We start from the raw sequence: 56918 nt of genomic DNA on the forward strand, positions 1-56918 counted from the left end.
CCGGGGCCCGCACGGGTGTCGCTGAGCGCGCTTCCCGGGCCCCTCACTCCTTAACGCGGAGTATTCGCCCAGGTCATGGCCCTGTCGGGTTCGGTGCGGGCCCGGCGGGGGCGGGTCCGGGTGTCGGAGAGCGCGAACCCCGGCCCCTTCGTCTCACCATGCGGGAGCTTCTCGCCGGAGGGGTGCACGTTGGTTGAGACCGCCCCCCCGGGGCCCGGCTGCCGGGCGCATCCCGGCGCCCCCTCCCTCCCGGAGGGACGGGGCGCAGGCCCAACAGCCGCCGGGAACGCGAAAAGGCCTCACCTTCCCGGCCGCGCCGCCCCCGCCTCGCACTCCAACGGCCCGCCGCCCGGTAGGCAAGCTCGGGGAACCGCCCAGCTTCCGCCGTCGCCGCCCATCACCGGGACCACGCGCACGCCCGACAGCCGACAGCGCTACCGCAAGGCCCGCTGACCTGCGTCGTCGCCGCCGTTCGCCTCGCGCCCCGGCGGCCCGCCGCCCGGCTGGGGCCCTGGCGCGCCTGTCAGGAGGCCGCGCCGTCGGCTGATCCGCCGTCGCCCGGCTCCTCGTCCCCCGTCGCCTGGTCCGGGTCTCCGGCCATGTGCGCGCGGACCATGCCCAGGAGCGCGTTGGACCCCTGCAGGTTGGCCATGAGGCGGTCGAGCGTCATCAGCGCCAGGCCCTGCTCGGGGTCGCCGAGGACGAGCAGCTTGGTCCCCGGCGTGATGCCCAGGTCGCGCCGGGCCTGCGCGGGCAGGGAGATCTGGCCGCGCTCGCTCACGGTCACCGCGCCGTAGAAGCCCCGGCCCCCGGGGCCGTACGCGGCCGTGCCGTCCGCCGCCATGTCGCCACCGCCCTCCCGTGCGCATGATCTGCAAAGCGTATCAAGCCGAACATGTCCGCAACCGGTCACCGAGGACGGCACATGATTTACACGTCATAGCATGTGGTTCATCCACCTGGCGGAAGGAGGCGCCGTGACCGCCACCACGACCCGGGCCCCGGCCCGCGCCCTGGCCCCCGACCTCGCCCGGGGCGCCATGCTCCTGGCCATCGCCTGTGCCCACGCCCCGCTGTTCGTCGCCGACATCGACCGCGGCCCGGCGCCGGCCGACGCGGCCGCGCTCGTCCTGCACGAGGTGGCCGTGGGCAACCACGCACGACCGCTGTTCGCCTTCCTGTTCGGCTACGCGCTGGTGCAGATGCTCGACCGGCGCACCGCGGCCGGCGCGGAGCCCGCGGGGGTCCGCCGCATGCTGCGCCGCAGGGGCGGGTGGCTGGTGGTGTTCGGCGCCGTGCACACGCTCGTCGTGCCGATCGACATCCTGGCGGTCTACGGAGCGGTGTCGGTGGCGCTGGTGGGCCTCCTGCGCGCGAAGCGGCGGACGCTGCTGTGGACCGGGTGCGCACTGCTCGTGCCCGCCACGCTCTCGGTCGGCATGGGGATGTGGCAGGCGATGTCCCAGGGCGTGTGGACCTTCGAGATCGGCGCCGTCCCGCCCGCACCGGACGGCCTGGCCGATGTCGCGGGGCGGATGCAGGCCTGGGTCTTCTCCCTGCTGTTCGGCGGGATCGCGGTCGCTCCCCCCATGGTGTTCGGTATGTGGGCGGCGCGATCGCGCCTGCTGGAGGAGCCCGAGCGGCACCGGGCCCTGCTCGTGCGCGCCGTCGCCGCCACCCAGGCGGTCTCGGTGGCCGGGGCGCTCCCGGCGGTCCTGGTGCACCTGGGCGTGTGGGCCGACCCCGCGCCGTGGCTGCTCTGGACGGCCGCCCTGCTGCAGCCGCTGACCGGGTTCTTCGGCGGCATGGGCCTCGCCGCGGCGATCGCCCTGGCCGCGATCGCCGCGGCGCGCTCCGGCGGCCCCCTGACCACCGCGCTCCAGGCGCTGGGGCAGCGGTCGATGACCTTCTACCTGTTCCAGAGCGCCGCGTTCCTGCTGGTCTTCAGCCCCGCCGCCCTGGGGCTGCGGGACGCCGTCGGCCTGGCGGGCGCCTTCGGCGTCGCCGCCGCGGTGTGGCTGGTGTCGCTGTGCGCCGCCGACCTGATGCGCCGTGCCGGACGCCGGGGCCCGACGGAGGTCCTGCTGCGCCGCCTCACCTACCGGTGACCGCCTACCGCAGGGCCAGGAACTCCTCCAGCCGGGCGGCCGTGGCCTCCGGAAGCTCCTCCTGCAGCAGGTGGCCGCAGTCCAGGGCCTCCCCCTGCACCGCGGCCCCGGACACTTCGCGCCAGGTGGCCGCGACGTCGTAGAGCCTTCCCACCGTGCCGCGCCCTCCCCACAGGGCCAGCACGGGACGCCGCAGGAGGCGCCCCTCCCGCGCGTCGGCGGCGTCGTGCTCCAGGTCGACGGTGGCGGCGGCCCGGTAGTCCTCGCAGACCGCCCGCACCGTGTCCGGGTCCCGGTAGCAGCGCAGGTACTCGCGGGCCAGATCCGGCGCGGGGACGCCCCCGGTCGCGCTCTGGCCCCGCAGGTGGGCCTGCAGGAACTCCTCCGTCGCCCCCGCGATCATCGTCTCGGGCAGGGGCGCGGGCTGGATGAGGAAGAACCACCAGAAGTACCGGGTGGCGAACTCCCGGTCGGTGCGGGCGTACATGGTGGCGGTGGGCGCGATGTCCAGGACGGCGAGCCGCTCGACCGCGTCGGGGTGGTCGAGGGCCATGCGGTGGGCGACGCGCCCGCCGCGGTCGTGCCCGACCACGGCGAAGGACGTGTGGCCGAGCGCGCGCATGAGGCGCACCTGGTCCCGGGCCATCGCGCGCTTGCTGTAGGCCAGGTGCGCCCCGTCGCTCGGCGGCTTGCCGGAGTCGCCGTACCCGCGCAGGTCCGCCGCGACCACCGTGAACCGTTCGGCCAGCCTCGGCGCCACCTCCCGCCAGGTGGCGTGGGTCTGCGGGTGCCCGTGGAGCAGCAGCACCGGCGGACCGCTCCCGGCGGTCGCCGCCCGGATCCTCAGCGGCGGACCGCCGTCGGCGGCCACCTCCACGTCGGAGGCGGTGAAGGAGGGGAGGAGCGTCGTGGGCCCCGTCACGCGGCCCCCTTCACCGCCGCCGCCACGGCCGCGCCGAGCGAGGCGGTGGTGCCCTCGCCGCCCAGGTCGGGGGTGAGCGCGGACCGGTCCCCGGCCAGCACCTCCTCCACGGCGCGCAGCACCGCGGCCGCCGCCTCGGGCTCGCCGAGGTGGTCGAGCATCATCGACGCGCTCCAGATCTGGCCCACCGGGTTCGCGATCCCCTTCCCGGCGATGTCCGGAGCGGACCCGTGGACCGGCTCGAACAGGCTGGGGTAGCGCCGCTCGGGATCGATGTTGGCGCTGGGCGCGATGCCGATGGTGCCCGCGCAGGCCGGTCCCAGATCGGAGAGGATGTCGCCGAACAGGTTGCTGGCCACGACCACGTCGAACCGCTCCGGGTGGAGCACGAAGTGCGCGGTCAGGATGTCGATGTGGTACTGGTCGACGGCCACATCCGGGTACTCGGCGGCCATGGCCGCGACCCGCTCGTCCCAGTAGGGCATGGTCTGGGAGATGCCGTTGCTCTTGGTGGCCGAGGTCAGGCTCGCGCGCTCCCGGCGCCGCGCCAGCTCGAAGGCGTAGCGCAGGATGCGGTCGACGCCGGTGCGGGTCATCACGGTCTCCTGCACGACCGTCTCGCGCTCGGTGCCCTCGAACATCCGGCCGCCGATGGCGCTGTACTCGCCCTCGGTGTTCTCCCGGACGACGTAGAAGTCGATGTCGCCGGGGCCGCGCCCGGCGAGCGGGCTGGTCACCCCGGGCATCAGGCGCACCGGGCGGACGTTGGCGTACTGGTCGAAGCGGCGGCGGAACTGCAGCAGGCTGCCCCACAGCGACACGTGGTCGGGGACGGTGTCGGGCCAGCCGACCGCGCCGAGGAAGAGCGCGTCCCGGTCCTTGAGCTCCTCGAACCATCCGTCGGGGAGCATCGTGCCGTGCCGCTGCCAGTACTCGGCGGAGGCGAAGTCGTACTCGGCCAGGTCGAGCCCGATCCCGAAGGCGTCCGCGGCGGCGCGCAGCACGCGCACCCCCTCGGGGACGACCTCCTTGCCGATGCCGTCACCGGGGATGACGGCGATGCGGTACCTGCGGCTCATGCTGCTGCTCCCTTCCCGGGTCCGTGTCCGGACCGAAAGTACCGGGCAACAAAGCGTGGGAGAATGCCGTGCCGCGCAACGTTCCCTTGCCTGGTGGGAAAGAAGGCGATGAGGTCCCTCTCCGACATCGACGACCTGGAGTTCTTCGCCGCGGTGGCGCGGTCGCCGAGCCTGACCGCGGCCGCCCGCGAGTGGGGCGTGACCCTGTCCGCCGTGAGCAAGCGCCTCACCCGCCTGGAGGAGCGCCTGGCCGCCCAGCTCGTCCGGCGCAGCACCCGCAGGCTCACCCTCACCGAGGCGGGCGAGCTGTACGCCTCCGGTGCGCGCGGCATCCTGCAGGACCGCGCCGACCTAGAGGAGCGGGTCGGCCGGTCCTCCGGGCGGCTGCGCGGCCCCATCGCCCTGCACTCCACCATGGGTCTGGGGCGCCGCCACGTCGCCCCGCTGCTGCGCGCGTTCGCCGACGCCCACCCCGGGGTCGCGGTGGAGCTCACGCTGTCCGAGCACGCCTTCACCATCGCCGGGTCCGGCTACGACGCGGCGATCCGGGTCGGCCCGCCGCCCGACGCGCGCCTGCGCCTGCGGCGGCTGCACCCCAACCGGCGGCTGGTCTGCGCCGCCCCGTCCTACGTGGAGGCGCACGGCGCGCCGCGCTCCCTGGCGGACCTGGCCGACCACAACTGCCTGGTCATCAAGGAGAACGACGCCGACTTCGGCGTGTGGCGGTTCGGCACCGGCCCCGACGACGAGACGGCGGTGCGGGTCACCGGCGACATGGCGAGCAACGACGGCGAGGCCATCGTGGGCTGGTGCCTGGACGGCCGCGGCCTGATGATGCGGTCGGCATGGCACGCCCTGCCGCTGGTCCGCGAAGGCCGGCTGGTGCAGGTGCTCCCCGGCGTCCCGACCCCGCCCGCCGACGTGTTCGCGGTGACCGACGCGACCGCGTTCCTCCCCCGCCGCACCCGCGCCCTCCTGGACCATCTGGCCGACGGCCTGGCCGGACGGCTGGAGGGAGGGTGAGGGGTCACCCCCGCAGCAGCGGGAGCCCTTCCTCCAGGGGGCGCAGGGCCTCCCGCACGCAGGCCGCGTAACCGTCCTCCCCGGCGCTGAACGCCGCCTCCTCGGCGCCCAGGCGCAGGGCCGCGTTGAGGGCGGCGGCGTGCACCCGCACGGCCAGGTCGTCGGCGGGGCGTCCGGCGCGTTCGGCGAGGATTCCGGCGAGGACCTCCTCGGCCTCGCGGTGGACCTCCATCCACACCGCCCTGATCCCGGGCTCGGTGCGGGTCATCCGGATCAGGGCGGTGACCGGGCCGGCCGCCAGGGTCTCGCCAGCCGAGGCGGCCCGGGACTCCAGGTGGGCGACCAGGCCGGTGCCGGGCGGCCACGTCCGCAACCACCCGGCCATCGCCTCCAGGCCGGACGTGAGCAGCGGCCGGACGCACCCCTCCTTGCTGGGGAAGTAGCGCCACAGGGTGCGCGCGGAGATGCCGATCGCGGCGGCGATGTCCTCGCCGGTGGTGCCGGCGACCCCCTTCTCGGCGAAGAGCGCCGTGGCGGCGCGGGCGATCTCGGCGCGCACGGCCTCCCGGCGGCGCGCGCTCATCGGCGGGCGCCCCCGCGTCCTGGTCCCGTCCGGCACCGGTCCGGCCCTCCTCTCGTGGGAGGCCCAGCCTAGCCGCGCCCCGCCCACGGCGAAAAAATGTCGCTCAACGCCAATTAGACATAGAGTGACAGATAAGAGCACCGCGATCGAGGAGGCCGCCATGCGGACCGGACTGGAAGGCAAGAGCACCGTCGTCACCGGGGGCGGGTCCGGCATCGGCCGGGCCGCCGCGCTGCGCTTCGCCGAGGAGGGGGCGCGCGTCCTCATCGCCGACCTCGACGGGGAGGCCGCCGAGAAGGCCGCCGAAGAGGTGCGCGCCCTGGGCGCGCAGGCCGGTGCCGTCGTCGGCGACCTGAGCCGCCGGGACGTCGCCGACCGGGTCACCGCGACCGCGCGGGAGCGCTTCGGCGGGGTCGACGTTCTGGTCAACAACGCCGGGATCATGGACGACATGTCGGCCGCCGCCGACGTCACCGACGAGATGTGGGAGCGGCTCATCCGGGTCAACCTGACCGCGCCGTTCCTGCTCACCCGCGCCGTCCTGCCGGGCATGGTGGAGCGGGGCTCGGGCGCGATCGTGTTCACCGCCTCCGAGGCCTCGCTGCGCGGCAGCGCCGCCGGGGCCGCCTACACCGCCTCCAAGCACGGGGTGTCCGGGCTGGTGAAGTCCACCGCGGTGATGTACCGCGACCAGGGGATCCGGGTGAACGCGGTGGCCCCCGGCGGCACCGCCACCAACATCACGGTGGACGCGGCCGCCGACGCGGCCGGTCCGCGGGCCCTGGCCCCCTACATGGCGGGCGTCGGCCGGGTCGCCGAGGCCGACGAGCTGGCCGCGGCCATCGTGTTCCTGGCCTCGGACGCGGCGAGCAACATCAACGGCGCCGTGCTGCCGGTCGACAACGGCTGGTCGGCGGTCTGAGGGCTCACGCCGCCCGGAGGCGGTCGCGCAGGCGCCGCGCCACACCGCCCATCAGCGCCTCCGCCTCCGGCTGCACGATGGCCGCCACCCGCGACTCGGTGAGCGCGGCCACCGCGTAGGTCCCGCCTCCGTCGTGCTCGACCACGCCGATCTCATGGCGCAGGTTCAACAGCGTGCCCGTCTTGGACGACCACACCGTCGCGTCGGAGGCGAAGTCCGGGGTGAGGCGCTGCCGCATCAGGTTGGCGCCCATCAGGTCCCGTACCCGCGCCGCCGTCCACTCCGGGAGCGCGCGCGGCCGCCACAGCTCCTGCAGCAGGTCGGCGTAGGCTCGGGCGGACCCGGCGCTGGCCCGGGTCACGTCGAGCTGCGGGACGCTGTGCCCGCGCCCCTGGGTCCCGGCCTCGATGGCCAGCCGCTGCGCCAGGTGGGCATCGGACCGGGCCAGGTGCGTCTCCGGGGTGTCCCGCATGTCCCGCAGCGTGTTCCGGATGGTGACGCCCGACAGGCCCAGCCCCTTGAGCAGCTCGGCCACCTGCGCCGGGGGTGTGAAGGCGAAGAGCGCCTCGGCGGCGGCGTTGTCGCTCACCGCCATGCTCAGGTAGAGCAGGTCCTCCACCGCGACGCGCACCGGGTGGCGGAACCGGCTGATCCCGGTCGGGCCGGGCACGGCGTCCAGGCCCGGCGTCAGCACCACCGTTTCGGCGCCGTCCAGCTCCCCGCGGCGGATGCGCTCCAGCACCGCCATCGCCAGCGGGATCTTCACCAGCGACGCGGTACTGAACTCCAGGTCGGGCTCGATCCCGATCTCATCGCCCGAATCCAGGTCGCGCACCAGGAACGAGCCGCGCAGGCCGCCGTCGTCCAGCTCCTCGCGCAGCCGTCTCAGGAAGGCCTCCTCGCGCACACCGCCTCCTTCACCCCGTGTCCTCGTCTCCCCTGTCTCCCGCCGGGTCGCCCAGGCACCGGGCGATCCCCGTGCGCAGCGGGCCGCGCAGCCGCCCGGGGTCCTCGCCCCCGCTGGTGGCCGCGTCGAACCCGCGCGCCAGGTCCTCCTCGCCCACCGGGCGCCAGTGCAGCCCCAGGTCCTCGGCCTGGCGCTCGGACGCCAGCAGCAGGTCGCCGCCGTCGAGCACCTCGGCCAGCGCCCCCGCCAGCGTGCGCGCCACCGCCACCTGCGCCGGGCGCAGCCCGACCCGGTCGCGCAGCCGGAACACCCGGTCGCGCACGTGCGGCACGTCGTCCTCGGGCTGGATCCACAGCCGGCGCGGCCGCCCGGCGGCGCCCGCGCGGCCGACGCGCAGCGTCTCCAGGTACACCGCCCCGCCGTCGGGCGCGGCCACCGAGGCGACGCCGAGGGGGACCCGCCACACCGCCTCGGCCTCGGGGACGGCGACCAGCGCCGCGCGCACCTCCTGCGAGCGCAGCAGGTCGGTGCGGGTCGCGGGCGGCGCCGCCTGCAGGTCCAGGCGCAGGCCCAGACGGCGGGCGCGCACGTCCAGCCGGGCCAGGTCGGCGGTGGTGCACACCTCCGGGACGGCGAGCCGCAGCGGGGCGTGCCGGGCCTGCTCGGCCGCGTCCTCCATCGCCTCGGCCAGCCGGACCAGGCGGCGCGCGGGCGGCAGCATCTCCCGGCCGAAGGGAGTGAGCCGCGCCCTGCGGCTCGACCGGTCGAACAGCCGCCCGCCCAGGTGGCGCTCCAGGGCGGCGATCCGTCTGCTGGCCACCGGCTGGGCCACCCGGGCGGCGGACGCCCCCAGGGTGAAGCTGCCCTGCTCGCTCACGTGAACGAACGCCCTGCAGGCGGCCACCAAGTCCATGGCCTCACCCTATGCCGGATCGGCATGGAACGGGCCGTTTCCGTCTTGGACAGCATCCTGCGGACGGGCCAGACTGCTGCGCAGGGTTCCCGGGGCCCTTCCGAACCGCCGATGACGTCGTGGATGAGGAAGGCCGAACCATGCTGATCGAACGTGCAGTGCCCGTGCTCCTGGCCGCGGCGGTGTGGCCCGCCGCGACCGCCTGCGCTCCGGCGGAGGAGGCGGCCCCGACGGGGGGCGCCTCCGAGGCGTCGGGGGCGGACTCCTCGAAGGCCGACGACGAATTCGCCGACCTGGAGGAGGAGTTCGGCGCCCGCCTGGGCGTCTACGCCCTCGACACCGGAAGCGGTGAAGAGGTCGCCTACAACGCCGACCAGCGCTTCGCCTATGCCTCCACCTTCAAGGTTCCGGTGTGCGGTGCCGTCATGGAGGAGCACTCCCTCAAGGAGATGGAGGAGACCGTCGTCCACTTCGACGAGGAGGACCTCGTCACGTACTCGCCCATCACGGAGAAGCATGTGGACTCCGGGATGACGCTGATGGAGGTGTGCGACGCGGCGCTGCGCTACAGCGACAACACCGCCGCCAACCTCCTGCTGGAGGAGATCGGCGGCCCCGAGGGCTTCCAGGATGCGATGCGCGAGCTGGGCGATGACACGACCATCTCCGCCCGCTGGGAGACCGACCTGAACGAGAACAAGCCGGGCGACGAGCGCGACACCACGTCCCCGCGCGCGTTCGCGGGCAACCTCCAGGAGTACGTGCTCGGCGATGTGCTGAAGAAGAAGGAGCGCGAGGCCCTGGCCGACATGATGGTCCGCAGCACCACGGGGGACACGCTGATCCGGGCCGGGGTGCCGGAGGACTGGAAGGTCGGCGACAAGTCGGGCATGCCCGGGTACGGCGGCCGGAACGACATCGCCGTGATGTGGCCGCCGGAGGGCGACCCGATCGTGCTCGCGGTGTACTCGACCAAGGACACCGAGGACGCCGAGTCGGAGGACGCCCTGGTGGCGCAGGCGGCGGAGGTCGCCGTCGACGCCCTGGAGGACTGACCCCCGGCTCCCCGGAGAGGGGGCGGCGGGCGCCGGCCTGGCGGCCGGCCGGCGCCCGCCGCGGGGCGGGACTCAGCCCGCCCGGCCGGTGAGCTCGTATCCGGCGTCGTCGACCGCCTTGGCGATGAGGGCGTCGTCCGGCTCCCCGTCGGCGGCGACGGTGACGGTCCCGGCCTCCAGGTCGACGTCGACCGAGCGGACGCCGGCCAGGGCGCCGACCGCCTCGGTGACCGCCGACCGGCAGTGCCCGCAGGTCATTCCGGAGACGGAGTAGACGGCGGCGCCCTCGGGCGCGCTCGGGGCGGCTGTCGAGCAGGAGCCGTCGGGGGTGCAGCAGGACGACATGGTTCGTTCCTCCCGTGGGTCGCGGAGCGGTGGCCGTGGGCGCCGACCGCCCTCTCTTTATACCCCTACCCCCTAGGGGAATCAACGCCGGACCGCGGGTTCTCCCCGCGGAACCCCCGCTGCGCAGCCGCGACCCCCGCATACCCCTCATGGGTACCTGCGGCGATCACGCTTGGTAAAGATGGGGACAAGAGGGGTAAAAGAGGGAGATGACCCAACGACGTTCCCCCCGCCGTGCGGCCACGGTGGCGGCGCTCGCCCTCGCGGCCGCCGTCGTCCCGCTCCCCGACGCCCCACCCGCCGGGACCGCCTACGCGGCCGTCGCCCCCGCCTCCGACGAGCTCCGCGCGGGCGACTCCGGCCCGGCCGTGGAGGCCGTCCAGGAGCGCCTGGCCGACCTCGGCTACTGGACCGACGGCGCCGACGGCGAGTTCGGCACCGAGACCGCCCTGGCCGTGCAGGCCCTGCAGAAGGCCGCCGGGATCGCCCGCGACGGCATCGTCGGCCCCGACACCCGCGCCGCCCTCGACGAGGGCGTGCGGCCCTCCGCCTCGACCTCCGAGGGCCGGGCCGTGGAGATCGACCTGGACCGCCAGCTCCTGATGACCGTGGAGGACGGCGAGGTGCGGCAGGTCTTCAGCACCTCCACCGGCTCCGGCGAGCCCTACACCTCGCGCGGCGAACGGCACATCGCGACCACCCCCGCCGGCAGTTACCAGGTCTTCCGCGACGTCGACGCGTGGGACCCCGGGCCGCTGGGGGCGCTGTACCGGCCCAAGTACTTCAACGGCGGCATCGCCGTGCACGGCTACGGCTCGGTGCCGCCCTACCCGGCGTCCCACGGCTGCGCGCGGGTGAGCCTGAAGGCCATGGACCGGCTCTGGGAGAGCGGCTACCTGGACGTGTACGACACGGTCCTGGTGCGCTGACCCGCCTCACGTCCGGCGGTGCGGGTCCTCCCCGCGCCGCCGGACCGCCGTCCCCACGTCCATCCGGGCGCGCTCCGCGGCGAGCCGCTCCAGCGCCTCCGCGCGCGTGACCCGGCTCGGCGGCGTCGCCAGGCTCACCGCCACCCCGCACACCCGCGCCGCCGCCATCGACGGGAAGACCGGGTTGCCCCAGAACTCCGTCCACGCGGCGACCCCGTTCACCGCCAGCGCCGCGGCCGACCCCCCGGCCATCGCGGCCAGGCCGCCTTGCCAGGTGGCCCGCTTCCAGAACCGGCCCAGCAGCGAGGCGACCAGCAGGCCGGTGAGCACGGTGGAGACCATCATCGTGATGTAGTCGATGACCGTGGTGGCCAGCAGTGCGAAGGCCAGCGCCAGCAGCAGCACCCCGGCCAGGCACAGCCGCGACAGGCGCACCATGTCCTCGGCCCGAGGCAGGCGGCCGGTCACCAGCTGGGCCACGTCGCGCAGGAGGACCGTGGTGGCCGCCACCGCGTCGGAGTCGCCCGAGGACATCGTCGCCGACAACCCCGCCACCAGCAGGAACGCCCCGACCCACACGGGGAACAGGGTGGTGGCCAGGTAGGGGAAGGCCATGTCCGGGTTGTCCAGGCCGGGGTGCAGCGTGCGGGCGGCCATCCCCGCCACCGCCGGGAGCAGGGCGAACACGGCGAACAGGCCGCCGACCCACAGGAAGCTCCGCCGCACCGTGGCGGTGTCCCGCGACGAGTAGATCCGCTGCCGGTAGGAGGGGGTGGCCAGCACCCCCACCGCGACCACGGCCGCCAGCGACAGGGCCGGGACCGGGCCGAGCGCCCCGACGCCCAGGAAGGAGGCGGCCTCCTCGGGGACGCCCGCGGCCAGCCCGGCCGGGCCGCCCGCGGCGGCCAGCGCCAGCACGGCCAGCACCGTGAAGCCCACGAAGAGCACGGTGCCCTGCACCGCGTCGGTGACGACCACCGCGAGGTAGCCCCCGACGACCGTGTACAGCCCGAACCCGGCCGCAACCACCACCTTGGCGAGCTGCGGGTCCATCCCGGTCAGGTAGGACAGGTACAGCGACCCGCCCAGGATGTGCGCGCCGAGCCAGCCCACCGAGGCCAGCACAAGCACCACCGAGACCACGCCCTTCACCGCCCGGCTGGCGCCGTAGTAGTAGGCCATCTCCTCGGAGAAGGTCATGAAACCGTGCCGGCGCACGTCGGCGAAGAGCACCGTCAGCAGCAGCACCCCGGCCGCGCCGCCGATGCCGTACAGCGCACCGGCCCAGCCGTTCTCGTAGCCGAACCCGACGGCGCCCAGGCTGGAGCCGGTGCCCACGAGGGTCGCCAGGGTGGTGCCGAGCAGCAGCGGGGTGCCCAGGCTCCGCCCGGCGAGCAGGAAGTCCTCCCCGCTGCGCGCCCGGCGGGCCACCCACACGCCCAGGCCGAGCATGGCCGCCAGGACCGCGAGCAGGACGGGAAGGTAGACCGGAGAGGAGAGATCGTCCGCCATGGGCAGCCATGGTCACGCCGGACCCCGGAAGATGGGACCCCCGGGAGGAAACGTGCTGCAGTGCACAAACCCGTAGTGCAACGGGACCGCGGGGAAGGGGAGGGCGGAGCCGCAGGGAGGTTCCCCGCGGTGCGGGTCCACGTGGGGCGGCTCGGCGGGTTCCCCGCTGACGGACCCTGCCCGTCTGCCAGGCCACCGGGGCGTGGGGGAGGGCAGCGACGACGAAGGAGGGCGGCCCTACCTGCGACGTTGCCGGCTACCGGGTGGGTGCGTGTCCGGGTGTTCGGCGGCGACGGCAGAAGCGGGACGGTTCCCCGGCCCTGCTTGCCGAGTGGCGGGTTCCTCGCGGTGTGGGTGGGCGGGGCGGCTCGGCCGGTACCCCACTGACGGGCCCCGGCCGGGCGGCGGGGCCCCGGGGTGCAAGGTGGTTGGCGGCGACGACGAAGGGCACCGGCCCTACCTGCGGGTCGGTCGGCCGCCGGGCGTGTGCGTGGTCACCGCGATGGGCAGCGACGGCCAGAGCCGGGCGGTTCCCATGGCCTGGTTGCCGTCCGCCGGGCTGCTCGCGGTGCGGGTGGGCGGCGGCTCGGCCGGTACCCCGCTGACGGACCCCGGCCGGGCGCCGGGCCGCCGGGGCGCCCTCCTCGCGATGATCTCGACGAAAGTGCTGTCATTCCGGCGGTTTTGGCAGCACTCTCGTCGAGATCATCGCGCGAGTGGCGAGGCGGTGGGCGCCCTTGTTGATCTCGGGGAAGTCGGGGTTGAAACGGACATCTTAAGAACGGGTTCCCCGAGATCATCGCGGAGGGGGCCGAGCGGGGGGCGCATACCGGGCATACCGGGCGCGGCGGGGAGGGGCGGCGATCCCGCGTGGCGAAAGGGACGCTTCTCGAGTGATGGGGCGGCGGATCTGCCGCGCGGGATGGCCCCGGGCCGCCTGTGGCGTCCGGAAGGCGGGTTCTGGCCGAGCCGCTACCCGCCGAGTGTCCGGTTCGCCGGGTTCCCGGGGTGCCGAGGCCCCTCCTGCGCCCTGTTCGACGCCCGGGGCGGCGGCGCGGGCGGCGGGGGTGCGCGGTCATCGCGATTCCAGAACACGTTCTGCCTCTAGGAAGGCCCCAAACGGCACCCTGTAGCCGTTTACCGCCCCTATCGTCACCGCGTGTAGTCGATATCGGCCAGGAGTGACCCTCGGGCGCCCGGCGGGGGTGCCCAGGTGCCCCTGGGCTCGCTCTGGCGCGCGAGGCGAACACCCCAGACGGGCGCGAACCGGGCATTTCGTTTCCAGAACGTGTTCTGGAATCGTCGACTTCGTACGCCCGGAGCCCGCGCGGGCATCGCTGAGCGCGCTTCGCGGTCCCCTCACCCCTTAACGCGGAGTGTTCGCCCAGGTCATGGCGTTGCCAGGTTCAGGGCGGGCCCAGCGGAGGCGGTTCCGGGCGTCGGAGAGCGCGAACCCTGGTCCCTGCGTCTCACCATGCGGGAGATTCTCCGCCGAGGGGTGCACGTTGGTTGAGACGGAGCCCGGATCCCGGCCGCCGGGCGTATCCGGGCGCCCCCTCCCGCCCGGAGGGGCGGGGCACAGGCCCGGCAGACGCCGGGAACACGAAAAGGCCTCGCCTTCCCGGCCGCGCCGCCCACCTCCACCGCGAGGGGCCGGACGGACCCGCCCCTCGCCGGTACCGTCAGGTGGCCCGAGGGCAGCGAGGGTGGTGCTTCCACCACGCGATCACCCTTCGGATGGTTCGTTCACCGCGCTCGATCGGCCGGGTCGCCTCCGCCCAGGGCACCCGGACCCGGCCCCACCCGCGCCGCCCCTGTCCCCGCCTCGCGCCCCGACGGCCCGCCGCCCAGCCGGAGCCCACGAGCGGGGAACCAGCCGAGCCGCCCACCCCCCGCACCGCGAGGAACCCGCCGCCCGGCAAGCAGGCCCCGGGAACCGCCCAGCTCACTCCGTCGCCGCCGTTTCCCCTGCACCCCGCTGACCTGCCGGACGGCTGAGGCCCGGAGTGGGGGACCAGCTTCGCCGTCGCCGCCCAACACCCCGACCACACACACGCCGCGCGGCCGACCGACCCGCAGGTAGGGCCGCCGACCTTCCTCGTCGCCGCCGTCCACCTCGCACCCCCACGGCCCGCCGCCCGGCTAGAGCCCACGAGCGGGGTACCGGCTGGTCCCGTCGTTGCTGCCGTCCACCCCGCACCCCGGTGGCCTGGCGGACGGCCAAGGCCCGTCAGCGGGGAACCAGCCGAGCCGCCCACCCCCCGCACCGCGAGGAACCCGCCGCCCGGCAAGCAGGGCCGGGGAACCACCCCCTCGCGCCCTCGCCGCCCTTCGCCGCGACCGCTGACACGCCGCGCGACCGCCGACCCCGCCACGCAGGTGGCGACTCCCCAGGTAAGGGCACCCCCTCCCCTCCCCCGGCAGGGGCACCGCCTCTCCGGTATCGGGCTCAGGTTCGGCCGTCGCTCCATGCTCTCCAGAGTTCGGCGTAGCGGCCGCCGCGGGCGACCAGGTCCTCGTGGGGCCCCGACTCCACGATGCGGCCCGCCTCCATCACCACCACGCGGTCCGCCTCCACCGCCTGGGGCAGGCGGTGAGCCACCACCAGGGCGGTCCGCCCCTCGGTCGCCGCCAGGGCCGCGCGCTCCAGGTTCCGGGCTCCCGCGCTTCCCGCCTCGGCGCTCGCCTCGTCCAGCACGGCCACCGGCGGGTCGGCCAGCACCAGCCGGGCCAGCGCCAGCAGCTGGGCCCGGTCGGCGGTGAGCCGCATCCCGTTCTCCCCCACCGCGGTGGCGATCCCGTCCGGCAGCCCGAGCGCCCACGCCCGCGCGCCGACGGCCTCCAGCGCCTCCAGCACCCGGTCGTCCCCGGCCCCCGGGTCGGCGATGCGCACGTTGTCGGCGAGGGTCCCGGAGAACACGTGCGCCTCCTGGCTGACCAGCACCACGTGGCGGCGCAGCACGTCGCGGGGCACCCGGTCCACCGGGGCGCCGCCGACCAGCACGCCGCCGCCGGCCAGGGCGATCCCCCCGGCCACCGCGCGGGCCAGGGTGGTCTTGCCCGCGCCGCTGGCGCCGACCACCGCCACCCGCTCGCCCGGGGCGACCTCCAGGTCCACCCCGTCGAGCACGGTGGGCCCGCCCTCGTACCGGTGCACCGCGCCGCGCACCTCCACCCCGGCGTGCGCGGGCCGGGCGGGCTCGTCGGGCTCGGGCGGCTCGGGCAGGTCGAGCACCCCGGCGATGCGGGCCAGCGACGCCCCCGCCGACTGCACGTCGTCGAAGGAGGTCAGCAGCGCCCCGAACGGGTCGAACAGCCGGTGGAACAGCAGCGCCGCCGCGGTGGCCGCGCCGACCGTGGCCGCGTCGGCGGCCACCAGCCAGAAGCCGACCGACAGCACCGCCGCCAGCCCGACGAACTCGGCCGCGTTCATCCCCCCGATGAACCGGGTGAACAGCCGGAACACCCCCACCTCGGTGTCCCGGGCCGCGGCGGAGCGCTCGGCGATGAGGGCGGTGCGCCGCTCGCGCAGCCGGTAGGCGTCCACGGTGGCCGCCCCCTGCAGGGTGCCGACCAGCGCCTGGGCCCGGTCGCCGAGCTGCGCGCGCTGGCGGGCGTACATCGGCGCGGACTTCGGCAGGTACCAGCGCAGGGCCAGGGCCTGCACCGGCAGGGCGCACGCCCCCGCCAGCCCCAGCCGCCAGTCCAGGGCGGTCATCCCGCTCAGCGCCATCACCACCAGCACCAGCGAGGTGAGCACCATCGGGGCGCGCTCGCGCACCACCTGCGAGGTCTCGGCCACGTCGTCGCCGACCCGGGAGAGCAGGTCGCCGGGGGCCAGCCGGGAGAGCTCCTCCTCGGGCAGCCGCATCGCCCTGCGCATCACGGCCTCGCGCAGCCGGGCCAGGACCGTCTCACCGGTCCGCGCGAGCAGCACCGATTCGAGCGCCGACAGCACGCCCCCGGCCAGCGCCGCGCCCGCGATGACGGCGGCCGGGACCAGGACGCCGCGCGGCCCGGCGCCTTCGGTGACCGCGTCGACCAGCAGCCCCAGCGCCCACGGGCCGGCGAGCACGCAGGCGTTGGCGGCGACGCTGGCGGCGACGGCCGCCGCGCCGACCCGCCCCGCCGCACGCACCTGCCGGGCGACCACGGCCAGGGTCCGGCGGCCGGAGGCCACCGGGAGCGTTCTGTACGTCACCGCAGCACCGCCTCGGCGTACCGGGGGTCGCTCGCCGCGAGCCCCGCGTGGGTGCCCTCCGCGACGACCCGTCCCTCCGCCACCGCGACCACCCGGTCGGCGCGGGCCAGCAGCGCCGGGCTGGAGCAGACCGCCACCGTGGAGCGGGGGGCGCCGCCGTGGCGCAGCTCCCGCAGCCCGGCGGCGACCGCCTCCTCGGTCACCGCGTCCACCGCGGTGGTCGGATCGTTCAGCACCAGCACCGGCGGGTCGGCCGCCAGCGCCCGGGCCAGGGCCACCCGCTGGCGCTGCCCGCCGGACAGGGTGGTGCCCCGGTCGGTCACCGCGGCCTGAAGGCCGCCGGGGACGGTGCGCACCACCTCGTCGGCGGCGGCCGCGCGCAGCGCGGGCCACGGGTCGGCGCCGGGGTCGGCGCCGGTGAGCACGTTGCCGGCCAGGGTGCCCTCGAAAAGGTCCGGCTCGTGCGGCTCCACCAGCACCCGGGCGCGCACCTCCTCGGGCCCCAGCGCCTCCGCCGGGACCCCGCCGACCAGGTAGGCGCCGCCGTGGGCGGAGGCGGGCACCCGCGCGGCCAGCACGTCGGCCAGGGCCCAGGCGTCGGCCGGGTCGTAGCAGACCACCCCGACGTACTCCCCCGGCCCCACCCGCAGGTCCAGGCCGGCCAGGGGGCCGCCCACGCCCTTCAGCTCGACGGGTGCGGTGCCGCGCCCGCCGTGCTCCCCGCACCGTTCGGCCGCCCCGGGCTCGCCCGCGTCCAGCCGGAAGGGGGCGTGCAGCACCTTCTCCAGCCGCCGCGCGGAGGCCCGGGACCCGGCCAGTTCCATGGCGGCGTAGCCCACCTCGCGCACCGGCTCGGTGAGGAACTGGGCCAGGCCCACCACGGTGACCAGCTCGCCGACGCTGATCCGGCCCTGCAGCGCGAACACCCCGGCTCCGACGGCCACCGCGGCCAGCAGCAGCCCCCCGGCCAGCCCGGTGGCGCCCTGGTACAGCCCCCGGGGCACCGCGGCCCGGAGCGCGCCGCGCAGCGCACCGGCGCTGGCGTCGGCGTAGCGCCGGGCCGCCTGCTCCTCGGCCCCGGCGCCGCGCAGCGCGGGCAGGCCGCGCACGAGGTCCGCGGCGAGCCCGGAGGCGCGGGCCAGGGCCTCCTGCTGGGCGGCGGTGCGCCGGGTCAGCACGGGGCCGATCAGCTGCACGATGGCGACCAGCACGGGCACGCCCACCAGCACGCCGCCGCCCAGCACCGGGTCGATCCGCAGCAGCACCACCGCCGCCACGGCCAGCCCGACCACCGACCCGATGACGCCGGTGAGGGGGTGCAGCGCCTCGGCGGTGCGGTCGGCGTCGGTGGTGGCGACGGTGAGCAGCTCACCCGCGCCCAGACCGGTGGCGGGGGCGCGGGGGTCCAGGGCGCGGTCGGCGGCCTCCACGCGGAGCCGGTGCGCCTCGGTCTCCGCGGCGCGCGTGACGGAGCGCGCGCCGAACCGCCACGACAGGGTGAGCGTCGCGAACAGGGCGGCCAGCCCGGCCACCGAGGCCGCGAGCGCGACGGGGTCGCCGGTGGCGACCGCCCGGTCGATGACCAGCCCGATGGCGACCGGCACCAGCGTCTCGCACACCTGGTACAGCGTGTGGCCCAGCGCGCCCACCGCCATGGCGCGGCGGTTCCGCCGCACGGCACGCCTCAGGGGCGATTCGGACATGTCCCTCCCCGGTCGACCAAACCCGGTTAGGTTATCCTCACCGCCCCGGTGCAGCCCACCGGTTTTCGGCCCGGCGCGGGGCCGTCCCCGTCCGCCGCCCCGTCCGGAGCGGCCCGGCGGCGCCGGGCGAGAAAAAATCTTCCGTGCTGGAATTCGCCCGGACGCACCCCCGCACCACAGCGGACCTCCCCTTTCTCGCTGCAGGGACCCCGTACGCATCGACGGAATTCGATGCCTTCGGCGCACCCGCGGCGCTCCCCGCCCACCCCTTCCCACCTGCCCCCTGACCAGGAATTCCTTCGCTCCGCCATTCTTGATCATGCCCCGACCAGCGGATACGGCGAACGCGATAACCAACATGCACCAGACCGCCATAATCCGTTACCATCACCCCACTCCAGCCAAATCATCATGTTCGTCACCAAAAGACGAAAAAGAGAAAACGCCGCCGGGGACTCGGGAAGGCGAGGGCGTGACGACGGGGCGAGAACAGCGGTCGGGGCAGTCGGAACCGGACGAGGTCGTGGAGAACGTGGCCCGCGTCCACCAGGAACTGGAGGAGAGAAGAGAGCGCGAGGGGGCGCTCAACGGCCTGATCGACACGGTCCGGGAGCTGGCCGAGCAGCAGTCCCGGACGGACCTGGAGCGGATGCTCACCCGGCGCGTGCGCCTGCTGCTGGGCCTGGACGCAGCCTTCATCGGGGTACAGGCGGCCGACGGCTCCCGGGTGGTGCGCGCACCCGACGGCCACGTGTCCACCATGCTCAACATGGGCATGGCCACCCCCGCCGGGGTGGGCCTGGGCAGTTGGGCACTGCAGGCCAACGCACCCGCCTGGACCGCCGACTACCTGGCCGACGACCGCTTCGAGCACGACGAGGTCATCGACGACGTGATGCTCTCCGAAGGGCTCCGCGGCCTGATCGCGGTCCCCCTGGCCCGCGATCCCGCCTCCTCGACCACCCTGTACGCCGGCGCGCGCAGCGCCCGCTCCTTCACGCCCGAGGAGGTCTCCCTGGCCAGCACCCTCGGCCAGGTCGCCGGGGCCCTGCTGCGCCGCTCCGCCGCCCTGGATGAGGCCGAGGCCGCCCGCGGGGAGCTGCAGCGGCGGCTGGAGCGCGCCGAGGCGCGCGCCCGCGAGGGGCTCCCCCCGCTGCTCGACCGGCTGCTGTCGTCCGTGCTCGGCGGCGCCGAGCTGTCCGCGCTCGCCGCCGAGATCGCCGAGCGCTTGGCGGCCGCGGTGTGCGTGCGCTCCGCCGACGGCCGCGAGCTGGCCCGGGCCGGTACCCCGGACCGCGGCTGGCCCGACCCCGAGGACGTCCGCCGCGCCGCCCCGTGGACCCGCCCCACCGGCGGCCCCGTCGCGGTGGACCGGCGCACCTGGGCGGCGCCGATCCGCGCCGGGGCGGACGACTTCGGGCTGCTGCTGGCCGTCTTCGAGGAGCCGGGCGCCGCCGACGCGGCCGAGCGCGTGCGCGCCGCCGCCACGGCGCTGTCGGTGACCGCCCTGCTCCGGGTGCACGGACCGATCTCCGAGGCGCAGATCCGCGATGAGCTGCTCAGCCAGCTCCTGACCGAGTCCACGGCCACCGACCCGCAGGCGGCGCGCAGGCGCGAGCAGCGCGCCCGCCACCTGGGGATCGAACTGGCCGAGCCGCACGTGGCCGTCGCCGCCGAGTGCGGGCCGGGAGAGCCGTCCGCCTCCGTGCTGTCCTGGGCCGACGCCTACGCGCGCCGCCGCGGCGGGCTGCGCACCGTGCAGGGGGAGCGGCTGGCCCTGCTGCTTCCCGGCGGTGATCCGGGGGCCGCGGCGGCCGAGGTCGCCGCCGAGCTGCGCCGGGTGTGCGGCCGCCCGGTCAGCGCGGGCGGCGCGGGCCCGGCCTCGGGCATCGAGCAGGCGCGCCGGGCGCACGAGGAGGCGCTGCGCACCCTGGAGGCGCTCGGCGCCCTGGGCCGGGAGGGGGCCGCGGCATGCGCGCGCGACCTCGGCTTCTTCGGCGCCCTGCTGTCCGACCGGCGGGGCGTGGGCGAGTTCGTCGACGCGGAGCTGGGGCCGCTGCTGGCCTACGACCGCCAGCACTGTACCGAGCTGGCCGGGACCCTGGAGGCCTACCTGGCCACCGGGGGCAGCCCCACGCACGCCGCCCGGCGCCTGCACGTGCACCCCAACACCGTCTCGCGCCGCCTGGAGCGCATCGGCGACCTGCTCGGCCCCGACTGGCAGGACCCGGAGCGGGCGATGGAGCTGCACCTGGCCCTGCGCCTCACCCGGCTGCGCGAGCTGGTCAGCGCCGACACCCCCGGCTGAGGCGGGGCCGACGGCTCAGGCGGGCACCCGCCGGGCGGCGTCGGCCCCGGCGAGCGCCTGCACCGCGTGCGCGGCGCAGACCAGGGTGGCGTGGCGGTGCCAGCCGGTGAACGATCGGCCGGAGAAGTCGCGCACACCCAGCCGCTCGGCCCGCTCCTCCTCCCTCTCCGCGAGGGACGCCAGCAGGCGCAGCCGGACCGCCTCGCGCACCCGGGCGGCGGGCGCGCCTCCCGGCAGGTCGGCCGTCCACAGCTCGTCGGGGCGGCCGCCGCGGGCACCGCCGACCGCGACCAGCAGGACGCTGCGCGCCCCCTGGGCGCCGGGGACCGGGGGCAGGCGCACCCGCGCCGCCGCGACCCCTCCCTCCCCGCGGCCGCGCACGAGCCGGTGCGCGGGCTGTGCGCGCGCGGGGCCCGCGGCCAGCGGCTCCAACGGGGTGAGCGGGTCGATCCGCACGACCGACGGGATCCCCGCCGCCTGCAGGCGGCCCGCGAGAGCCGCCCCGTCGCCGCCGCGCCCGTCGGCGACCACCGGGCGCGCCGGGCCCCGGCGGCCGGACACCGTCCGCGCGGCGGCGACCGCGCACGCGGCGGAGGACTCCGCCGCCAGGCCGTCGGGCACCTGCGCCCGTCGCCGCCGCCCCCCGTCGCCCAGCCAGGCGGCCGACAACTGCATGCGGAAGTGCACCGGGACCGCCGCGCCCTCGTCGGCGCTCCATACCCCCACCGCGCGCTGGGCGTTGACCACCGCACCGGTCTCCGGCAGCACGTGCCGCTCCACACCCGCGAAGCTGCGGCCGGACCGGGGGACGACCAGCGGGCGCAGCACCCAGGCGCGGGGCGGCAGCCGCTCTGCCAGCCAGCGGGTGAGGGCCCGGCGCACCGGGCTCCAGTGCCAGGGCGAGTTGGCCACGAAGTGCTGCAGGCTCTGGTCGGCGCCGGGCCCCAGCCCGGCCGCCAGGTTGGTGATCGACTTGCGGCCGTCCACCGAGAGCAGGCCCCGCAGGTAGGCCAGGGCGGTGCGGCGCTGGTCGACGCGCGGCAGCGACGCGAAAAGCGACGCGGCCGCCTCGGCGAGCACCGGCTCGGGGACGTCGGTCGGGGGCGCGCTCAAGATCGCGGTCGGGACGCTCACGGGGGCACTCCTCGCTCTGCTCGGCCGGGCCCGGCCCGGCGGTGCGGGTCCCCCACAGACTGCGCGGCGGCCGCCCGCCGGGACGAGGTGCGGGCGCCACCCGGTCGGCGGGCCCGGCGCTGGCGGCGGCACCCCGGGGCGCCGGAGGCGGCCCGGGGCGGTGGGGCCGGGCCACCGCCGCGGGTGCGCGCCGTGGTGGCCCGGCCCTCTCGCCCCCGGTCAGCGGGCCGCCCCGGAGGCCCCCTCCATCCGCTCCGCCAGGGCCTCCAGCGCCCGCTCCCAGCGCCGGGCCCGGCTCCGGGTGTACCGCTCCTCCAGGTCGCCGAGGGCCGCGTCGGCGTCCTCGCCCCCGGCCAGGCGCGCCAGCTCCGCCCGGGCCTGCACGTGCGTGCCGAGCAAAGTGTCCCCGCTGACCCGCCCGCCGCGCGCGGCGGCGACGAACGCGCCGGGGGCCATCGCGGTGACCGTGCGCCATCCGACGACGGCCGACACGTAGTGGTCCGCCGACACCCCGGCGTCCGGGGAGGGGCGGCAGTACCACATCAGCCTCGGCGGGGCGGCGCCCCTGGCGGTGAGCTCGGCCCACTCCCGGCCGCTGAGCCGCTCCTCGTGGGCGCGGAAGGCGAGCCGGGCCACGGCCACGCCCAGGGAGGAGCCCGCGGAGCGGCCCGGGGCCCCGGGCATCCCGGCCGCCGCCCGGTCGAGGTGGGCCAGGCACAGCGAGACGAGCGCGCGCAGGTCCCCGGGCGCGTGCCCGGCCTCCAGGGCCTCGCCCATCCCGGCCGCGCATGCCGTAAGCACCCGCCCGTGCCGTTCGGGGGAGTACACGCCGACGGCGTGCGCCCCGATGCCGCGGGCCAGGCACCCCCGCAGCACCTCCGGGGCCCGTCCCGTGCCGGGAAGCGCGACCAGCAGGTTCGGCCGGTCCACCGCCCGGTACACGGCCCGCGCCTCGGCGAGCGCGGTGGCGGGGTCGTCGACGAGCGCCGGGGGCAGCGCCAGCGAGACCAGGCCGTCGGCGCCGCCGGTGCGCTCGTGCACCTCCATCAGGTCGTCGCAGGCCGTCCGGGCGTCCCGGACCAGCACGGCGCGCATCGCGGTGGGCAGGGGGACGTGCCGGACCGCGAGGTCGTCCACCTGGTCGCGGTAGGCGTCGCCGCTGCGCAGGTCCTCCACCATGTCGGCGGCGTCGAGCACCGCCCCGCGCAGGCCGGTGCGGGCCGCGCGGCGCAGGTCGCCCCGGACCAGGTGCTCCCGGGTCAGGCCCTCGACCCACGGGGAGACCCCCTCGGCCGTGAGGAGGCGGACCAGTTCCCGCCCGCCTTCCGCCTCGAACCAGCGGTCGTCCTCGGGCACCGCTTCCTCCCATCAGCGCTCGTGCGACGAGACGGGCAGCCTAGCGCCGCCCGCCCGGGCCGCGCACGAGTCGTCCGCCCTGTGTCAGATCCGGCGCACCTGACAAATCCGAGGCGACATGACGCCGAATGCCGGTCCGATTGCCGCACCGCGGCCCCTCGTGAAGAATCCACCATCGGAACGGCCCATTCGCCACCTGAAATCCCACCTCGCAGCGGCAGCGCCGCAGCCCGAGAAGAAAACGGGGGCCCGCACCGGAGCGTCCGACGGGGGAATTCCTCGGAACCGCCGACCGGGTCCGCACATTCGCACTCCCCACCGCATCCCCACTATTCCTTGAACGCCTTCCTGCGACGAGGTGAACGAAAAAGTGCTGAGCCGGATCCGAACGCTCGACGCCCTCCAGCAGCCCGACTGGGGCGATGCCGAGGCCCTCGACCGCGCATGCGCCGAACTGTCCGCGCTGCCCCCGCTGGTACGCCGCGGCGACGTGCTGCGCCTGCGCACCCTGCTCGCCGGCGCCGCCGCCGGGACCGCCCTGGTCCTGCAGGCCGGGGACTGCGCCGAGGACCCCGCCGACTGCTACACCGGCGGCGCCCTGCGCAAGGCCGGACTCGTCGACATGCTCGGCGGGATCATGCAGATGAACACCCACCTGCCGGTGGTGCGGGCCGGGCGGATCGCCGGGCAGTTCGCCAAGCCCCGCTCCCGCCCCACCGAGACCGTCGGCGGCCGGGAGCTGCCGGTCTACCGCGGCCACATCGTCAACGCCCCCGAGCCCGACCCCGCCCTGCGCCGTGCCGACCCGCAGCGGCTGGTCGCGGGCTACCAGGCCGCCCGCCAGGCGATGCGGGACCTGGGCTGGGCGCCCGACACCGCCCCGCACCCGGTGCCCCAGCCCTGGACCAGCCACGAGGCGCTGGTCCTGGACTACGAGCTGCCCCAGGTCCGCGACGACGGGGACGGCGCGCTGCTGGCCTCCACCCACTGGCCCTGGATCGGCGAGCGCACCCGCGGCCTGGACCACGCGCACGTGGACCTGCTCTCCCGCGTGGTCAACCCCGTCGCCTGCAAGGTCGGCCCGAACGCCACCGAGGAGGAGGTCGCCGGCCTGTGCGGGCGGCTGGACCCGGGGCGCGCCCCGGGCCGCCTCACCCTCATCGCGCGCATGGGGGCCGACGCGGTCGCCGAGCGGCTGCCGCGCCTGGTGGCCGCCGCCCGCGCGGCCGGGCACCCGGTCGTGTGGCTCTGCGACCCGATGCACGGCAACACCGTCACCACCGGCGACGGGTACAAGACGCGCGTGCTCGACCGGATCGTCCGGGAGGTCGAGGGGTTCGTCGCCGCGGTGCGGGAGGGCGGCGGCGTACCCGGGGGCCTGCACCTGGAGACCACCCCGGACGAGGTCACCGAGTGCGCCGACGGTGCGGACCGGATGGACACCGTCAGCACCAAGTACACGAGCCTGTGCGACCCGCGCCTCAACCCCCGCCAGGCCCTGCGGGTCGTCGACGCCTGGAAGTCCTGAGAGGAGGGCCCCCATGCCCGGGATCCCGGAGATCGTCCCCTACCCCCTGCCCGCCGCCGACGACCTGCCCGCCAACACCGCCCGGTGGGCCGTCGACCCCGGCCGGGCCGTGCTCCTGGTGCACGACATGCAGGAGTTCTTCCTGCGCCCACTGCCCGAGGCGGTGCGCACGCCCCTGGTCAAGGCGGCCGCCGGGCTGCGCGACGCCGCCGTGGCGGCCGGGGCTCCGGTGGCCTACACCGCCCAGCCCGGCGGCATGAGCGAGGCCCAGCGCGGCCTGCTGCGCGACTTCTGGGGCCCGGGCATGCGGGTGGCCCCCGAGGACCGCGAGGTGGTCCCCCAGGTCGCCCCCGCCGAGGGCGACTGGATGCTGACCAAGTGGCGCTACAGCGCCTTCCACGCCACCGACCTGGCGGCGCTGATGCGCCGGAGCGGCCGCGACCAGCTCGTGCTGTGCGGCGTCTACGCCCACGTGGGCGTGCTCGCCACCGCCATCGACTCCTTTACCAACGACATCGAGACCTTCCTGGTCGGCGACGCCGTCGCCGACTTCTCCGCCGAGCACCACCGCATGGCCCTGCGTTACGCGGCCGACCGCTGCGCGGTGGTGCTCACCGCCCAGGACGCCGTCCGGGCGCTGGCGCGCTGACCCCACGAGCACTCCAGGGAGCGCACATGCACACCGACCTTTTCGACCGCGTCCTGTCCGGAGAAGGCCTGCCCGAGGGCGTCGCCCTGGTGCACCGCCCCGAGGCCGGCGGCGAGGACCTGCTGGAAGTCCTCGCCGGGGACGTGACCCGCCACGAGCGCCTGGCCGACCTTCCCCTTCCCGGCGGCCCGCAGGAGCCCGGCGGGCCCGACGGGGAGCGGCACGAGCTGTTCGCCCTGCTGCCCTACCGGCAGATCGCCGAGCGCGGCTTCGACGCCCCCGACGACGGCACCCCGCTGACCGCGATCAGCGTGCGCGAGCAGCAGCGGGTCCCGATGGCACGGGCCCTGCGGCGGCTGCCCGACGGCCCCATCGCGGTGCGCGAGGCGGGCTTCGACATCGGCGACGACGCCTACGCCGAGGCGGTGCGCCGTCTGATCGGTGAGGAGATCGCGGGCGGCGAGGGCGCCAACTTCGTCCTCAAGCGCACCTACCTCGCCGACATCACCGACTACACGCCCGCCGCCGCGCTGGCCCTGTTCGCCCGGCTGCTGCGCGGGGAGTCCGGGGCCTACTGGACCTTCCTGGCCCGTGTCCCCGGGCGCACGCTCATCGGCGCCTCCCCCGAGCGGCACATCAGCCTCCGGGACGGCCGCGCGGTGATGAACCCCATCAGCGGCACCTACCGCTACCCGGAGCAGGGGCCGGACGTGGCCTCCCTGCTGCACTTCCTCCAGGACGCCAAGGAGACCGACGAGCTGTACATGGTCCTGGACGAGGAACTGAAGATGATGGCGCGCGTGTGCACCTCGGGCGGGCGCGTGGTCGGCCCCTTCCTCAAGGAGATGGCGCGCCTGGCCCACACCGAGTACTACATCGAGGGCCGCAGCACCCGCGACCCCCGCGACATCCTGCGGGAGACGCTGTACGCCCCCACCGTCACCGGCAGCCCGCTGGAGAGCGCCTGCCGCGTCATCCGGCGCTACGAGCCCGAGGGGCGGGGCTACTACAGCGGAGCCGCCGCCCTGATCGGCCGCGGCGCCGACGGGCGGCGCTCCCTGGACTCGGCGATCCTCATCCGCACGGCCGACATCGACGACTCCGGCCGGGTGCGCATCGGCACCGGCGCGACCATCGTGCGCCACTCCGACCCCGCCTCGGAGGTGGAGGAGACCCGCGCCAAGGCCGCCGGGCTGTGCGCGGCCCTGACCGCCGGGCCCGAGCGCCCGCTGGCGGCCGACGGCCGCGTCCGCGCGGCCCTGGAGGGCCGCAACGCCCACATCGCCGACTACTGGCTGGGCGAGCGCGGCTCGGCCGGGCCCGTCCCGGCACTGCGCGGGCGCAAGGCGCTGGTCGTCGACGCCGAGGACACCTTCACCGCGATGATCGCCGACCAGCTCTCCTCGCTGGGCCTGCAGGTGGAGGTAGGCCGCTTCGACGCGGCCGACTCCGAGCTCGTCCACCTCGGCCGGGACCTGGTGGTGATGGGCCCCGGGCCGGGCGACCCGCTGCGCACCGGCGATCCCAAGATCGCCCGGCTGCGGTCGCTGACGGCCGCCCTGCTGGAGCACGGGCGGCCCTTCCTCGCGGTGTGCCTGAGCCACCAGGTCCTGTGCGGCCTGGGCGGGCTCCCGGTGGTCCGGCGCGAGGCGCCCAACCAGGGCGTGCAGAAGAAGATCGACCTGTTCGGCGTCCCGGAGCGGGTCGGGTTCTACAACGCCTTCTCCGCGCGCAGCGGCCGGGACCGGGCCGAGTTCCCCGGGGCCGGCGCGGTCGAGGTCTGCCGCGACCCCGGCACCGGGGAGGTCCACGCCCTGCAGGGGCCGTTCTTCTCCTCGGCCCAGTTCCACGCCGAGTCCGTGCTGACCGAGAACGGCCCGGCGATCCTGAGCCGCCTGATCACCCGCGTCCTGGAGCACTGACCCGGCCCGCGCCCCCGGGGTGCGGGCTCGTACGGGCCCACACCCCGGACTCCTCCAGCAGGGCCCAGCGCAGCGGCGCGGGGAGCACGTAGCTGAAGCGCCCTCCGGGCGCCATGCCGCTGGGGCTGAGCATGTTCTCGTCGACCAGCGCCTCCAGCACGTCCTCGGCCTCGACCTCTTCCCGGCCCAGGGCGGCCGCGGCGTCCCGCACCGACAGGGGCCCACCGCCGAGCCGGGCCAGCCCGGCGGCGTCCGCGCGCAGCGGCCCGGGCAGGCGCCGCACGGCCGCGCGCAGCTCGCCGCGCACGTCGACGCCGCCCGCCGCCAGCTCGGCCAGCGGCCCACGGGCCATCCGCCGCAGCAGCAGGGCCGGGCCCCAGTGCTCCTTGGCGGCCAGCCGCACCGCGGCGGCGCGCACCGCCAGCGGCAGGTGCCCGCAGGCCGCCGCCAGCTCCGCGGCGTCCCCGGCGTCGCCGGCGTCGCCGTCCGTTCGGGCCGCGCCCGCCGTCCCGCGCAACAGCTCCGCCGCCTCCTCCGGTTCGAACGGCCCCAGGTGCAGCAGCCGCGCCCCGGGCAGCGCGGTGCGGCGGGACCGGGTGGTGACCATGGTGTGGGCCCCCGGGCCGGCGGGCAGCAGCTCGGCCGCGGGCCCCGGCGCGACCGCGTCGTCCAGGACCACCAGCAGCCGCCGCCCGGCGCACAGCCGGCGGTAGCGGGCGAGCCGCCCCGCGGTGTCCCCGGGTACCGGCTCCCCTCCGGACAGGCACCCCAGCAGGTCGGCCAGGACCTCGCCGAGGGGGCGGGGCCGCCCCTGCGGCCCGGTCAGGCGGGCGAAGGCGGTCCCGTCGGGGAAGCGGTCCCGCAGTGCGTGCGCGGCCCGGACGGCCAGCGCCGTCTTGCCGGTCCCGGCCCCGCCCGCGACGACGACCGGGGCGGGGCCCCCGGGGGCGCCGCCCGGTCCCAGCCAGGCGGCCAGGTCGGCCAGGTGCCGCACCCTCCCGGTGAAGTCGGCCAGGTCGGCAGGGAGGGCCGGGGCGGGCTCGACCGGTGCGGGCGCCGGAGGCGGGCCGGGCTCGCCCCGCAGGATCGTCTGGAAGGCGCCGTCCAGCACGGAGCTGGGGTCCACCCCGAGCTCGTCGGCGATCAGCGCCCGCCCGGCGCGGTAGACCTCCAGCGCGTCGGCCTGGCGCCCGCACCGGTAGAGCGCGGTCATGAGCTGGGCGCGCAGCCGCTCGCGCAGCGGGTGCTCCTCCACCAGCGGAGCGAGCTCCTCGGCGGTCCGCCGGTGGCGGCCCAGCGCCAGGTCGGCCTCGGCCCGGTCCTCCACCGCGGCCAGGTGGGCCCCGGCCAGCCGCGGCGCCTCGGCCTCGGCGAGCGGCCCCGCGGCCCCGTCCAGCGGGCGCCCGGTCCACTGTTCCAGCGCCGCCGACAGGTGGGCCGAGGCCTCGCGGTGGTACCCGCCCTCCAGGGCGGTGCGCCCCAGGGCCGCCAGCCGGGCGAAGTCCCGCAGGTCGACGGCGGCGTCGGGGACCCGGAGGGCGTAGCCGCCCGCCCGGCGCTCCAGGTGCGCGCCGGGTCCGAGGATCTTGCGCAGCCGGGAGACGTAGGTGTGGATCTGCGCGGGCATCGTGGCCGGAGGGCATGGGCCCCACAGGGACCGGCTCAGCCGGTCCACGGACACGGGGGCGCCGTCGGCCAGGAGGAGCGCGGCGAGCGCCGCCGACGGTTTGGCGCCGCCGAGCGGAACGCTCTTCCCGTCCCGGAGGACTTGCACGGGTCCCAGGATGCGTATCTGCATGCCGCCAACTGTGTGCTCCGGTCCGCCGCCCCGCCCAGATGCGCGCCGCACACCGTGGCCCGGCCCGACGGTTGCCGCGCGCCCCGTCCCGGCCGCCCCGCGCGCGCCGGGGTGCCGTCCGGGTGTGCCGGGGCCACCGCCCCACGGCCCCGCATGGTCGTCCGGCCCCCGGTATAGGGGCGCTATGGGGCGCGGCCCTCCCGGTATAGCGCCGCCGCCGATAGTTGCCGTGGACGGCCGACCTGCGGCCGTGCCCCGTGGAGAGGAGCCCCCGTGTCCGACGCGACCGATGCCTTCGCCCGCGACGCCGAGCTGCGCCGCCGCAACCGCGCGACCGTCGAGAGCTACCTGGAGGAGACCAAGGGCGAGGCCCGGCTGAACCGGCACCGCCTGTTCGCCGAGGACGCCAGCGCCGGCCTGTGGACCTCCGACACCGGCGAGCCGATCATGGTCCACGGCAAGGACCGGCTCGCCTCGCACGCCGAATGGTCGCTCAAGTGCTTCCCCGACTGGCACTGGTTCAACATCGAGCTCTACGAGACGCAGGACCCGGGCCGCTTCTGGGTCGAGTGCGACGGCGAGGGCCTGATCCGGTTCCCCGGCTACCCCGAGGGCCACTACAAGAACCACTTCCTCCACTACTTCCAGGTCGAGGACGGGCTCATCGTGCAGAACCGCGAGTTCATGAACCCGTTCAACCAGGCGCGCGCGCTGGGGCTGGAGGTCCCGCGGATCCGCCGCGAGGGCATCCCCACCTGACCCGGCCCCCACACTCCAGCGAGGAGGAGCGCCCATGAACGTGACCGCGACCGGGCCGCGCACCCCAGAGGACCTGCGCGGCGCGCGCCTGCCCGAGTTCGACGCACCGCCGGCCGACCCGGTGGGCCTGCTGAGCGCATGGCTCGACCGGGCCCGCGCCCTCGGCGTCCGGGACCCCGGCGCCTTCGCCCTGGCCACCTCCGACGAGCGCGGACACGGGTCCAGCCGCATGGTGCAGACCAGCCGGTTCTCCCCCGCAGGCATCGTGTTCGCCACCCACACGGTGGGCCGCAAGATGCGCGACATCGCGGCCAACCCGCGGGTGTCGGGGGTCTACTACTGGCCCGAGATCAACCAGCAGGTCAGCGTGGAGGGCACGGTGGCCTGGCTGCCCGAGGCCGTTTCGGACGCCCTGTGGGAGGCGCGGCCGGTGTCCACCCACGCGATGTCGGTCGCCTCCCACCAGAGCGCCGACCTGGAGGACGAGGAGGCCCTGCGGGCCGAGGCCGAGCGCCTGGCCGGCCAGGCGCCGCTGCCCCGCCCGGGCACCTTCTCCGCCTGCGAGGTGGCGCTGAGCGCCGTGGAGTTCTGGCACGGCATGCCCGACCGGCTCTACCTGCGCATGCGCTACGAGCGCGCGGGCGGCTGGCGGGCGCGGAGACTGCAGCCGTGACCGCCGCCGCCGACGCCCCCGGCGCCGCCCTCCGGGCCGCGCCGGGCACGCACCGCTACGTGGTCGCCGACGCCTTCGCCGACACCCCGCTGCTGGGCAACCCGGTGGCGGTGTTCTTCGGGGCCGACGACCTGCCCGCCGAGACGATGCAGCGCATCGCCCGGGAGATGAACCTGTCCGAGGTGGTGTTCCTGCTGCGGCCCACCGGCGGCGCCCCGGACGCCGACGTCCGGGTGCGCATCTTCACCCCGGTCAACGAGCTGCCCTTCGCCGGGCACCCGCTGCTGGGCACCGCGGGCGTGCTCGCCGACGCCGGGGCGCGCGGCCGGGTGCGGATGCAGACCGCGATGGGCACCGTCCCCTTCGATCTGGAACCGGGCACGGGGTCGGTGCGAGTGCGCATGCTCCAGCCGGTCCCGGAGTGGGCGCCCTACGAGCACGCCGGCACGGTCCTCGCCGCACTGGACCTGGAGGACTCGGTGCTGCCGGTGGAGGCCTACCGCAACGGCCCCCGGCACGTGTTCGTCGGGCTGGAGGACTACGCGGCGCTGTCGCGGGTCCGCCCGGACCTGCGGGCCCTGGAGCCGCTGCCCGACATGGCGGTGAACTGCTTCGCCGCAGCGGCCCCGGGGGAGGGCACCGTCTGGCGGAGCCGGATGTTCTCCCCCGCCTACGGGGTGGCCGAGGACGCGGCGACCGGGTCGGCCGCCGGCCCCCTCGCCCTGCACCTGGCCCGGTACGGGCTCGCCCCGTACGGGACGTGGATCGACGTCCACCAGGGGGTGGACATGGGGCGCCCCTCGCACATGCGGGCGCGCGTCACCCGGGACGGCGGCGCCGTCTCCCGGGTCGAGGTGGGCGGGGACGCCGTCATCGTCGCCCGCGGCACCCTCCTGGTGTGACCGCCCTCCCCCGGCCGGCCCGGCCAGGGCGCCCGCGCGGCGCTCAGGCCGCGGCCGGCCCGGCGTAGTACTCCGCGGCGAAGTCCCGGAACCGGCGGGCCGCCGCGGACAGGTAGGCGTCGCGGTGCCACACCAGGGCCAGCTCCCGCTCGCAGTCCTCGGCCTCCACCTCCAGCCAGGCGACCTCGGCGTGCGTGCCCGCGCGCCGCGCCATCGACGGGATCAGGCCCACTCCGAGGCCGGCGCCGATGAGGTCCTGGAGCGCCCCCGGCTCGTCGCCCTCGCACACGATGGACGGCAGCACCCCCGCACGCTCGAACAGCCGGTCGGCCAGCACCCGCTGCCAGTGCCCGGGGCGCGGGACGATGAACGGCTCGCGCGCGACCTCCTCCACCGCGACACTGGGGCGCCCCGCCCACCGGTGGTCCGGCGGCACCGCCAGCAGCACCTCCTCGCGCATCAGCACCAGCGAGCGCAGCGCCGTCCCCTCCAGCGGCTGCGAGGCCACGCAGAAGTCGACCTCGCGCAGCCGCAGCCGCCGCACCATGGACTCGGCGTGCGACTGGTAGAGCCGCACCCCGATCCCCGGCTCGGCGCCGCGGAACGCCGAGAGCGCGGCGGCCAGGGTGAGCATCGTCTCGGCGGCGACCGCCACGGTGCCCTCCACCTCCCCGGCGGCGTCGGTCAGCTCCCGCCGGGCGTCGTCGAGCTCGCTGAGCACCCGGTCCACCCGGCGCAGGAACGCCTCCCCCTGCGCGTTCAGGCGGATCTGGCGACCCCGGCGGTCGAACAGCGGCACCCCCAGGTCGGCCTCCAGCCGCGCGATGGCCCTGCTCAGCGACGGCTGGGCGACCAGCAGCTCCTCGGCCGCGCGGCTGATGTGCTGGTGGCGCGCCACGACCTGGAAGTACCGCAGGTTCTGCAGGTCCATCGTCTCCCTTTCGCTCCCGGCTCATACCCGCCGGACATGTGCACATGACGAATCCGGTCTTGGAAATCATAAGACAGGGCGCTTTATGCTCGGAGTCGCCCGCCCGCACCGTCCGCGGGAATTCACCGGGCGCATTCCTTTGCGAGAAGACTTGGGGGTTCCGCCTTGGACGTCGTGGAACTTTCCCGCCTGCAATTCGCGCTGACCACGAGCATCCACTGGCTGTTCGTCCTCCTGACCCTCGGACTAGCGCCGCTGGTCGCCGTTCTCCACACGCGCGCCGCACTGGCCGGACCGACGGGCAAACGCGAACTGTTCGAGCGGCAGACACGGTTCTGGGGCCAGTTGTACGTCGTCAACTACGCGTTGGGAATCGTGAGCGGCCTGGTCATGGAGTTCCAGTTCGGGATGAACTGGAACGGGCTCAGCGAATTCGCGGGCAACGTGTTCGGCGCCCCGCTGGCGCTGGAGACCATGATCGCCTTCTTCGCCGAGTCCACCTTCCTGGGGCTGTGGATCTTCGGCTGGGGCCGGCTGCACCGGGGCCTGCACGCGGCGCTGATCTGGCTGGTCGCGCTCACCGCCTACGCCTCGGCTTACTGGATCATGGTGGCCAACGGCTTCATGCAGAACCCGGTCGGCCACGAGGTCCGCGGCGGCACCGCCTACCTCACCGACTTCGGCGCGTTGCTGGCCAACCCCAACACCCTGGTGGCGCTGGGCCACATCACCGCCGCGGCGATGGTGGCCGGGGGCCTGTTCCTCGCCGGGGTGAGCGCCTACCACTTCGCCCGGCGCACCGCGCACACCGCCTTCTTCCGCACCTCGCTGCGGCTCGGCGTCGTCGTCGCGGCCCTGTTCTGCTACCCGCTGTACGCGGTCGGCGACACCCAGTTCTGGGGCATCGCCGAGCAGCAGCCGATGAAGATCGCGGTGCTGGAGGGCGGGACCGCCGAGCTGCAGGCCGCGATGGAGGCCCAGCACGGCCCCGGCGACTACGTGCCGCCCGGATGGATCACCGTCCCCCTGGACCTGATGGTGAACCTGGGCTGGGTGCTGTTCTTCGCCCCGCTGATCTGCCTGGTGCTGCTTCCCCGCGACTGGCTGGTGCGCCCCCGCGTGCTGGCCTGGGCGACGGTCGCCCTGACCCCGCTGCCGTTCGTCGCCGCCGTGTGCGGATGGCTCTTCCGCGAGGTGGGCCGCCAGCCCTGGCTCGTCTACGGGGAGCTCACCGTCGCCGACGCGGCCTCGCCGGTCCCGGCCGCCGCGGTCGCCGCCTCGCTGGTGCTGTTCGTCGGGCTGCTGGGCGCGCTGGCCGTCACCGACTGGGTGCTCATCGCCCGCCTGGCGCACCGCGGCCCGGAGGGCGTGCGGCTCGGCGCGCCCGAACCCGTCCCGGCCGAGCCGGAGGACGGTCCCGTGACCGCCGACCTGGGCCGCCCGGCCGGAAGGGCGTGAGGACGAGATGACCATGCAGACCGCCTGGCTCCTGCTGCTCGGGGGCCTCCTGGCCGGGTACTTCGTGCTCGGCGGCTACGACTACGGGGCGCAGGCGCTGCGCCCCCTCCTGGCCCGCGACGGCGGGCGGCGGGCCACGATGGCCGCCCTCGGCCCGTTCTTCTTCGGCAACGAGGTGTGGCTGGTGGCCTTCGCCGGGGTGCTGTTCGGCGCCTTCCCCTTCCTGGAGGGGCCGCTGCTGGCCGGGCTGTACCCGGTGCTGGTGCCGCTGCTGCTGGCGCTGGTCGCCGGGAAGGCCGCGGTGCAGCTCCGCGGGCGCGCCCGGACCCGCGCGGCCGAACGGGTCTGGGACGCGCTGATCACCGCCGGGGGGCTGGTCCCTGCCCTGCTGTGGGGCACGGTCACCGGTGTGCTGCTCAACGGTGTGGCCTTCACCGGCGGCCACTCCATCGCCGTGGGCGCGGCGCTCGCCTCCCCGACGGCCCTGCTGTGCACCGCCGCCTCCGGGCTGCTGTTCACCGCGCACGGCGCCGCCTACCTCGCGCTGCGCACCCGCGGCGGCACGGCCGGGCGCTCCGCCGTGCTGCTGGGGCGGCTCGCCCCCACCGCCGCCGGAGCGGCCGTGGCGGCGGTGGCCTCCGCCCTGGCCGTCGGCGGCGCCCCCGGCAACCCCGCCGTCGCCGCCGTCCTGGGGGCCGCGATCGCCGCCGCGCTGCTGGGGGCCCAGACCGCCTCCCGCCGGGGGCGCGCGGGCGCCGCCTTCGCCTGCACCTCCACCGCGGCCGCGGTGTTCGCCGCGCTCCCCTGGGCGGCGCACCACCCCTACGTGCTCGCCGACGCGGGCGGGGGCGGCATGGAGATCGGCGCCGCCGCCGCGGACGGGGCCACCCTCGCGGTGCTGTCCGCCTTCGGCGTCGCCGTGGTGCCGCTGATGCTGGCCTACCAGGCCGCCGGCTGGTGGGCGTTCCGCGGCAGAGTCGACGACCGCACCCCCTCCTACCTGTGAGGGCGCGGACCGTGGACACCGCAGGGGACGTGCGCCGCCGGCTGGCGCGGGAGCTGCCGCAGGCGCGGCGCCTCTCCTCGGCCGCCGCCCGGCTGGCGCTGGTGGCCACCGCCGCGACCGTGGCCCGGTCCGGGCTGCTGGCCGCCGCGCTCGCCGCCGGGTTCGGCGGCGGACCGCCGGAGCGGACGGCCGGGCTCCTGCTCGGCGCGGGCGCGGCGGCGGCCGTTCAGGCGGCGGCCGCGCGCGCCCACACGGCGCTGTCCGAGCGGGCCGCCGCCGCGGCCCGCACCGGACTGCGGCTGCGGCTGCTGGAGCACGCCCGGCGGCTGGGCCCGGTGCGGCTGCAGAACCTCCGCGGCGGCGACCTTTCCACCCTGCTCACCCGGGGGACCGACGCGCTGGGCCCGTACTACACCGGGTACCTGCCCGCGGCGGCCGCCGCGCGCACCGCCCCCGTCGCGGTGCTCGCGGTGCTGGCACTGGCCGACTGGCCCTCCGCGCTGGCGGTCGCCCTCACCCTGCCGCTGATCCCCGTGTTCGGCGCCCTGGTCGGGGCCCACACCCGCGACCGGACCGCCCGGCAGTGGGACCTGCTCTCCCGCCTCGGCGGCCACTTCGCCGACACCGTGGCGGGCCTGCCGTCGCTGCGCGCCTTCGGCCGGGCCGGGCAGCGGTCCCGCGCGGTGCGCGCCATGGCCGACCGGTACCGGGGCGCCACCATGCGGGTGCTACGCACCGCCTTCCTCTCCTCCCTGGTGCTGGAGCTGGTCGCGACGCTGTCGGTCGCGCTGGTCGCGGTCCCCCTGGGCCTCCGCCTGCTGTCCGGCGGCGCCGACCTGTCCACCGCGCTGCTCGTCCTCTTCCTCGCCCCCGAGGCCTACCTGCCGCTGCGCGCCCTGGGCGCGGCCTACCACGACAGCGCTGAGGGGACCGCCGCGGCCCGGCGCGCCTTCGCCGTCCTCGACACCCCGGTGCCGGAGGGCGGGGGCTTCGCCCGGCCGCCGCACCCCGCGCCCGGCGACGGCGGCCCGGCCGTGCTGCTGGACGGCGCCTCGGCCCGGTACCCCGGGGCCCAGGCACCCGCCCTGGACGGGGTGGACCTGCGGATCGACCCCGGCGAGCGGGTCGCGCTCGTCGGCCCGAGCGGAGCGGGCAAGTCCACCCTGCTGGCCCTGGTGCTGGGGCTGCTGCCGCCCGAGCGCGGGCGGGTCGCCGTCGCCGGGGACACCGCCTGGGTTCCGCAGCGCCCCCACCTGTTCGCGGGGACGGTCGAGGAGAACATCCGCCTGGCCCGTCCCGGCGCCACCGGCGCCGAGGTGCGCGAGGCCGCGCGCGCGGCCGAGGCCCACGGCTTCATCTCCCGCCTGCCCGACGGCTACGCCACCGCCCTGGGCGACGAGGGGTTCGGACTCTCCTCCGGCCAGCGCCGCCGCATCGCCCTGGCCCGGGCCTTCCTCTCCGGCGCCCCCGTGCTCGTGCTGGACGAGCCCACCGCCCACCTCGACCCGCGGTCCGAGGCCCAGGTGGTCGCCGCCATCGAGCGGCTGTCCGCGGGGCGCACGGTGGTCGCCGCCACCCACCGCTCCGCGCCGCTGCAGGGCATGGACCGCGTCGTGACCGCGGGGGGCGCCCGATGACCGGCCGCCTGCTGCGCCTGGCCGCCCCCGCCCTGCCCCGGGTGTGCGCGGCCGCCGCCGTCGCCGTCGGCGCCGAGCTCGCCTCGATCGGGCTCACCGCGACCGCGGCCTGGCTCATCTCCCGGGCCGCCCAGCAGCCGCCGATCGCCGCCCTGGGCCTGGCCATCGTGGGCGTGCGCGCGCTCGCCCTGGTGCGCGGGCCGCTGCGCTACGCCGACCGGCTGCTGGGCCACGACGCCGTCCTCGCGGCCGTGGCCGACCTGCGCGCCCGCGTGTTCGCCGCGCTCGTCCCGCTGGCCCCGCACGGCAGCTCCGTCTTCCGCGGCGGCGACCTGCTCACCCGGTTCGTCGACGACGTCGACGCCGTCCACGACCTGCTCCTGCGCTGCCTGGTCCCTGCCGCGGCGGCCGCGGCCGTGGGCACCGCCGCGACCGCCGCGACCGCCGCGGTGCTCCCCGCCGCCGGGGCCGTGCTGGCCGCGGGACTGCTCGCCGCGGCGGCGGCCTGCGCCCCGTCCGCCCTGGCCGGGCGGCGCGGCCCGCGGCGGGCCGCCGCGCGGGGGGCCTTCGCCGACGCCGCCGCCGACCTGGTCCGCGGCGCCGCCGACCTGGAGGTGCTGGGGGCCGCCGACGCCGCCGTCCGGCGGGCCGAACGGGCCGAGCGCGAGGCGACCCGCCTGGAGCTGCGCGCCGACCGCGCGGCAGGCGCCGCCTCCGCCGCCGTACTGCTCCTCCAGGGCCTGACCGCGGTGGCGGTGGCCGGGCTGGCGCTGCGGGCGCGCCAGGACGGCGGCCTGGACCCGGTGCTGCCCGCGGTGCTGGCGGTCACCGCCCTGGCCGCCTTCGAGCCGGCCGCCGCCCTCCCGGCCGCCGCCCGCCGCTTCGGCGAGCTCTCCGAGGGCGCCGCCCGGCTGGCGGCGGTGCTGGACGCCCCCGCGCCGGTCACCGAACCACCCGGCCCCGGCCCCGAACCGCTCGGCTCCGGTGTGGAGGTGCGCGGCCTGCGCGCCCGCTACGGTCCGGGCCGCCCCTGGGCGCTCGACGGACTGGACCTGCGCCTGGAACCGGGGACCACGACCGCCCTGGCGGGCGCCAGCGGGTCGGGCAAGTCCACCCTGGTCGACGTGCTGCTGCGGTTCCTCGACTACGAGGACGGCAGCGTCCGCCTCGGCGGGGCCGAGCTGCGCGGCGTTCCGGGGGACCGCGTGCGCCGCACCGTGGCCGGGCTGACCCGGCACGACCGCCTCCTGCACTCCTCCGTCCGGGACAACCTGCTGCTGGCCCGTCCGGAGGCGGGCGCCGGGGAGCTGCGCCGGGCCGCCGCCCGGGTGCGGCTGCTCGCCTGGATCGAGGCGCTGCCCCAGGGGTGGGACACGGTCCTCGGCGAGGACGGGGCGGCGATGTCCGGCGGGCAGCGGCGCCGCCTGCTGCTCGCCCGCGCCCTGCTGGCCGACCCGCAGGTGCTGGTGCTGGACGAGCCCACCGAGGGCCTGGACGCGGCCACCGCCGAAGAGGTGCTCGGCGACGTGCTCGGCGCCGCCCGCGGGCGCACCGTGCTCTTGGTCTCCCACCACCCGGCGGCGCTCGCCGCCGCCGACAAGGTCGCCGTCATCACCGAAGGAGGTGTCCGCCCGGCGGAGGTATAGCGCCGCTATCGCGGAACGGGACGCGAATATCGCCGCCCCGCGCATTCTGTCCCCTGCCCGCACGCATGGACCGATGAGATGAGGAGCCCCCCCGTGTCCGACCCCCTTTCCCGTGACGAACTCCGCGAACGCAACGAGGCGACGGTCGAGAGGTACTTCCTGACCGGGGCACAGGACCGTGCCCGGCGCCACCTGCTCTACACCGACGACGGTTCCACATCACTGTTCTTCACCGACATCGGCGAGCCCATCACGGTGCGCGGAAGGGACAACCTGGCGAAGCACGGCGAGCTGTCCCTGAAGGTGCTCCCCGACTGGCGCTGGATCGGCCTGGAGATCTTCTCCACTCAGGATCCCGGCCGCTTCTGGGCCGAATGCGACGGCGAGGGCACCATCCGGTTCCCCGGATATCCGGAGGGCCGCTACCGCAACCACTTCCTCTTCTCCTTCCGGCTCTCCGACGGGCGCATCTCCGAGAGCCGCGAGTACACCAACCCCATCGAGCACATGCGCGCGCTCGGAATCGCCACCCCCCGCATCGAACGCGGCTGGATCCCCGCCGAGTGAGGAGACCCCCCATGGCCACCACCTCCCCCTCCCGAACCGTCCTCGACATGATCACCGGCGCCTGGCGGACCCAGGCCCTGCACACCGCGGTGCGCCTGGGCGTGCCCGACCGCATCGCCGCCGGGACCGGCGACCCCGACGCCATCGCCGAGCAGACCGGCGCCGACCCCGCGGCCGTGCGCCGCCTGCTGCGCCTCCTGGCCGACCTGGGCGTGCTGGAGCGCGACGGCGGCGCCTACCGCAACACCCCCGTGTCCGAGCTGCTCATGGACCGCCCCGGGTCGCTGCGCGACATGTGCCTGCTCTACGGCGCCGAGTTCTACCGGGCCTGGGAGCACGCCGCCGACGTGGTGGCCGGCCCCGGGGCGCCCGGCTTCGAGCGCGCCTACGGCCAGCCGCTGATCACCTACCTGAGCAGGGACGGGGAGGCCGCCGCCCGGTTCCAGCGGGCCATGCAGGCCGGGCACTTCTTCTTCGAGCGCCTGCCGGAGGTGGTGGACTTCTCCGGCGCCGTCGTCGTCGACGTCGCCGGCGGCAGCGGCAGCCTGCTCGCCGCGGTGCTCGACCGCTTCCCGGACGCCCGCGGGCTGCTCATCGACCTGGACCACATGGTGCCGATCGCGCAGGCCACCCTCGACGAGGCGATCGGCGCCGGGCGCGCCGAGGCCATCGCCGGGGACGTCTTCGAGTCCATCCCCTCCGGCGGGGACATCTACCTGCTCTCCCGGCTGCTCGGCGACTGGGACGACGCCGCCTGCGTGCGCCTGCTGGAGAACTGCCGCCGCGCGGCCCCCGCCGACGGGCGGATCCTCGTCCTCGAACGGGTGGTCGGCAAGGGCGAGGACCCCGAGCTCGCGTCCCTGTGGGACCTGCACCTGCTGATGATGAACGGCGGCGGCCAGCGGACCCTCGACCAGTTCCGCGCCCTGGCCGAGGCGGCCGGGCTGCGTGTGGAGCGGCTCGTCCCGCTGCCCATGGGCAACGCCTGCATCGAACTCCGTCCGGCCGACGGCGGCCGGACGGCCCCCTGAAGCACCGACCCCTGAAACACCGATCCGACCTGAGGAGAGGCATGCCGAAGATCACCTACGTGGCCGCCGACGACGGCGAGCGCACGGTCGACGTCCCCGTGGGCACCAGTGTCATGCGCGGCGCCGTGTCCAACGGCGTCCCGGGCATCGTCGCCCAGTGCGGCGGCAACGCCCAGTGCGCCACCTGCCACGTCTACGTCGACCCGGACCGCTACGGCGCGCTGCCGCCGATGAGCGACCACGAGGACGCGATGCTCGACACCACCGCCTGCCCGCGCCGCGAGACGAGCCGGCTGAGCTGCCAGCTCAAGGCCGACGCGGACTTCGAGGGCCTGACCGTGACCACACCGGAGCGGCAGCGATGACACACGGAGCCGACGGCCGCGTCGTGGTCGTGGGCGCGGGGATCGCCGGCCAGCAGGTGGCGTTCGGGCTGCGGGAACAGGGGTACGCGGGCGCGGTGGCGCTGGTCGGCGACGAGCCGGGGGCGCCCTACGAGCGCCCCCCGCTCACCAAGGCCTACCTGCGCGGCGACATCGGCCCGGACGAGCTGGAGCCGCGCCCGGCCGAGCTGTACCGGCGCGAGCGCATCGACCTGGTCCGGGCACGCGCCGAGCGGATCGACCGGGCCGGGCGCACGGTGGTGCTCGACGACGGCCGCCGCCTGCCCTACGACCGCCTGGTGCTGGCCACCGGGGCGCGCAACCGGCCGCTGCGCGCGCCCGGCGGCGACCTGGAGGGCGTGTTCTCGCTGCGCACGCGCCGGGAGGCGGATGCCCTGCGGGAGGCGCTGGCCGGGGCCGGGAGCATCGTGGTGGCCGGCGCCGGGTTCATCGGGCTGGAGTTCGCCGCCGCCGTGTCCGCCCACGGGCACAAGGCGACGATCGTGGAGAGCCGGGCGCGCCCGCTGGGCCGGGCGGTCTCGGCGCACACCGCGGCGCACTTCACCTCGCTGCACGAGCGGCACGGCACGGGCTTCGTGTTCGGCGAGGAGGTCGCCGCCCTGCACGGGGACCGGGCCGGGCGGGTGCGCGAGGTGGAACTGACCGACGGCACCGTCCTGCCCGCCGACCTGGTGCTGGCCGCCGTCGGCGCGGCACCGGACACCCGGCTGGCCGAGGGGGCGGGCCTGCCCGTGGACGACGGGGTGGCGGTGGACGCGCGGCTGCGCACCCGCGACCCGCGCGTCCTGGCGGTGGGCGACTGCGCCTCGATGGCACCCGCTTCGGGGACGGGGCCGCGGCTACGCCTGGAGTCGGTGCAGAACGCGCTCGACCAGGCGTCGTACGCGGCCGAGCGGCTGGCCCGCCCGGACGAGGGGGAGGACGCCCCGCCCTATGGCCGCCTCCCCTGGTTCTGGAGCGACCAGTACGACTCGTCGCTGCAGATCGCCGGGCTGGCCGCGGGCCACGACCGGGCGGTGCTGGTCGGCGACGGGGACGAGGCGTTCTCGGTGCTGCTGTACCGGCGGGGGGCGCTGGCCGCGGTGGAGTCGGTGAACCGCCCGGCCGACCACATGGCGGCCCGGCGGCTGCTCGCCGAGGGCCGGGCGCCGACGCCGGAGCAGGCCGCGGCCCCGGACTTCTCGCTGCGCGCCTTCGCGCGCGCGGGGGGATAGCGAAAAAGGGGACGGCGCCGACCGCTGAGTCCGGCGCCGCCCCCTGGCACTGGGCGTGCGGCCCCTAGTGGTGGTCCTTCACCCAGGCGCCGGAGTCGACGCAGGCACCGTTGCCGATGCCCAGGATGCCGATGCCGTTGCCGCACACGTTCACCGGAACGTTCGCGTCGGCCACGACCTGGTTGCCCCCGAGGATGGAGCCGTTGCCCGAGGTGATCGGGCCGTCGTGGGCGAAGGCGGGGGCACCGGCCATCAGAACGCCCGCGGAGGCGGCGGCGACGGCACCGGCGGCGAACATCTTCTTCATCATGTGCTACCTCGTCTCGCGGCTCCCGCCGTCCACGGGACACCGCAATATCGACTATCTGTACATAAATGGACACGCTCCGCATCCACTGGGGCCAATCTAGCCCCACCGCCCCCACGCATGTCGGCATTTCACGGAAAATTAGTTTCGGCGCCTGATTCTCATGTTCACCGTCCGGGCGTTGCCCTACCCTGCGGACCGGGTAGGCCACACCCCATGGATGAGACCCCCCACCGCCCCGACGCGGTGCCGACGTGGCTGTTCGACTGGGGCCGGATCAAGTGGCGCGTGTCGCCGCGGACCTCCCCCGGCACCGCGCTCACCGTCGGCGACGTGCACGTCCACCCCGGGAAGGGCCACGACCGGCACCGCCACCCCGAGTCCGACGAGGTCATCTACGTGCTCTCCGGCACCGGGGAGCAGACCGTCGGCGACGCGCCCGCCTTCCCCGTCTCGGCCGGGGACGTGGTGCACGTGCCCCGCGACGTCCTGCACTCCACGTTCAACACCGGCTGGTCCACCCTGGAGCTGGTCGTCGTCTACTCCCCCGCGGGGGCCGAGGAGGCGCTGCGCTCGGCGCCCGGCTTCCGCGAGGCCGCACCCGGCGAGCACCCTCCGGCGGTGAACGGATGAGCGCACCCGCCGTCGCCGTCCTGGGCACCCTCGACACCAAGGGCGCCGAGGTCGGATTCGTCGTGGAGCGGCTCGCCGCCGCCGGGCTGCGCACCGTCGTGGTCGACACCGGGTCCTCCGCCCCCGGCGGCGGGCCCCGGCCCGACGTCGCCGTGCGGGACGCCGTCGCCCTGGCCGGGGACGGGGACCGCGGCGCCGCCGTGGCCGCCCTGGCCGAAGGCGCCCGCACCGCCGTCCTGGCCCTGCGCGCCGAGGGCCGCCTCGACGGCGCCCTCGCGGTCGGCGGCACCGGCGGCACCTCCCTCGCCGCCCACGCACTGCGCGCCCTGCCGCTGGGGGTGCCCAAGGCGGTGGTGTCCACCGCCGCCTCCGGCGACACCCGCCCCTACATCGGCGAGACCGACCTGGTCCTCATGCCCAGCGTGGTGGACGTGGCCGGGCTGAACAGCGTCTCCACCCGCGTTCTGGCCAACGCCTGCGACGCGGTCGCGGGCATGGTGCGCGGAGCCCCGGTGGAGCGGCCCGCCGCAGGGGCCACCGTCGCCGCCAGCATGTTCGGCGTCACCACGCCCGCGGTCACCCGCGCGCGGGAGCTGATGGAAGAGCGGGGCGACGAGGTGCTCGTGTTCCACATGACCGGCACCGGCGGGCGCGCCCTGGAGTCCCTCGCCGACGGGGGCGCCCTCGACGGCGTCCTCGACCTGACCACGACCGAGCTCGCCGACGAGCTGGTCGGCGGGGTCATGTCGGCGGGCCCCGGACGGCTGGGCGGCGGCCCACGCGTCCCCCGCGTGGTCTCGCTCGGCGCCCTGGACATGGTCAACTTCGGCCCGCGCGAGACGGTGCCCGAGCGCTTCGCCGACCGCCGCCTGCTGGTGCACAACCCCACGGTGACGCTCATGCGGACCACCCCGGCCGAGTGCGCCGAGCTGGGCGCCCGGCTGGCGGCCCGCGCCGCGGCCCGGGAGGGGCCCACCGCGGTGCTGCTGCCGCTGCGCGGCGTGTCCGCGGTCGCCGGGCAGGGCGGCCCCTTCCACGACCCGGACGCCGACGCCGCCCTGTTCGGCGCGGTGCGCGACGGCCTGGCCGGCACCGGTGTACGGGTCGAGGAGCTGGACACCGACATCAACGACCCGACGTTCGCCGACGCCGCCGTCGCGGTGCTCGCCGAACTCGGCGGAACCACCGAGGAGAAGTGAGGGCATGGCCGGGATTCCCAGGGCGGAGATCCTCCAGCGGCTCAAGGCCAAGAGAGAGGCGCGCACCCCGATCATCGGCGGCGGCGCGGGCATCGGACTGTCGGCCAAGTGCCAGGAGGAGGGCGGCGCCGACATCCTGGTGGTCTACAACTCAGGGCGCTACCGGATGGCGGGCCGCGGCTCGCTGGCCGGGCTGCTGGCCTACGGCAACGCCAACGAGATCGTCGAGGAGATGGCGCGGGAGGTGCTGACCGCCGTGCGGGACACCCCCGTACTGGCGGGCGTCAACGGCACCGACCCGTTCTGCGACTTCGACGTGTTCCTCCCGCGGCTCGCCGCCCTCGGGTACTCGGGGGTGCAGAACTTCCCCACGGTCGGCCTCATCGACGGGGTGTTCCGGGCCAACCTGGAGGAGACCGGGATGGGCTACGCCCACGAGGTGGAGCTGGTCCGCCGCGCCCGCGCGCTGGACCTGTTCACCTCCCCCTACGTCTTCTCCGCCGAGGACGCGGCCGCCATGGCCGGGGCCGGGGCCGACGTGGTCGTGTGCCACATGGGCCTGACCACCGGCGGCACCATCGGCGCGGAGACCGCCCTGTCCCTGGAGGAGTGCGTGCCGCTGATCGACGAGTGGTCGCGCGCCGCGCTGGAGGTGCGCCCGGAGGCGACGGTGCTGTGCCACGGCGGCCCGATCGCCGAGCCGCAGGACGCCGCGTACATCCTGCGGACCTGCCGGGACGTGCACGGCTTCTACGGCGCATCGTCCATGGAGCGGCTGCCCGTCGAGCAGGCCCTGACCGCGCGCACGCGGGAGTTCTCCGGCCTCACGTTCTGATCCGCCCCGAAACGTCGGGGGCGCGCCGTACGATGGACGCCCCCCCGACGGAAAGGGCATCCGCGATGACGGAGCAAGGGCTGGACGAGACGCTGGAGGCCCACCGCGGCGAGCTCACCGGGCACTGCTACCGGATGCTGGGCTCGGCTTTCGAGGCCGACGACGCGGTGCAGGAGACGATGGTGCGGGCCTGGCGCGCGCACGGGCGGTGCGAGGGCCGCTCGGCCCTGCGCTCCTGGCTCTACCGCATCGCCACCAACGTGTGCCTGGACATGCTCCAGGGGCGGCAGCGGCGCGCCCGCCCGGTGGACATGGCCCCGGCGGGGACCGCGTCCACCCCGCTGGGGGCGCCGCTGCCCGAGTCGGCGTGGGTGATGCCCATCCCCGACCAGCGCATCGCCCCGCCCGACAGCGGCGACCCGGCCGATGCCGTGGTCTCCCGGGAGACCGTCCGGCTCGCCTTCATCGCCGCGCTGCAGCACCTGCCGCCGCGCCAGCGCGCTGTGCTCATCCTGCGCGAGGTGCTGCGCTGGCGCGCCGCCGAGGTGGCCGACCTGCTCGACACCTCGGTCGCCTCGGTCAACAGCGCGCTGCAGCGGGCCCGGGCGACGCTGGCCGCGCACGGCGCCGCCGCCTCCCCCTCCTCCCCGGAGATGGACGATGAGCACAAGGAGCTGCTCACCAAGTACGTGGACACCTTCGAGCGCTACGACATCGCCGCCCTGGTCACGCTGTTGCGCGACGACGCCGCCATGACGATGCCCCCCTTCCCGCTCTGGCTGCGCGGCCACGACGACATCGCCGCGTTCATGCTCGGCCCCGGGGAGAAGTGCCGGGACTCGCGCCTGGTGCCGGTCTCGGCCAACGGCGCCCCGGCCTTCGGCCACTACCACCCGGCGGAGGACGGCGACGGCCACGTGCCGTGGGCGCTGCAGGTGCTGGACGTCGAGGACGGCCGCATCACCGGGCTGCACTGCTTCCTGGACACGCAGGCGCTGTTCCCGCTGTTCGGACTGCCGCCGCGGATGTGATCCGCGTCCGCCTCCGGTGGCCGGTGAATAGATCTGCGCACCTATGAGCGTTATGGGACGATGGCGCACCCGTATCACCGACCACCGGGGGAAGCACCATGCCCACGGCCGAATCCATCACCGCCTGGTTCTCCGACCACGCCGGCGCACTGCTCTCCGGAGCGCTCAACATCGTCATCATCGTCGTGCTCGCCGCGGTCGCGCGGGTGCTGCTGGGGCGGCTGGTCACGGCGATGGTCAAGCGCATCGCCGACTCCCGGGAGCGGCTGCCGCGCGGCAACGGGGCGGCGGCCGAGCGCCAGCGCGCGCGGGCCGAGACGATCGGGTCGGTGCTGCGCAGCGTCGCCTCCTTCACCGTGTTCGGCGTCGCCCTGTTCATGGTCCTGGGTGAGCTGGGCATCAACCTCGGCCCCCTGCTGGCCAGCGCGGGCGTGCTCGGCCTGGCGATCGGCTTCGGCGCCCAGGGCCTGGTCAAGGACTTCGTCTCCGGCATGGCGATGATGCTGGAGGACCAGTACGGCGTCGGGGACACCGTGGACGTGGGCGAGGCCGTGGGCACCATCGAGGAGGTGGGCCTGCGGATCACCAAGGTGCGGGACATCAACGGCGGGCTCTGGTACGTCCGCAACGGCGAGATCCTGCGGGTCTGCAACATGAGCCAGGGCTGGGCCAACGCCGTGGTGGACGTCCCGGTGTCGGCCGAGGCCTCCCCCGCCGCGGCCGAGGCGGCCGCCCGCCGCGCGGCCGAGGGCTTCTCCTCCGCCCCCGAGGCCGCCGGGGCCCTGCTGGAGGACCCGACGGTGGTCGGCGTCCAGGACATCGCCAACGGCGCGATGACCCTGCGCGTGACCGTCCGCACCCGGCCCGGCGAGCAGTGGGCCGTCGGCCGCGCGCTGCGGGCGCGGATCAAGAGCGAGATGGACGCCGACGGCATCGCGATGGCGCGCCCGGTCCCCGCCCTCTGAGCCCCGCCGCACGAGCGGAACCGCAGTTGGCCACGGTGCCCGGACGGGCACCGTGGCCAACTGCTACTACCGGGTAGTAACAGTGACTTGTTACCCACCGGTAGTCGCTTGCGAGCCCAGACACCCGAGGTCTGCGGCCACCGCGGGCGCCAACAGCAGCGGAGCGCGCCAATGACGCACTACAAGAGCAACCTCCGTGACCTCGAGTTCAACCTCTTCGAGGTCTTCAAGCGCCAGGACGTGCTGGGCGGCGGCCCGTTCCCGGAGCTGGACGAGGACACGGCACGGACCATCCTCGACGAGGTGAACCGGCTCGCGACCGGCGTGGTCGCCGAGTCCTTCGAGGACGCCGACCGCAACCCGCCCGTCTTCGACCCCGCCTCCGGCACCGTCGCCCTCCCCGAGAGCCTGAAGAAGTCCTACCAGGCCTACATGGACGCGGGCTGGTACAACCTGGACCTGCCCCAGGAGCTGGGCGGCCTGGGCGCGCCCCGCTCGCTGGTCTGGGCCGCGGCCGAGCTGGTCCTGGGCGCCAACCCCTCCATCCACATGTACTCGGCGGGCCCGGGCTTCGCGAGCATCCTCCACCAGGAGGGCAACGCCGACCAGAAGCGCTTCGCCGAGCTGGCCATCGAGCGCGGCTGGGGCGCCACCATGGTGCTCACCGAGCCCGACGCCGGATCCGACGTCGGCGCCGGCCGCACCAAGGCCGTCGACCAGGGCGACGGCACCTGGCACATCGAGGGCGTCAAGCGCTTCATCACCTCCGCCGAGCAGGACATGACGGAGAACATCTTCCACCTGGTGCTGGCCCGCCCCGAGGGCGCCAAGCCCGGGACGAAGGGCCTGTCGCTGTTCCTGGTGCCCAAGTACCTGGTCGACCTGGAGACCGGCGAGCCCGGCGAGCGCAACGGCGCCTACGTCACCAACGTCGAGCACAAGATGGGCCTGAAGGCCTCCACCACCTGCGAGCTGACCTTCGGCGCCAAGCACCCGGCCGTGGGCTACCTGGTGGGCGACAAGCACGACGGCATCCGGCAGATGTTCCTCATCATCGAGTACGCCCGGATGATGGTCGGCACCAAGGCCATCGCCACGCTGTCCACCGGCTACCTGAACGCCCTGGAGTACGCCAAGGAGCGCAAGCAGGGCGCCGACCTGACGCGGATGTCCGACAAGGCGGCCCCCCGCGTCGCCATCACCCGCCACCCCGACGTGCGCCGCAGCCTGATGACGCAGAAGGCCTACGCCGAGGCGCTGCGCGCGCTCGTCATCTACACCGCCACCCAGCAGGACGCGGTGCAGATCGCCGAGCAGGCCGGGGAGGAGCACGACGACGTCGTCGCCCTCAACGACCTGCTGCTGCCCATCGTCAAGGGCGTGGGCTCGGAGCGCTCCTACGCGCTGCTGGCCGAGTCGCTGCAGACCCTCGGCGGCTCCGGGTACCTGCAGGAGTACCCGATCGAGCAGTACATCCGGGACGCCAAGATCGACACCCTCTACGAGGGCACCACCGCCATCCAGGCCCAGGACTTCTTCTTCCGGAAGATCGTCAAGAACAACGGCCAGGCGTTCGGCCGCCTGATGGGCGAGATCAAGGGCTTCGCCGACAGCGAGGCGGGCAACGGCCGCCTCAAGGAGGAGCGGGCCCTGCTGGCCGACGCCGCCGCCGACGTCGAGAAGATCGTCGAGGTCATGGTCGGCGACGCGATGCGCTCCGCCGAGGAGCCGCGCGAGCTGTACAAGGTCGGGCTGAACGCCACCCGCCTGCTCATGTGCGTGGGCGACGTGGTGCTGGGATGGCTGCTGCTGCGCCAGGCCGAGGTCGCCCTGGAGAAGCTGGACGGCGCCGACGCCGCCGACGCCGACTTCTACACCGGCAAGATCGCCGCCGCGCGCTTCTTCGCCGCCCAGGTGCTGCCGAAGACCGCCTCCGAGCGGGCCATCGCGCAGAACACCGGGCTGGACCTCATGGACGTTCCGGAATCGGCCTTCTAGACCGCACCCCCCGCGTCCACCTGGGGCGCGGTCTGGACACCCCGCGGGCGGGGCGCTTCGGCGCCCCGCCCGTTCCGCGCGCCCCGATTGGCCCTGCGCTCCCGGGGGTAGGGGCCATGAGCGGACGCGGAAAGGACGGGGTGGACATGGGCATCGGCCTGGGCATCTTCCTCATGGTCATCGGCGCCGTGCTCACGTTCGGTATCACCGCCGACGTGGCCGGCCTGGACTTGAACGCGATCGGCTACATCCTCATGGCCGCCGGGCTGGCGGTCGTGGTCATCTCCATCCTGCTGATGCTGGCCCGCCGGGACCGCGGCGACCGCGTCCACAACGACCCCGACGTCGTCTAGACACCGGCGTCTAGTACCGCCGCAGCAGGAGCGCCAGCACCGCCGAGGCGCCCAGCGTGGTCACGGTGACCGGGACGAACGCGGCCTGGAAGCCGTACCCGGCCTGCAGGATCAGCCCGGCCAGCACGGTCGCCACCACCGTGGTGGTGAAGCCGCTCATGTTCACCAGCCCCGACGCCACGCCGGTGCGCTCGGGGGACAGCCCGTCGCGGGCGAAGTCGAACGACAGCGCCGGGGCCATCACCGCCCCGGCGGCGCTGAGCGCCACCACGGCCACCACCAGCGGCACGGGCGGTCCGGACGGCCAGGCCACCAGGGCCAGCCACCCCGCCCCCAGCAGCGGCGCCAGGCACAGCGCGAACGGCCGCCGCACCCCCGGGCGGCGGCCGACCACCGCCCCCAGCACCGGCGAGAGCCACAGCACCCCGACCCCGAGCGCGGTCAGCAGCGTGCTCGCCGCCGAAGGGCTCAGCCCGACGCCCTCCACCAGGAACGGGTAGCCCCACAGCACCCCGAGCATCGTGTAGGGCGCCATCACCGCGGCGTGGTGCGCCATGCCCACGCGGGGGCCGCGGGCGCGCAGCGCCTCCCGGACGGAGGCGGGCACCGGCACCGGGGCGTGCCGCTCCGGCGTCCGGACCCCCGCGGGGCGGTCGCGCACCAGCAGGGCGACCAGCAGCAGCATGGCGCCGGTGATCCCGGCGGTCGCCAGGAACGCCCCGGTCCACCCCAGCCCGTTCAGCAGGAAGGACAGCGGCGCGACGCTGGCGACCTGGCCCAGGCCGCCGGCCACCCCGGTCAGGGCGCTCACCAGGGCGTAGCGGCGGCGCGGGAACCACAGCGCGCCCAGCCGGATGACGTTGAGGAAGGTGACCGCGTCGCCGAGCCCGATGAGCACCCGTCCGGCGACGGCGGCGGCCACGCCGGTGGCGGAGGCGAACAGCACCGCCCCGGCCGCCATCGCGGCCAGCCCGGCCAGCAGGGAGCGGCGCGGCCCCACCCGGTCGGCCATGATCCCGGCCGGGACCTGCAGCACCACGTACACCAGCAGCTGCAGCATCGGCAGCAGGGACAGCAGCGCCGGGCCGGCGTCGAACCGCTCCTGGGCCTGCAGGGCGGCCACGCCCAGGCCGTTGCGGTGGAACATGGCCAGGAAGTAGACGCCGACGCCGGTCGCCCACACCAGCCAGGCGCGAGCGCCCCCGGCGGGCTCCGGCGGCGCATCGGCCCGGTCACCGGATGTCTGCGTGCGCACGGGCGCGCGCGAGGGCTCGGCGCTCATCGGCGCGCCCCCAGCCACCGCGCGGCGGTCCCCAGATGGACGCTGACGGCCTCGCGGGCCGCCACGGGGTCCGCGGCCCGGACGGCCTCCAGGATCGCCTCGTGCTCCTCGACGCTGCGCCGCATCCGCTCCGCGGTGCGGGTGCCCTCCTCCATCATCCGCAGCTGCCGGTCGCGCAGCGAGTCGTAGAGCCCGGCCAGGATCGCGTTGCCGCTGGCGGCGACGATCTCCCCGTGGAACCGGCGGTCGGCGGCGATGAACGCCCGCCGGTCACCCGCCAGCTCGGCGCGCATGGTGCCGAGCAGGTCGGCCAAGCGCTCGGCGAGGGGGCCGCGCACGTCGGCGGGCGCGGCGGCCGCGCGCTCGGCGGTGTGCCCCTCCACCAGGCGGCGCGTCTCCACCACGTCGTCGACCTCCTCCTGGGAGACCGGGACGATGAGCGCGCCTCGCTTGGGATAGAGCCGGACCAGGCCCTCGCTCTGCAGGCGCAGCAGGGCCTCCCGGACGGGGGTGCGGGAGACGCCCACCCCGGCGGCGATGTCGCCCTCGCTGATGAGCTCCCCGCCGCCGTAGCGGCGGGTGAGGATGGCGTCCTTGGTGAACGCGTAGGCCCGTTCGGTGGCCGATCCAGTGGTATCCATGTTGTATCTATGCTAAGGCCCGGTGAGGGCGGAAAAGACCGCGCCGGAATCCGGTAAAAGTCCGACAGAACCCGTGCATTGCGGACATCGCGTCCACGCCGCCCTGGGACGATCCCCCTGTCCGCCACCTCCGGCCGAGGGGGATCCCATGCAGCCGCCCACCAGCCCGTACACGCCGCCCCAGACCCGCCCCGCGCGGCACCGGCGCGCCTGGCCCGCCCTGCTCGCGACCGGCCTGGCGCTGTGGGTGGCGACGGTCGCGGTGACCCTGCTCACCGGCAACTCCACGCTGGTGCCCACGGTGATCCTGCTGGGCAGCTTCCTCGTCCCCGTCACCTTCGTCACCTGGGCCTACGAGCACCGGCGGGGCGAGAACGCCACCCCCGAGCTGCTGTTCCGCGCGTTCATCGTCGGCGGGGTGCTCGGCATCCTGGGCGCCTCGCTGCTGGAGTCCTACCTGCTGCGCCAGTCCCCCTTCACCTACATCGGCGTGGGGCTGATCGAGGAGGGGGTCAAGCTCGCCGCCCTGGTGTTCGTGGCCCGGCACATGACGCGGGTGACGATGCGCGACGGCATGGTGCTGGGCGCCACCGTCGGGTTCGGCTTCGCCGCCTTCGAGAGCGCCGGGTACGCGATGAACGCGATGCTCACCGAGCGGGGGCTGGACCTGGCCGCACTGGTGCAGACCGAGGTGATGCGGGGCCTGCTCACCCCGGTCGGCCACGGGCTGTGGACGGCGGTGCTGGGCGGCGTGCTCTTCGCCGCGGTCTCCGGCGGCCACTGGCGGATCACCGTGCGGGTGCTGCTGACCTACCTCGGGGTGTCCCTGCTGCACGGCCTCTGGGACTCGGTGCACTCACTGTCCGCGCTGTTCGCGCTCGTGCTGACCGGGCAGCCGTGGCAGGTGCAGTTGCTGGAGACGGGGCGGGTCCCCGAGATCCTGCCCTACCAGGCCTCGCTGATCCTGGCCATGGACATCGCGGGCATGGCCGTCGTGGCGGTGCTGGGGATCGTCTGGCTGTTCTCCCTGGTGCGGACGGCCGCCCGGTAGCCGCCGGGTGAACGCCCCCGCACGTCAAGCCCGACCCACGAAACGGCCGAGAGACCCCCATCACACCACCAAGGGTCATACGGCGCGCACACCAGGCGATACCGCCGCCCCCGAGGCGGTTTCCCCACCCTCCCCCCAGGGGAGGAGCACCCGTTCGGTTTGACGCACGCCCGTTCGATACACCCATTCCCACCTGCGGTGACACCGAAGCGGTCGACCATTCCCCGATCCCCTGGATGTGACGTGGACCACATTTGAGGGCCTCGACCCCTAGGGGGTCGATCCTGCTACTATCCGGATCGCAAAGAATAACTGCGAGGTAACGAGCGCACCGTTCCTCGCCGACCTTTGCGGAGATCACGGGTCAAGCGCCCGCGGTCTCCGGGGCCGCGGAACCGTGGCCGCATCGAAAAGGAGCGGCACCCTCCACCGCGGCAGCCGAGACACCGGGAGACGTCGTTGAGTCACTGGCGGTTGAACAACCCCCGGGCCAACAAGGCCAAGGCGGCCCTGGCCAAGCGGGTCAAGCACAGACCGCGCCACGCCTTCTGCGCCGAGTCGGCCGTCAAGGCGCTCTGGGACGAGCTGGTGTCCTCCGCCGTCCGCCCGATGTACCGGGCCGGAACCAGTGAGATGGCCGTGATCTCGGTGATGCGCGGCATCAACGTCTGGTGCCGCGACGGCAAGTTCATCTGGAACGACTACCTCGGTGACACGGTCACCCACCCCGCCTGCGACCCCGCCGGGGCCGCGGCGATGCTCTACCCCTCCTCGTCGCCGACGTCGGCGCGCCGCCCCTTCGAGCGCGGCCGGCACCACGCGCACAGCCTCACCGCCGCCTGAGCGGCCCCCGGCTTCCCGGCGCCGCCCTCCCCCCTCGGGAGGGCGGCGCTCTCGTGTGCATCCACGCCTGATCCGACTCCGGCGGCGCCCCTGCGGTTCCCTTCCCGCCCCCTCCCGCCCTGGCCGGATCCTGCCAGCGGACCCGCCTTGACAGGCCGGGGCGGCGCTGGCGGCGCCCGTCCCCGCAGCGTGTGCGCGCTCACACCCGCGCATGGGCGGCCCTGGCCCCCGCTCCACCGGCGTGCCTATGGTCCCGCCAGCGCCGCCGAACCCGGCGGCGCCGCAGGCCACCTGTCCCCCACTGCTCCCACGAGGAGGAGAACGTGGCTCCCATCCCCCACCGCTCCACGGCCCTGAGGACCCCGATCGGGATCGCCGCCGCCGGCGCCCTGGCCGTTCCGCTCGTCCTCATCGGCGGCCCCGCCGCGCACGCCGAACCCGCCCCGCTGCACACCGCCGAGAACGCCGTCGACGGCCAGTGGATCGTCGTCTTCGAGGACGGCGTCTCCGCCAGCGCCTCCACCGCCCGGGCCACCGGGGCCCAGGACGTCGAGCACGTCTTCACCGAGGTGCTCGACGGCTACTCGGCCGACCTGTCCTCGTCCGAACTGGACGAGGTCCGCTCCGACCCCGACGTCGCCTACGTCGAACAGGTGGGGCGGGCCTCCACCACCGACGTCCCGTGGGGCCTGGACCGGATCGACCAGGCGGACCTGCCGCTGAACGGCACCTACGACACCGACGCCACCGGCGCGGGCGTCGACGCCTACATCATCGACACCGGCATCGCGCCGGACCACCCCGAGTTCGGCGGGCGCGCCGACGTGGCCTTCGACGCCACCGGCGGCGACGGCATCGACCGCCAGGGCCACGGCACCCACGTCGCCGGGACCATCGGCGGCGAGAGCGTCGGCGTGGCACCCGGTGCGGACCTGCACGGGGTCAAGGTGCTCGGCGACGACGGCAGCGGCTCCTACGCCGACGTCATCGCCGGCATCGACTGGGTCGCCCAGAACGCCCCCGACGGCTCCGTCGCCAACATGTCCCTCGGCGGGCCCGGCTCCCAGGCCGTGGACGACGCGGTGAACAACCTGGTGGACTCCGGCGTCTTCACCGCGGTCGCCGCGGGCAACGACGGGTGGCTCGCCTCGTGGTACTCGCCCGCACGCGCGGCGAAGGTGACGACCGTGGCGGCATCGGACCGGAACGACCGGTCGGCCTCGTTCACCAACTGGGGCAGCGCCGTGGAGATCTACGCGCCCGGCGTGGACGTGGAGTCCTCCGTCCCCGGCGGCGGCTACGACACCTACAGCGGCACCTCGATGGCCAGCCCGCACGTCGCGGGCGCCGGGGCCCTGGTGCTGGAGGCGTCCCCCGGGTCGACCCCGCAGGCCGTGCAGAACCGCCTGCTGAGCGACGGGAGCTCGGGCACGCTCACCGGGGTCCCGTGGTCGACGCCGAACCTGCTGCTCAACGTCTCCGGCCTGTAACCGCCGGACTCCGCCGGCCCATGGGCCGCACACGGCGCCGTCCCCGTCCGCGGGGGCGGCGCCTCTCGCGTCCCGGCGTGATCACGGGACGCAATATTCACCCTTCGGTTTACCCGCCCAACTGGCCGCATCCTGCCACATTGAACACCTTGACACCGAAAGCCGTCGCAGGCTGCACACGATGTCGACCGTTAACCCCGCTTTCCGAACGATGTCACTGATCGTGAAGACCCTGTTCGCCCCTGTGCGCCCGGGACTAATGTCCCCGACCGCATGCCGAAACCCGACATGCACGGAAAGCTCCCACAAGGAGGAGTACGTGAAGCACGTGTCTGTGAAGCGCACCGCGATCGGTCTCGCCACGGCGAGCCTGCTCGCGATCCCCACGGCGCTTCTGGGCGGGGCCGCGGCCGCCGCCGACGAGCTCGCCCCCCTCTACACCAGCTCCGAGGCCGTCTCCGGCGAGTGGATCGTCGTCCTCAAGGACGGGTCGCAGGCGACCCAACGCGACAGCGAGCGCTTCGGGATCGCCTCCAACGACGTCGAGCACACCTACTCCGAGGTGTTCTCCGGCTACGCCGCCGAGCTCAGCTCGTCCGAGCTGGACGAGGTCCGCACCGACCCCGACGTCGCCTACATCGAGCAGGCCGGTCGGGCCGAGGCCTCCATCCCCTGGGGCCTCGACCGGATCGACCAGGCGGACCTGCCGCTGGACGACTCCTACACCACCACGGCGACCGGCGCGGGCGTCGACGCCTACATCATCGACACCGGCATCGACGCGGGCCACCCCGAGTTCGGCGGGCGCGCCGACGCGGCCTTCGACGCCACCGGCGGCGACGGGTCCGACGGCCAGGGGCACGGCACCCACGTCGCCGGGACCATCGGCGGCGAGAGCGTCGGCGTGGCACCCGAGGCGGACCTGCACGGGGTCAAGGTGCTCGGCGACGACGGCAGCGGCTCCTACGCCGACGTCATCGCCGGCATCGACTGGGTGGCCGAGAACGCGCCCGAGGGCTCGGTGGCCAACCTGTCGCTCGGCGGCCCCGCCTCCCAGGCGGTCGACGACGCGGTGAACAACCTGGCGTCCACCGGGGTGTTCGTCGCGGTGGCGGCGGGCAACGAGTCCCAGGACGCGAACAACGTGTCCCCCGCGCGCGCGTCCGGCGTGACGACGGTGGCGGCCTCGGACAGCGGCGACTCGCACGCGTCGTTCTCCAACTACGGGGACGCCGTGGACATCTACGCGCCCGGGGTGGACGTGGAGTCCTCCGTCCCCGGCGGCGGCTACGAGAGCTTCAGCGGCACCTCGATGGCCAGCCCGCACGTGGCCGGGGCGGCGGCGCTGTACAAGGACGCCAACGGCCAGGCCGACCAGGACACCGTCCAGGGCTGGCTGACGGACAACGCCGGGCAGGACAAGATCTCGGGCGCGCCCTCGGGCACCCCGAACCTGCTGCTGAACGTCGAGGGCCTGTAGGAACCCCGCTCGCCTACCAGTCCCCGCCACCGCGGTGACCAGGACGGCCCCGGCGCCCGCCGCCGGGGCCGTCCCCGTGTCAGGAACCGTCCGTGAGAGGTTCGGACCGGCCGTCCTCCAGGCGTCCGGCCCCGGACCCTTCGGCTCCGGAACCGACACCGGAGGAGATGCCCTCCCCGGACTCCTCCTTCTCCTCCTCGGCCTTCTCCTCCTCCTGCGCCGCCTCTTCCTCCTCCTGCCGTTGCTGCTCGGCCTGGGCCTGGGCGCGGGCGCCGGCCCGATCGGTGCAGGCCTCGTCCGCGGCGGCGGACCCGCCGTCGACGGCGACGACGGTGAAGCAGTACTCGGCGGTCCCGCTGTCGGTGGGGACCTGGGCGCTCGTCACGCCGGGCCCGGTGCGGGCGAGGGTGGCGGGCGGGCTCCCCTCGACGCCGCCGACGACGAAGTAGCGGGCCGTCCCGCCGGAGGCGTCCTGCCAGGTGACCTCGACCGTGGTGAGGCCGTCCTCCAGGGAGACGCCGGAGGGGGGATCGGGGGCGGCGGCGTCCTTCCCGCTCCCGTCCCCGTCCCCCTTCGCCTGCTTCTCCCCGTCCTTCGTGTCCTGTTCCTCTCCGCCGCCGGAGCCCGCGGACGTCCGCGCGGTCTCCGCACCGGCGGCGGTGAAGCCGGTGCCGGGGCGGGCGACGCTCCCGGCGCCGAGGAGGGAGGCGAGGACGACGACGGAGGCCGCCGCCGCGCCGATGTGCATGTGCCGACGCCACCGGGGCGGCCGCACGGGACCGACGGGGTGCTCGTAGCCCTCGGGATCCTCGGGGGACTCGCCGTGCGCGGGCGCGCGGACGGAGCCCGCGGCCTGGCCTCCGGCACCGGGGAGCGGCGCGGTGTCGGGACCGCCGGTCCACCCCTTGAGCCGCTGCCAGGCCTGGCGGGAGTAGAGGTCACGCGCCTGGTCCAACGGCACCGCCGGGACCGCGGCCGGTCCCTCCGGGGCAGGCGGCTGCGGCGCCGCTTCGTTCTCCGCCGGGGCGTCCAGCCCAGGGATGGGCTTGGACTTGGGACGACGCCCGACCTTGCGCGAGGGCCGGGTGGGGCCCTTACGGCGGAACTCACCGGTGAGCCCGATGTCGATGACGGTCGGGCCGGAAGGAGAGGCGACGGCGGAGGCGGCGGCCTCCCCCTTCGGAGGAGCGGCCGCGTCGCTCTCGTCCTTCTCAGGTGGACGCGGCGGCACTTCAGCCGAGGACGACGTATCCGACGGACTCGACGAAGGGGGCTCGGCACGAGGGGCCGGGGAGGGCGGCACGTGCGGCCCCGACGGCCACAGCGGCTCGCGCGTCACCGCCGCCTCCGGCGGAGGGCTCTGCGACGGCTTCGGTTCCGGGGCGGGCGCCGACGCAGGCGGGGGCGGAAGCGTCCCGCTCGGCGGGGTCACCGAACCGTAGGAGGTGCCCACCGCCGCCCACAGGCGCCCCAGCTCCTCGTCGAACTCGGCCGGGGTGGCCGGGCGGGCCGCGGGATCCTTGGCCATCGCCCCCATCAGCAGCGCGTTCACCGGGCGCGGCACGCCGGGCAGCGGCAGGTCCGGCGCGGGCTCGCGCAGCGCGGTGCGGGCGTACTGCTTCGGATCGGGGCGGCTGCCGTCCCACTCGGCGAAGGGCACCCGCCCGGCGATGGCCGTCCACAGG

General features: G+C 75.5%; 49 protein-coding genes (1 of these 49 running past the window's edge). 31 read left to right on the forward strand and 18 right to left on the reverse strand.

The genetic code is table 11. The features are described from left to right. Positions 1-523: 523 nt before the first annotated feature. The gene (locus O4U47_RS16830) at positions 524-844 is read right to left on the reverse strand and encodes an AbrB/MazE/SpoVT family DNA-binding domain-containing protein (protein ID WP_270678823.1); all 321 of its coding nucleotides are present in this window, start codon (positions 842-844) and stop codon (positions 524-526) included. 100 nt (positions 845-944) lie between these two features. On the opposite strand from O4U47_RS16830, the gene O4U47_RS16835 reads away from it, so the two are divergent. Beyond that, positions 945-2108 carry a DUF418 domain-containing protein gene (locus tag O4U47_RS16835; RefSeq protein WP_270678824.1) on the forward strand — a complete coding sequence of 388 codons (1164 nt, stop codon included), beginning with the start codon at positions 945-947 and terminating at the stop codon, positions 2106-2108. A gap of 4 nt (positions 2109-2112) precedes the next feature. Here O4U47_RS16835 and O4U47_RS16840 read toward each other — a convergent pair whose 3' ends face one another. Both O4U47_RS16840 and O4U47_RS16845 read right to left on the reverse strand, forming a co-directional pair. Next, positions 2113-3030, reverse strand: coding sequence for an alpha/beta fold hydrolase (locus O4U47_RS16840; RefSeq protein ID WP_270678825.1), 918 nt, complete (start codon positions 3028-3030; stop codon positions 2113-2115). Further along, entirely contained in the window at positions 3027-4109 is a 1083-nt protein-coding gene (locus O4U47_RS16845; RefSeq protein ID WP_270678826.1) for a tartrate dehydrogenase, read from the reverse strand. Before O4U47_RS16845 ends, O4U47_RS16840 begins: the two co-directional genes overlap by 4 nt. A gap of 108 nt (positions 4110-4217) precedes the next feature. Here O4U47_RS16845 and O4U47_RS16850 point away from each other — a divergent pair, with 108 nt between their 5' ends. Next, complete coding sequence (locus O4U47_RS16850) at positions 4218-5132, forward strand: LysR family transcriptional regulator (protein ID WP_270678827.1); 915 nt, start codon at positions 4218-4220, stop codon at positions 5130-5132. Between the two features lie 4 nt (positions 5133-5136). Here the strand turns inward: O4U47_RS16850 and O4U47_RS16855 are convergent, their stop codons facing one another. Further along, the gene (locus O4U47_RS16855) at positions 5137-5715 is read right to left on the reverse strand and encodes a TetR/AcrR family transcriptional regulator (protein ID WP_270678828.1); all 579 of its coding nucleotides are present in this window, start codon (positions 5713-5715) and stop codon (positions 5137-5139) included. Between the two features lie 160 nt (positions 5716-5875). On the opposite strand from O4U47_RS16855, the gene O4U47_RS16860 reads away from it, so the two are divergent. Then, positions 5876-6637 carry an SDR family NAD(P)-dependent oxidoreductase gene (locus O4U47_RS16860; RefSeq protein WP_270678829.1) on the forward strand — a complete coding sequence of 254 codons (762 nt, stop codon included), beginning with the start codon at positions 5876-5878 and terminating at the stop codon, positions 6635-6637. 4 nt (positions 6638-6641) lie between these two features. On the opposite strand, the gene O4U47_RS16865 is transcribed toward O4U47_RS16860, so the two are convergent. Then, a complete protein-coding gene (locus tag O4U47_RS16865; protein ID WP_270678830.1) occupies positions 6642-7544 on the reverse strand; it encodes a serine hydrolase in 903 nt (300 codons plus the stop codon). Positions 7545-7554: 10 nt separating this feature from the next. Then, positions 7555-8457, reverse strand: a complete 903-nt coding sequence (locus O4U47_RS16870; RefSeq protein WP_270678831.1) for a LysR family transcriptional regulator — start codon at positions 8455-8457, stop codon at positions 7555-7557. Between the two features lie 140 nt (positions 8458-8597). Here O4U47_RS16870 and bla point away from each other — a divergent pair, with 140 nt between their 5' ends. Then, entirely contained in the window at positions 8598-9512 is a 915-nt protein-coding gene (gene bla / locus O4U47_RS16875; RefSeq protein WP_270678832.1) for a class A beta-lactamase, read from the forward strand. A 72-nt stretch (positions 9513-9584) separates the two neighbouring features. Here bla and O4U47_RS16880 read toward each other — a convergent pair whose 3' ends face one another. Next, complete coding sequence (locus tag O4U47_RS16880; RefSeq protein WP_270678833.1) at positions 9585-9857, reverse strand: heavy-metal-associated domain-containing protein; 273 nt, start codon at positions 9855-9857, stop codon at positions 9585-9587. 209 nt (positions 9858-10066) lie between these two features. Here O4U47_RS16880 and O4U47_RS16885 point away from each other — a divergent pair, with 209 nt between their 5' ends. Further along, positions 10067-10786, forward strand: coding sequence for a L,D-transpeptidase family protein (locus tag O4U47_RS16885; protein WP_270678834.1), 720 nt, complete (start codon positions 10067-10069; stop codon positions 10784-10786). 6 nt (positions 10787-10792) lie between these two features. Here the strand turns inward: O4U47_RS16885 and O4U47_RS16890 are convergent, their stop codons facing one another. From O4U47_RS16890 to O4U47_RS16900, 3 genes are all read right to left on the reverse strand, one after another. After that, positions 10793-12298: a sodium:solute symporter family protein gene (locus tag O4U47_RS16890; protein WP_270678835.1), complete on the reverse strand. Its 1506-nt coding sequence runs from the start codon at positions 12296-12298 to the stop codon at positions 10793-10795. 2449 nt (positions 12299-14747) lie between these two features. Then, complete coding sequence (locus tag O4U47_RS16895; protein ID WP_270678836.1) at positions 14748-16499, reverse strand: ABC transporter ATP-binding protein; 1752 nt, start codon at positions 16497-16499, stop codon at positions 14748-14750. Continuing rightward, on the reverse strand, positions 16496-18202 hold the full coding sequence (locus O4U47_RS16900; RefSeq protein ID WP_270678837.1) for an ABC transporter transmembrane domain-containing protein: 1707 nt from the start codon (positions 18200-18202) through the stop codon (positions 16496-16498). The genes O4U47_RS16895 and O4U47_RS16900 overlap by 4 nt, the downstream gene beginning before the upstream one ends. Before the next feature lie 472 nt (positions 18203-18674). On the opposite strand from O4U47_RS16900, the gene O4U47_RS16905 reads away from it, so the two are divergent. After that, positions 18675-20510, forward strand: a complete 1836-nt coding sequence (locus O4U47_RS16905; protein ID WP_270678838.1) for a helix-turn-helix domain-containing protein — start codon at positions 18675-18677, stop codon at positions 20508-20510. 15 nt (positions 20511-20525) lie between these two features. On the opposite strand, the gene O4U47_RS16910 is transcribed toward O4U47_RS16905, so the two are convergent. Both O4U47_RS16910 and O4U47_RS16915 read right to left on the reverse strand, forming a co-directional pair. Beyond that, positions 20526-21644, reverse strand: a complete 1119-nt coding sequence (locus O4U47_RS16910; protein WP_270678839.1) for an IS701 family transposase — start codon at positions 21642-21644, stop codon at positions 20526-20528. Positions 21645-21863: 219 nt separating this feature from the next. Continuing rightward, positions 21864-23000: a transaldolase family protein gene (locus tag O4U47_RS16915; RefSeq protein WP_270678840.1), complete on the reverse strand. Its 1137-nt coding sequence runs from the start codon at positions 22998-23000 to the stop codon at positions 21864-21866. A gap of 370 nt (positions 23001-23370) precedes the next feature. On the opposite strand from O4U47_RS16915, the gene O4U47_RS16920 reads away from it, so the two are divergent. From O4U47_RS16920 to O4U47_RS16930, 3 genes are read left to right on the forward strand one after another with little or no spacing between them, the layout of a single operon-like run. After that, positions 23371-24528 (forward strand): 3-deoxy-7-phosphoheptulonate synthase, encoded by a 1158-nt coding sequence (locus O4U47_RS16920; protein ID WP_270678841.1) that lies wholly within the window; start codon positions 23371-23373, stop codon positions 24526-24528. A 13-nt stretch (positions 24529-24541) separates the two neighbouring features. Next, positions 24542-25177: an isochorismatase family protein gene (locus O4U47_RS16925; protein WP_270678842.1), complete on the forward strand. Its 636-nt coding sequence runs from the start codon at positions 24542-24544 to the stop codon at positions 25175-25177. 26 nt (positions 25178-25203) lie between these two features. Continuing rightward, positions 25204-27099, forward strand: coding sequence for an anthranilate synthase family protein (locus tag O4U47_RS16930; protein ID WP_270678843.1), 1896 nt, complete (start codon positions 25204-25206; stop codon positions 27097-27099). Here the strand turns inward: O4U47_RS16930 and O4U47_RS16935 are convergent. Beyond that, positions 27077-28897: an AfsR/SARP family transcriptional regulator gene (locus O4U47_RS16935; RefSeq protein ID WP_270678844.1), complete on the reverse strand. Its 1821-nt coding sequence runs from the start codon at positions 28895-28897 to the stop codon at positions 27077-27079. The two genes, O4U47_RS16930 and O4U47_RS16935, sit on opposite strands and share 23 nt — an antisense overlap. A 273-nt stretch (positions 28898-29170) precedes the next feature. Here O4U47_RS16935 and O4U47_RS16940 point away from each other — a divergent pair, with 273 nt between their 5' ends. Genes O4U47_RS16940 through O4U47_RS16950 form a run of 3 tightly spaced genes read left to right on the forward strand, consistent with a single transcriptional unit; the run spans position 29171 to position 31231 of the window. Then, entirely contained in the window at positions 29171-29656 is a 486-nt protein-coding gene (locus O4U47_RS16940) for a PhzA/PhzB family protein (protein WP_270678845.1), read from the forward strand. A gap of 34 nt (positions 29657-29690) precedes the next feature. After that, complete coding sequence (locus O4U47_RS16945) at positions 29691-30329, forward strand: pyridoxal 5'-phosphate synthase (protein WP_270678846.1); 639 nt, start codon at positions 29691-29693, stop codon at positions 30327-30329. Next, positions 30326-31231, forward strand: coding sequence for a PhzF family phenazine biosynthesis protein (locus O4U47_RS16950; protein ID WP_270678847.1), 906 nt, complete (start codon positions 30326-30328; stop codon positions 31229-31231). Before O4U47_RS16945 ends, O4U47_RS16950 begins: the two co-directional genes overlap by 4 nt. Positions 31232-31274: 43 nt before the next feature. On the opposite strand, the gene O4U47_RS16955 is transcribed toward O4U47_RS16950, so the two are convergent. Next, entirely contained in the window at positions 31275-32162 is an 888-nt protein-coding gene (locus O4U47_RS16955; RefSeq protein WP_270678848.1) for a LysR family transcriptional regulator, read from the reverse strand. Positions 32163-32327: 165 nt separating this feature from the next. Between O4U47_RS16955 and O4U47_RS16960 the strand changes: the two genes are divergently transcribed. The 8 genes from O4U47_RS16960 (at position 32328) to O4U47_RS16995 (ending at position 41125) form a co-directional block, all read left to right on the forward strand. Continuing rightward, positions 32328-33620, forward strand: a complete 1293-nt coding sequence (locus O4U47_RS16960) for a cytochrome ubiquinol oxidase subunit I (RefSeq protein ID WP_270678849.1) — start codon at positions 32328-32330, stop codon at positions 33618-33620. Positions 33621-33627: 7 nt separating this feature from the next. Next, entirely contained in the window at positions 33628-34626 is a 999-nt protein-coding gene (locus O4U47_RS16965) for a cytochrome d ubiquinol oxidase subunit II (protein WP_270678850.1), read from the forward strand. Between the two features lie 11 nt (positions 34627-34637). Beyond that, entirely contained in the window at positions 34638-36263 is a 1626-nt protein-coding gene (cydD, locus tag O4U47_RS16970; protein WP_270678851.1) for a thiol reductant ABC exporter subunit CydD, read from the forward strand. Continuing rightward, on the forward strand, positions 36260-37909 hold the full coding sequence (cydC, locus tag O4U47_RS16975; RefSeq protein WP_270678852.1) for a thiol reductant ABC exporter subunit CydC: 1650 nt from the start codon (positions 36260-36262) through the stop codon (positions 37907-37909). The genes cydD and cydC overlap by 4 nt, the downstream gene beginning before the upstream one ends. 93 nt (positions 37910-38002) lie before the next feature. After that, on the forward strand, positions 38003-38476 hold the full coding sequence (locus O4U47_RS16980) for a PhzA/PhzB family protein (protein WP_270678853.1): 474 nt from the start codon (positions 38003-38005) through the stop codon (positions 38474-38476). Positions 38477-38487: 11 nt separating this feature from the next. Further along, positions 38488-39507 carry a methyltransferase gene (locus O4U47_RS16985; RefSeq protein ID WP_270678854.1) on the forward strand — a complete coding sequence of 340 codons (1020 nt, stop codon included), beginning with the start codon at positions 38488-38490 and terminating at the stop codon, positions 39505-39507. Between the two features lie 41 nt (positions 39508-39548). Further along, entirely contained in the window at positions 39549-39872 is a 324-nt protein-coding gene (locus tag O4U47_RS16990) for a 2Fe-2S iron-sulfur cluster-binding protein (protein ID WP_270678855.1), read from the forward strand. Next, entirely contained in the window at positions 39869-41125 is a 1257-nt protein-coding gene (locus O4U47_RS16995; RefSeq protein WP_270678856.1) for an NAD(P)/FAD-dependent oxidoreductase, read from the forward strand. The genes O4U47_RS16990 and O4U47_RS16995 overlap by 4 nt, the downstream gene beginning before the upstream one ends. A gap of 64 nt (positions 41126-41189) precedes the next feature. Here the strand turns inward: O4U47_RS16995 and O4U47_RS17000 are convergent, their stop codons facing one another. Continuing rightward, on the reverse strand, positions 41190-41435 hold the full coding sequence (locus tag O4U47_RS17000; protein ID WP_270678857.1) for a DUF320 domain-containing protein: 246 nt from the start codon (positions 41433-41435) through the stop codon (positions 41190-41192). Between the two features lie 213 nt (positions 41436-41648). Between O4U47_RS17000 and O4U47_RS17005 the strand changes: the two genes are divergently transcribed. From O4U47_RS17005 to O4U47_RS17035, 7 genes are all read left to right on the forward strand, one after another. Beyond that, positions 41649-42065, forward strand: a complete 417-nt coding sequence (locus O4U47_RS17005; protein WP_270678858.1) for a cupin domain-containing protein — start codon at positions 41649-41651, stop codon at positions 42063-42065. Continuing rightward, a complete protein-coding gene (locus O4U47_RS17010; protein ID WP_270678859.1) occupies positions 42062-43264 on the forward strand; it encodes a Tm-1-like ATP-binding domain-containing protein in 1203 nt (400 codons plus the stop codon). The genes O4U47_RS17005 and O4U47_RS17010 overlap by 4 nt, the downstream gene beginning before the upstream one ends. A 4-nt stretch (positions 43265-43268) precedes the next feature. Then, positions 43269-44099: a phosphoenolpyruvate hydrolase family protein gene (locus O4U47_RS17015; RefSeq protein WP_270678860.1), complete on the forward strand. Its 831-nt coding sequence runs from the start codon at positions 43269-43271 to the stop codon at positions 44097-44099. Between the two features lie 32 nt (positions 44100-44131). Beyond that, positions 44132-45130 (forward strand): sigma-70 family RNA polymerase sigma factor, encoded by a 999-nt coding sequence (locus O4U47_RS17020; RefSeq protein ID WP_270678861.1) that lies wholly within the window; start codon positions 44132-44134, stop codon positions 45128-45130. Between the two features lie 98 nt (positions 45131-45228). Continuing rightward, positions 45229-46095 (forward strand): mechanosensitive ion channel family protein, encoded by an 867-nt coding sequence (locus tag O4U47_RS17025; protein WP_270678862.1) that lies wholly within the window; start codon positions 45229-45231, stop codon positions 46093-46095. A 171-nt stretch (positions 46096-46266) separates the two neighbouring features. Further along, positions 46267-48093: an acyl-CoA dehydrogenase gene (locus tag O4U47_RS17030; protein WP_270678863.1), complete on the forward strand. Its 1827-nt coding sequence runs from the start codon at positions 46267-46269 to the stop codon at positions 48091-48093. A gap of 116 nt (positions 48094-48209) precedes the next feature. Then, positions 48210-48446, forward strand: a complete 237-nt coding sequence (locus O4U47_RS17035; protein ID WP_270678864.1) for a DUF6458 family protein — start codon at positions 48210-48212, stop codon at positions 48444-48446. A gap of 10 nt (positions 48447-48456) precedes the next feature. Here the strand turns inward: O4U47_RS17035 and O4U47_RS17040 are convergent, their stop codons facing one another. Beyond that, complete coding sequence (locus tag O4U47_RS17040) at positions 48457-49728, reverse strand: MFS transporter (protein ID WP_270678865.1); 1272 nt, start codon at positions 49726-49728, stop codon at positions 48457-48459. Next, positions 49725-50369, reverse strand: coding sequence for a GntR family transcriptional regulator (locus O4U47_RS17045; RefSeq protein ID WP_270678866.1), 645 nt, complete (start codon positions 50367-50369; stop codon positions 49725-49727). Before O4U47_RS17045 ends, O4U47_RS17040 begins: the two co-directional genes overlap by 4 nt. Before the next feature lie 148 nt (positions 50370-50517). Here O4U47_RS17045 and O4U47_RS17050 point away from each other — a divergent pair, with 148 nt between their 5' ends. The 4 genes from O4U47_RS17050 to O4U47_RS17065 all read left to right on the forward strand — a co-directional run bounded on the left by O4U47_RS17050 (position 50518) and on the right by O4U47_RS17065 (position 55233). Then, positions 50518-51420, forward strand: a complete 903-nt coding sequence (locus O4U47_RS17050; protein WP_270678867.1) for a PrsW family intramembrane metalloprotease — start codon at positions 50518-50520, stop codon at positions 51418-51420. Between the two features lie 459 nt (positions 51421-51879). Further along, a complete protein-coding gene (locus O4U47_RS17055) occupies positions 51880-52263 on the forward strand; it encodes a hypothetical protein (protein WP_270678868.1) in 384 nt (127 codons plus the stop codon). Between the two features lie 323 nt (positions 52264-52586). Further along, positions 52587-53753 carry a S8 family peptidase gene (locus O4U47_RS17060; RefSeq protein WP_270678869.1) on the forward strand — a complete coding sequence of 389 codons (1167 nt, stop codon included), beginning with the start codon at positions 52587-52589 and terminating at the stop codon, positions 53751-53753. Between the two features lie 319 nt (positions 53754-54072). Continuing rightward, entirely contained in the window at positions 54073-55233 is a 1161-nt protein-coding gene (locus O4U47_RS17065) for a S8 family peptidase (RefSeq protein WP_270678870.1), read from the forward strand. A gap of 79 nt (positions 55234-55312) precedes the next feature. Here O4U47_RS17065 and O4U47_RS17070 read toward each other — a convergent pair whose 3' ends face one another. Then, a protein-coding gene (locus O4U47_RS17070) for a protein kinase domain-containing protein (protein WP_270678871.1) crosses the window boundary here: on the reverse strand, positions 55313-56918 show its 3' portion. Its footprint extends 590 nt past the window's final position; 1606 of the gene's 2196 nt are visible here — the last part of the coding sequence; the start codon falls outside the window, past its right edge — the gene reads right to left on this strand; its stop codon occupies positions 55313-55315.

Origin of the sequence: Nocardiopsis suaedae, assembly GCF_027706745.1 — a bacterium.
Taxonomy (GTDB): domain Bacteria; phylum Actinomycetota; class Actinomycetes; order Streptosporangiales; family Streptosporangiaceae; genus Nocardiopsis_A; species Nocardiopsis_A suaedae.

Excerpts from the sequence above, each read along its gene's own strand:
- O4U47_RS17005 (WP_270678858.1), top strand. The coding sequence starts at position 41,649 with ATGGATGAGACCCCCCACCGCCCCGACGCGGTGCCGACGTGGCTGTTC.
- O4U47_RS17045 (WP_270678866.1), bottom strand. The coding sequence starts at position 50,369 with ATGGATACCACTGGATCGGCCACCGAACGGGCCTACGCGTTCACCAAG.
- O4U47_RS16885 (WP_270678834.1), top strand. The coding sequence starts at position 10,067 with ATGACCCAACGACGTTCCCCCCGCCGTGCGGCCACGGTGGCGGCGCTC.
- O4U47_RS16845 (WP_270678826.1), bottom strand. The coding sequence starts at position 4,109 with ATGAGCCGCAGGTACCGCATCGCCGTCATCCCCGGTGACGGCATCGGC.
- O4U47_RS17030 (WP_270678863.1), top strand. The coding sequence starts at position 46,267 with ATGACGCACTACAAGAGCAACCTCCGTGACCTCGAGTTCAACCTCTTC.
- O4U47_RS16965 (WP_270678850.1), top strand. The coding sequence starts at position 33,628 with ATGACCATGCAGACCGCCTGGCTCCTGCTGCTCGGGGGCCTCCTGGCC.
- O4U47_RS16880 (WP_270678833.1), bottom strand. The coding sequence starts at position 9,857 with ATGTCGTCCTGCTGCACCCCCGACGGCTCCTGCTCGACAGCCGCCCCG.
- O4U47_RS17025 (WP_270678862.1), top strand. The coding sequence starts at position 45,229 with ATGCCCACGGCCGAATCCATCACCGCCTGGTTCTCCGACCACGCCGGC.
- O4U47_RS16990 (WP_270678855.1), top strand. The coding sequence starts at position 39,549 with ATGCCGAAGATCACCTACGTGGCCGCCGACGACGGCGAGCGCACGGTC.
- O4U47_RS16955 (WP_270678848.1), bottom strand. The coding sequence starts at position 32,162 with ATGGACCTGCAGAACCTGCGGTACTTCCAGGTCGTGGCGCGCCACCAG.
- O4U47_RS16835 (WP_270678824.1), top strand. The coding sequence starts at position 945 with ATGTGGTTCATCCACCTGGCGGAAGGAGGCGCCGTGACCGCCACCACG.
- O4U47_RS17050 (WP_270678867.1), top strand. The coding sequence starts at position 50,518 with ATGCAGCCGCCCACCAGCCCGTACACGCCGCCCCAGACCCGCCCCGCG.
- O4U47_RS17000 (WP_270678857.1), bottom strand. The coding sequence starts at position 41,435 with ATGATGAAGAAGATGTTCGCCGCCGGTGCCGTCGCCGCCGCCTCCGCG.
- O4U47_RS16900 (WP_270678837.1), bottom strand. The coding sequence starts at position 18,202 with ATGTCCGAATCGCCCCTGAGGCGTGCCGTGCGGCGGAACCGCCGCGCC.
- O4U47_RS16930 (WP_270678843.1), top strand. The coding sequence starts at position 25,204 with ATGCACACCGACCTTTTCGACCGCGTCCTGTCCGGAGAAGGCCTGCCC.
- O4U47_RS16870 (WP_270678831.1), bottom strand. The coding sequence starts at position 8,457 with ATGGACTTGGTGGCCGCCTGCAGGGCGTTCGTTCACGTGAGCGAGCAG.
- O4U47_RS16850 (WP_270678827.1), top strand. The coding sequence starts at position 4,218 with ATGAGGTCCCTCTCCGACATCGACGACCTGGAGTTCTTCGCCGCGGTG.
- O4U47_RS16985 (WP_270678854.1), top strand. The coding sequence starts at position 38,488 with ATGGCCACCACCTCCCCCTCCCGAACCGTCCTCGACATGATCACCGGC.
- O4U47_RS17020 (WP_270678861.1), top strand. The coding sequence starts at position 44,132 with ATGGACGCCCCCCCGACGGAAAGGGCATCCGCGATGACGGAGCAAGGG.
- cydC (WP_270678852.1), top strand. The coding sequence starts at position 36,260 with ATGACCGGCCGCCTGCTGCGCCTGGCCGCCCCCGCCCTGCCCCGGGTG.
- O4U47_RS16925 (WP_270678842.1), top strand. The coding sequence starts at position 24,542 with ATGCCCGGGATCCCGGAGATCGTCCCCTACCCCCTGCCCGCCGCCGAC.
- O4U47_RS16860 (WP_270678829.1), top strand. The coding sequence starts at position 5,876 with ATGCGGACCGGACTGGAAGGCAAGAGCACCGTCGTCACCGGGGGCGGG.
- O4U47_RS17035 (WP_270678864.1), top strand. The coding sequence starts at position 48,210 with ATGAGCGGACGCGGAAAGGACGGGGTGGACATGGGCATCGGCCTGGGC.
- O4U47_RS16995 (WP_270678856.1), top strand. The coding sequence starts at position 39,869 with ATGACACACGGAGCCGACGGCCGCGTCGTGGTCGTGGGCGCGGGGATC.
- O4U47_RS17010 (WP_270678859.1), top strand. The coding sequence starts at position 42,062 with ATGAGCGCACCCGCCGTCGCCGTCCTGGGCACCCTCGACACCAAGGGC.
- O4U47_RS16935 (WP_270678844.1), bottom strand. The coding sequence starts at position 28,897 with ATGCAGATACGCATCCTGGGACCCGTGCAAGTCCTCCGGGACGGGAAG.
- O4U47_RS16830 (WP_270678823.1), bottom strand. The coding sequence starts at position 844 with ATGGCGGCGGACGGCACGGCCGCGTACGGCCCCGGGGGCCGGGGCTTC.
- O4U47_RS16855 (WP_270678828.1), bottom strand. The coding sequence starts at position 5,715 with ATGAGCGCGCGCCGCCGGGAGGCCGTGCGCGCCGAGATCGCCCGCGCC.
- O4U47_RS16945 (WP_270678846.1), top strand. The coding sequence starts at position 29,691 with ATGAACGTGACCGCGACCGGGCCGCGCACCCCAGAGGACCTGCGCGGC.
- O4U47_RS17015 (WP_270678860.1), top strand. The coding sequence starts at position 43,269 with ATGGCCGGGATTCCCAGGGCGGAGATCCTCCAGCGGCTCAAGGCCAAG.
- bla (WP_270678832.1), top strand. The coding sequence starts at position 8,598 with ATGCTGATCGAACGTGCAGTGCCCGTGCTCCTGGCCGCGGCGGTGTGG.
- O4U47_RS16890 (WP_270678835.1), bottom strand. The coding sequence starts at position 12,298 with ATGGCGGACGATCTCTCCTCTCCGGTCTACCTTCCCGTCCTGCTCGCG.
- O4U47_RS17040 (WP_270678865.1), bottom strand. The coding sequence starts at position 49,728 with ATGAGCGCCGAGCCCTCGCGCGCGCCCGTGCGCACGCAGACATCCGGT.